Source organism: Pseudomonas sp. GW456-12-10-14-LB2 (assembly GCF_002884345.1).
GTDB lineage: Bacteria > Pseudomonadota > Gammaproteobacteria > Pseudomonadales > Pseudomonadaceae > Aquipseudomonas > Aquipseudomonas paraglycinae.
The window spans coordinates 57,312-114,982 of record NZ_POHV01000022.1 but is presented as its reverse complement, the minus strand read 5'-3'; the positions used below and the strand labels follow the sequence as shown (position 1 = coordinate 114,982).

The window sequence follows — 57,671 nt, the reverse complement described above, 5'->3', positions numbered from 1 at the left end:
CCTGGGCGTGAAGCTGATCGGCACCGTCAGCTCGAAAGCCAAAGCCGATCTCGCCAAGGCCCATGGCGCCTGGGAAACCATCGACTACAGCCACGAAAACGTCGCCCAGCGCGTGTTGGAATTGACCGACGGGAAAAAAGTCCCGGTGGTCTACGACGGCGTCGGCAAGGACACCTGGCCGGCTTCGCTGGACAGCGTGGCGCCCCGTGGCCTGCTGGTGAGCTTCGGCAATGCGTCGGGCGCGGTTGACGGCGTGAATCTGGGGATTCTGGCGGCGAAAGGCTCGCTGTACGTCACCCGGCCAACTCTGGCGACCTACGCCAACAACGCCGAAAACCTGCAGCGCATGGCCGACGAGCTGTTCGGGATGATCACCAGCGACAAGCTGAAAGTGGATATCAGCCAGCGCTATCCACTGGCTGACGCGGCGAAAGCCCAGACCGAACTGTCGGCGCGGCGCACCACGGGCTCGACTGTCCTGCTGCCCTGACCACCGATGACCTCGTCCCATCTTCATGACGGTGCCGGGGTCTGTTCAGACGTCACAAAAAACGGCGTCTTGCCGGCCAGGGTGGTTTCGAACTCCTGACGAGCAAGACGCTTCACCTCCAGCCCCAGCACACCGGGCAACCTGAACAGTGCGCTGGCTTGTCCTTCAACCTGCAACGCATCTTCAATGACGCTTCGTGTGTCGGCTGTCAGTGAGTCTTCGGCGAGGACCAGACGCATGCGTGCCCCCTCGGGCCGTCGATCAATCTGCACCTGGACATCGGTGGCCTGCAACTGCGGCAAAAGCTGCCGGAGTACGTGCAATACCTGTGACTGGGTGATGAGCGCGCCACCCAGTTTGATCGATGTCTCGACCCGCCCCTCAAGCGCCAGCACCGGCATGGGACTGCCACAGGCACACTTCGTCACTGTGCGCAGGATTCGCCCACGATCCCCGATCCGGTAGCGCAGCAACGGCACATGATCGGGCAGCAGCGGCGTCAGTAAAAGCTCACCGGTTTTTTCTTCAGCCACAGCTTGCAGGGTCAGCGGATCAACCACTTCGAGCAACATGGCATCGGCATGCAGGTGATAAGAACCGTGGTCCAGATGGGCACACTGAAAACCGATGGGACCGGTCTCAGTCGAGCTGTAACCCAGCGAGCGGATCTTCAGCGTCGGCCAATCCCGGGCCAACTGGTCCTGCAGCGTTTTACTGCAGGATTCTCCAATGTAGTAAAGCCACTTCAGGCTGCACAATTGCACAGCGCCGACTGTTTCATGATTGAACAACGCGGCGGCGAAGGAGGGTGTGCATATCAACGTATCCACCTTGTGTGCCTGAATCAGCTCGGCAACGCGCTGCACGCCCATCTGTGAACCGGCAGGCAGCAGGCGTGCGCCAATGTGCTGGACGATGGCCGACGCGTATTGAAAGGCGCCCTGCATTTCCCCGGCCGTCAGGCAGTTGATGACCACCTCAGGGCGTTCGTCCGTCTCGCCGAACATCCGTGCCCCCAAGGGTACGATTGCAGCGTTGAACGCCCAGGAATGGGTGATCTGTTTGCGATTGCCGGTGCTGCCTCCCGAGGTCAGGGTCAGCCCGCCACCCAGTGCTCGATGTGAAGCTTCACCGAGCGCGGAAAACAGCCCGCCGCCGGACTCGTCTTCCACCGCCAGAACCGGCAGTCGATGCAGATCTGCCAATCCCTGTACTTCCAGGATTCTCGGATACAGCGCACGAAACCATGGCAGTGAGCGTGCGTAAGCCAATTTGTGTGTCAGAGCCTCGGCCGATACATCCGTGACGAGTTCATTGCTCATGGCCGCGCCCTCCCTGACGAATGCCCAGCTCATCGAATCCGCTACGGACGGCGTTCGCCAGACATTCCAGCTGGCGCTGACTGTGACTCGCGCTGATGGCCAGACGCAGAATCGCCTCGCCCTTGGCCACCACCGGAAACAGCGCGGTGGTGACCGCCATACCCTGCCGGCGCAAATGCTGCGCCAGGCTGATCGCATCTTTCTCGGCACCGACGCGGACGAAACGAATGGGGGATGCGACGTGATGATTACCCAGCACTGGCCCCAGCAAACGGTCGATCGTGGCGATATTTCTCCACAGCGCCACCTGCAACTGACCCAATTCCGGCGACAAATGAATTTTCCCCGAAGCAACTGCCGCGCCCACCCCGCCAACTGACAATGGTCCGCCAAACGTGTAGGTCGACGCATGACGCCGGATCATTTCGGCATCCGCTTCGGTGCGCACAGTGATCGCCCCACCGGTTGCACCGAACGCCTTCGACAGCGACGACACCAGGATCAGACGGCCGCGTTGTCGTTCATCCGCCGCGTCCAGTGCGTAACCACCTCCGGCCACGCCATGGATCGACGTACCGTGGGCGTCATCCGCATAGAGATAACCGTCGAAACGCTCCGCCAGTTGCAGCAGGCGATTGATCGGGTAAACACCGCGCATCGAGCCAATGCTGTCGGTCAGGATGATGGGCGTATTACCCGCCGCGACCGCCGTTGAGCACGCTTCCTCCACCTGCTCTACATCGCTGCAATCGCGGCGCTGTATCGGCCCGAATTGCCAGAGAATGCCTTGCAGCACTTGCATCGAAGCATGAGCGGAACGGTCGACAACCCAGCAGGGGCCACGACGCATGGGATATGAGGGCATCTCGCCGGAGCCGAGCAGCGGCAGACAGCCAAGGTGCGCACTGCCCACCGAGTTGAAGGTGACCGAATGCCCCTGAAATATCCGGTTCAGCAGTTCATCCAGCTCACGCATGGGTGGCAACAGCGCCCGGGTTCGTGCGGCGGCGAACTGCACGCCGAAGGACTCGACGGAGTGCATCGCCTCCTGAATCAAGCGAGGATCACACTCCAGCCCCAGATAAGAACACGAGAGAAACTCGGTCAGCCGTTCACCGCTGTCGAGCTCGATCTCTTTGCCTTCACGTTTAGCCAGTTTCAGACCATTGAGCCCGGCATCGAATAGCTGTTGCTGATCGTCACGCGCTTGCCGGACACGGTTTTTGACCCAATTGACGGTCGGTTGAAAAGTGTTCATCGGGATACCTGCAAAGAGGGTGTGCGGCGATAGATCTGGACATGCCAGAGCTGGGTTTTTTCTCGCGCAATGTCTGCCTGGTACTGCTGGGTGATATCGCAGAAACCTGCCCAATCGGGTCGCACCACATGCAAATGCCCGCGCATGACCACCTGTGCGTTTTCCGACAGGGCCGGTGCCAGGCGCTGCAAAACGTTCTTGCCGGCCGCTTCGGGCATAAAGGAAGGCACGTCCGACAGCGATACGAAATCGATGGCTGTTTCCCCGGCAACACAGTCAAGGATGTCGGTCTGCACCACGCGTAACTCGCACTGCTGAAGCCCCTCGCGGGCCCGCTGGAAAATCTGCGGATCGCACTCCAGCGGAAAGCCTTGTGGATAACGCAGCTCACCGAAAAACAGCATTTGCAGGAAAAAGCTCTCGCGGACCACCTGAGTGGTGAACAACGTATGGAAAATTTCCAGATACGCCGCGCGGGAACTGATCCCCAGGTTGTTGGGTGGAAACGCGCCCTTGTACAGCAGCGAATTGAGGACTGCTGCGTTTCCCAGCAAAGCGATCACGGCTTTCCAGCGCTTGAGGGGAAAGCGGTTTCGGTAATACTCCGTTTGCTCCTCGAGCTGGCTGAACTGAAAAATGCCCCGGCCGGCCTTGCCGGTGAACAGTCCGGTGATCTTCGCCAAGCGCTTCAGGGTCTGCTCGAATGCGCCCATGTAGATCGGCGCTTCCCAACGTCGGGACTGAAAAAACACGGACAGCCAGCGACGATCCGCCGGCGGTAAAACCAGTTGCTGGAAGATGGAGCGGCGTCGCGCCCTCATACTTTCCATTCGATAGCCCATGAACGCCATGAACGACTCGTGATCCGTCTGTTCCAGCAGGGCAAAACGCAATCGGGTAAACGCCAGTTGCGGCGCGCTGATATCGGTACAGGTCATGCGTGCCGGGGCGGCGGCCAATAACGGCAAGAGCCGGCCGCCGCATCCGGCGATACCCAGCACGTGCCCGGCATGTCTGGGCAGGATCGCGTACTCAAGCGCGGTGTCCTCATCGCCGAGCGTGTAGTTGAGCCGGTCGAAATAATCAGCCATGTCTGCCCCCAGCCTTCTGATCTGAACATGGGTGTGAGGCTGTCATTGGTTGTCCAGCGCATGGAGGAAGTCATAGCGGGGCGCCAGCCCGTGTTGCCATGTCTCGAACTGCTCATAAACCGCCTCGAGCATGTTGCCGGTCAGACGCAGACTGGTTTCCATGACAGTGCTAATCGCATCCCAGTCTTCCTGACGCTTGCAGGTGCGCTGCAGCATGAGTTTGATTTCATTGAAGTGCTCGATATCAATGTCGGAATGCGCAATGAAGAAAGTCAGTTGCGCGGGTTTGAACGCCAGCGTTTCACTCAGGCTATTAATGAGCGGAGTGATGAACTGGTAAGCGTTCTCTGCCCAATAACTATAACCAAGCCGTTGTAACGGGTTACCGGTAAAGGAAATCCAATATAAATAAGCGATCAGCACATCGGTGGCCGGAAGTGCTGGCGGAATATCGAAAATTTCATTCTTCAAACCTAGACTCATGACATCATGCAGAGCCATTTTTTCATGACCGACTTCCTGTGCCGCATGTTCAAAGCAGAACTTGGCATACACCGGATTATCCGCATGTCTAACACCCACCAGTCCTTGATTTAGCGCATTGTGCGCCGTGTAGTGAAAAGTCTGGATCATGTAGATCGCATACAAGGCTTTTGAAACGCTGCCTTCGCGGATGGCATTCACCAGCCGCGAACTTTCCAGAATATCGGCCCATGATTTTTCGATTCGCTCATCGAGCAGGCTTAATTGTTGTTCAAAACTGAGAGGCGTATTCATCAACGGGGGTCTCCAATGGGTTGGCGAGCAGGTGGGCGGACTGTTGAAGTGCTGTGAGGATTTGCTGCCATTGAGCCGAGAGCAGCCAGTAATCGCCGCGTTGGCGCTGTTCGATGCGAAGGGCGTCGGTGGTGATGGGCGTCAGGCCGAAGCGCTGGAACAGTCGCCGCTGCGGTGATCGGCACAGCGCGGTAACGCCCTCATAACCCCGCGTGACCGCCCATTCCGTGGCAGCGGCCAGCAGACCGTTGATCGACATGGGGAACTGAGTTTGCGAGTGACTGATCAAGCGACTGAACTCGACATGGCGCGACAGCGTCGTGGCGGGAGACAGTTGCTGCTGCGCCAGTGAGGCCCATTCGAACGGCGCAGGGGTCACTCTCAATACGGCCGTGGGCCTGTCGTGCTGATACAACAGAAAGTGGGTACTGCGCGAAATAATCGCCAGGCGTGTTTCAAGTGACCTGGCTCTGGGTGTCAACATGTAGTGTTGCAATCGCAATCGAAAATGACGGGAAACAAACCGTTCAAACTCTCGTGTGTCTGATCCTGCTTCAAGAATAACGATGCGATAGTTTTCATGACGCCTTTTAAAGGTCGCCTGAATCTCCTGCAGATAATCCGTTAATTGCGAATCCCTGATATCCATTTCTTCTCCGCAGCCGTTAACTTTTCGAAGTTTTCTGAGCGCATTGAAATAATGAATGGTTTTAGAAAAATCGCCACTGTGTGGCTTCTGAGAATAACGTCGGAAAAATTACAACAATTGAATACTTAAAGATTCATCTGACGTAGAAAGGAAAAATTCAAACAAAACGCGGGGCTATAACTTCAGATAAATGAAGGAAAAATCGCAGGCACGCGTAGTACTCCTCGCCATGAAAGCCGAGGAGTACTCACGAAATCAACCAAGGGTGGTATCAGGCCGGGCGCACGATATTGCCGGTGGCCAGATCCCGAATCAGGCTCGGGTTCTTGCGACCGCCAAGCGCTCCGCCGAGCACCAGATCGACCTGACCTCGGAAATATTGCTCGACCCGCAAGCGACTCTTCGCCGCCGGTCGCCCCTGTGGATTGGCCGATGTCGAAATCAACGGCCCGACCAGCGAGCACAGATCCCGCACCTGTGGGTGATCGCTGACCCGCAGCGCCACGGTGTCATGCACCCCGGTCACCCACTCCGGCAACAGGTTCTGGTGCGGCACCAGCCAGGTGTTCGGGCCCGGCCAGGTGCTGGCCATGCGGTCGATCCAGTCCTGGGGGAAATCCTCGAACAGAAAATCGAACTGACGAATATTGTCGGCGACCAGGATCAAGCCCTTGTCCACCGAACGGTTCTTGATCGCCAGCAGACGATCCACCGCTTCTTCATTCCAAGGATCGCACCCCAGCCCCCAGACGGCTTCGGTTGGATAGGCAATCACCGCCCCGGCGCGAATCTCTCGTGCGGCTTGTTGCACACGCCAACTGTTGACCATGAAAAACTCTCCGCAAACAGGTTTCGCGCAGTTTACCGATCTTCAATGTAAAACCTAGCTCACGCGCGCAAACCAGCGGCCGTTTTCGCACACCGCGCGGCCATCCATCTCCAGTTCGGTCAGCGCCGCCAGCACTTTGGGCAGCGCCCAGCCACTGCTGTCGGCCAGCCCCTCGCTGGTGTGCGGCGCGGCGTGCAGCAGACGCAGCAACGGGTTCTCCGGATTCGCTACGGCGGTTGATACCGGCAGGTGCTGCCAGCCGCGCAGCGCTTCGAGAATGTGCTCGATGGTTTCCACCAGCACGGCGCCATCACGGATCAGTTGATGACAGCCCCGCGCGCCGGGGTGATGGATCGAACCGGGAATGGCGTACACCTCGCGACCCTGTTCCGCCGCCAGCCGTGCAGTAATGAGCGAACCGCTCGCAACGCTGGCCTCGACAACCAGCACGCCAAGGGACAAACCGCTGATGATCCGGTTGCGCCTGGGGAAGTTGCTCGCCGTTGGCCCGGTGTCCAGAGGAAATTCCGAAAGCACCGCACTGCCAGACGCAATCATCGCGTCCGCCAGCCGCCGGTTGCGCTGTGGATAAAAGTTTTCCAGACCGGTACCGAGCACGCCGACCGTTTGCCCGCCGACGTCGACAGCGGCTTGATGCGCCGCCGCATCGATGCCCAGCGCCAGGCCGCTGGTGATGACGAATCCGGCCCCCGCGAGGCTGCGGGAAAATGCAGCAGCAGTGTCCATGCCCGGGCGGGAAGCGCGGCGACTGCCGACCATCGCCAGTTGCGGTTTTTCCAGAATCCGTGGGTCGCCAGCGACAAACAGCAGAGGCGGTGGATCGGGAATCTGCCCCAACAAGGCCGGGTAATCCGGGTGATCCCACATCAACAAATGTTGATCCGGACGCTCTAGCCAGCGCAATGCGTGGCTGGCGCCGTCGCGAACTTCAGGGCAGCGTCTGGCCTCGGCGCAGGCCGCTGGCAAACCCAGAGATCGCCAGGCGCTGGCGGGAGCGCTGATTGCCTTCGAGGCGCAGCCGAAGGCTTCGAGCAGTTTGGTGAAACGCTTGGGGCCGATTTCCGGCAAGCGGTGCAGGCGCAGGCGCGCTTCCAGTTCCGCCGGCGAAACCGACGGGGAGACAGGCATCATCATGGATCATCCTTGATCGTTATAAGGCCCGAACCTTTCGGAACAAGCTGTGGATAACTCTGTTGGTAACTTGTGAAGCCAGCTAAGGATTTCGCACCTTGTCCAGCACCGCCAGCGAGCGCGATGCGTTCAGCACGAGGCCGTAACTGAGTTTGTCGTAGGTGCGGAACACCATCAGCAATCCGGCGCGTTCATCCGGTATTTTCAGCGGTTGACCGGTGATCCGGTCACGCACGGTTTCCCCGGTTTTCATCACCACCAGCACGTTGCCTTCGGCCAGGCCGTCGCGTTTGCCCTTGTTCAGGGTCACCACGTCCATCGCGCCGATCTGTGTGACGCCGCGCGGCACATCGATGATCAGGCCGTTGATGTCGGTGGAGGGCGCGCTGGGCATGAAGGTCGAGTTGATCGAACGCTCTTCGCCGCTGAACAAGCGGTCGCCGAGGCGCACCTCCTGGGTCGTGCGTTGCAGGGCGAGGGTGGCGACGTCGCCTTCGGTGGCAACGATCTCACCACCGCCGATGTCGTCGGCGTTGATCCCCAGAAACTCCTTGCTCTGCGGATCGGTGTAGACCTTGCCCTGGCGGAAGATGCCGTAGACCGGCTGGTTCGGATCGAAATGGCCACGGGCGAAGATCCGGTCGCCTGTGCCGCTGAGCACCCGTTCGGCATCACCGGCGACGATGTACGGCGCCTTGTCGAAGTCCTCGACCTTGTCGACGATGCGGTTGCTCAGCAGAAAACTGTTGATCGATTTGAGCGGAATGCTCGGAATCGCATCGGCCACCGGAGTGGTGCGGATGCGCGGCGACAGCTTGATGGTGCCGCGCGACTCGCCGCGATTGACGGTCAGGCGCGGCTGACCGTTGACGTAACTGAGCGTCAGCGTGTCGCCCGGATAGATCAGGTTGGGGTTTTCGATCTGCGGATTGGCCCGCCACAGCTGCGGCCACTGCCAGGGTTCGCGCAAATATTTACCGGAGATGTCCCAGAGCGTATCCCCCGAAACCACCGTGTATTGCTGTGGAAAACCTTCCTTGAGTTGCACTTGCCCGTGCGCGGCGCCGGCCGAGGCCAGAAACAGCAGGGCGAGTAGTGATTTCCTCATGCGGTGAATCCCTTTATTATGTGCGTTCGCGTGAAACGCCAGAGCCCCCGTGGCTCGCTCCCTGCTCTATGCTGAAAATCAAGGAGCTACGTTTCACAACGGTAGCCTGCATCTTCGGACCCGCCAGGCCATCGCCCGACTTTACCTCACACGTGCAGCAATCAAGCTTATGGCCATTTTGAACATCCTCGAATTTCCGGACCCGCGTCTGCGCACTATCGCCAAACCTGTGGCTGTAGTGGACGACGAAGTGCGTCAGCTGGTCGATGACATGTTTGAAACAATGTATGAAGCGCCGGGCATCGGCCTTGCCGCGACCCAGGTCAACGTGCACAAACGTATCGTCGTGATGGACCTTTCCGAAGACCGCACCGAACCGCGGGTGTTCATCAACCCCGAGTTCGAATCGCTGACCGACGAAATGGAGCAATACCAGGAAGGCTGCCTCTCGGTGCCGGGTTTCTACGAAAACGTTGACCGCCCACAGAAGGTCAAAATCAAGGCTCTGGACCGCGACGGCAAGCCTTACGAACTGATCGCCGAAGGCCTGCTCGCGGTGTGCATCCAGCACGAATGCGACCACCTCAACGGCAAGTTGTTCGTCGATTACCTGTCCACGCTCAAACGCGACCGGATCAAGAAGAAACTGGAAAAGCAGCACCGCCAGAACGCTTGATGCCCCTCTCCAAAGGCTTGCTGCGGCAAGCCTTTTTCTTTTTATGAGACTCCCCCATGACTGAGCCACTGCGCATCGTTTTTGCCGGCACCCCGGAATTCGCCGCCGAACACCTCAAGGCCCTGCTGGACAGCCCTTACGAGATCGTTGCGGTCTACACCCAACCGGATCGTCCGGCCGGTCGTGGGCAAAAGCTGATGCCGAGCCCGGTCAAACAGCTCGCCCTGGAAAACAATATCCAGGTGTTGCAGCCGCCGACCCTGCGCAACGCTGACGCTCAGGCCGAGCTCGCTGCACTGAAGCCTGACTTGATGGTGGTGGTCGCCTACGGCCTGATCCTGCCGCAAGCGGTGCTGGATATTCCGCGCCTGGGCTGCATCAACAGCCACGCCTCCCTGCTACCACGCTGGCGCGGTGCGGCGCCGATCCAGCGCGCTGTCGAAGCAGGCGACGCCGAAAGCGGCGTGACCGTGATGCGCATGGAAGCCGGCCTCGATACCGGGCCGATGCTGCTCAAAGTCGTGACACCGATCAGCGCCGAAGACACTGGCGGCAGCCTTCACGACCGCCTCGCCGAGATGGGCCCGCCAGCCGTCGTACAAGCGATTTCCGGTCTGGCCGCTGGCACCCTGAAAGGCGAAGTGCAGAACGACGAGCTCGCCACCTACGCGCACAAACTGAACAAGGACGAAGCGCGCATCGACTGGAGCCGCCCGGCCGTTGAGCTGGAGCGTCTGGTCCGCGCCTTCAATCCATGGCCGATCACCCACAGCACGCTCAACGGCGAAGCGCTGAAAGTGCTGGCGGCGACCCTGGCCGAAGGCAAAGGCGCACCGGGCACGATTCTCGGCGCCAGCAAGGACGGTCTGCTCGTCGCCTGTGGCGAACAGGCGCTGTGTCTGACCCGCCTGCAATTGCCCGGCGGCAAGGCGCTGAACTTCAGCGATCTGTTCAACAGCCGTCGTGAGAAATTCGCCACCGGCACCGTGCTGGGTACAGCGGTGGATGCGCAATGAACCCGCGTCTGGCCGCCGCCAAGGCACTCGCTGCTGTCCTCAGCGGCAAGGCTTCGCTCAACAGCTCCCTGCCGACGCAACTGGACAAGGTCGAGGATCGCGATCGCGGTTTCACCCAGGACCTGGCGTTCGGCACCGCCCGTTGGCAGCCACGCTTGTCGGCGCTGGCGGAAAAACTGCTGCAGAAACCGTTCAAGGCAGCGGACGCCGATGTCGAGGCTTTGTTGCTGGTCGGTCTCTATCAACTGCTCTACACCCGCGTCCCGCCACACGCCGCCATCGGCGAAACCGTCGGTTGCGCCGACAAGCTGAAAAAGCCGTGGGCCAAAGGTCTGCTCAATGCCGTACTGCGCAATGCCCAGCGCGAACATGAGGCGATCTTCGCCGAACTGGAGCGCGATCCGGTGGTGCGTACCGCCCACCCGCGCTGGCTGCAAAAATCCCTCAAGGCCTTCTGGCCTGAGCAATGGGAAGCGATTTGCGAGGCCAACAACGCGCATCCGCCGATGATCCTGCGGGTCAACCGCCGTCATCACAGCCGTGACGCCTACCTTGGTCTGCTGACTGAAGCGGGTATCGCCGCGCAGCCGTGCACCTTCAGCCGCGACGGCATCGTGCTGGAGGCCGCTGCCGACGTGCGCAGCCTGCCTGGCTTCGCCGAAGGCTGGATCAGCGTGCAGGACGAGGCCGCGCAGCTGGCCGCCGACCTGCTCGACCTCGCGCCGGGCCAGCGAGTGCTGGACGCCTGCTGCGCGCCTGGCGGCAAGACCTGCCACATCCTCGAAGCCGAACCGGCACTGGCCGGCGTGGTGGCGGTGGATCTGGAAGCCAAGCGTCTGGTGCGAGTGAAGGAAAACCTCGAACGCCTCGGTCTGAACGCCGAACTGATCGCCGCCGACGGTCGCGACACGGCAGCCTGGTGGGACGGCAAACCGTTCCAGCGCATCCTGCTCGACGCGCCGTGCTCGGCCACCGGCGTGATCCGCCGCCATCCGGACATCAAGCTGACCCGTCAGGCCGACGACATTGCCGCCCTCGCGCAACTGCAAGGCGAGTTGCTCGACGCGATGTGGAAAACCCTCGAAGTGGGCGGCGTCCTGCTTTACGCCACCTGCTCGACCTTGCCGACCGAGAACACCGAAGTGATCGCCGCGTTCCTTGAGCGCACACCGGGTGCCCGGGAGCTGGATCTGGCCACCACCGCCGGGATCAAGCAGCCCCATGGTCGCCAATTGCTGGCCCAGCAGGGCGGGCATGACGGGTTCTACTACGCCAAGCTGATCAAGATCGCTGCCGCGCGCGGCTAAACGGATTCAATGGAGTGACTGGATGAAAATCATCATCCTCGGTGCGGGACAGGTCGGCGGTTCGCTGGCTGAACATCTGGCCAGCGAGGCCAACGACATCACGGTGGTCGACACTGACGGCGACCGTCTGCGCGATCTTGGCGACCGCCTCGATATCCGCACCGTGCAGGGCCGTGGCTCGTTGCCGAACATTCTGCGTCAGGCCGGTGCCGACGACGCCGACATGCTGGTGGCGGTGACCAACAGCGACGAAACCAACATGGTCGCCTGTCAGGTGGCCCACACGCTGTTCCACACCCCGACCAAGATTGCCCGGGTACGCGAAGCGTCGTACCTGACCCGCGAGGAGCAACTGTTCCAGAACGAGGCGATTCCGGTCGACGTGCTGATCAGTCCCGAGCAGGTCGTCACCAACTACATCAAGCGTCTGATCCAGCATCCCGGCGCCTTGCAGGTGATCGATTTCGCCGAAGGCCAGGCACAACTCGTCGCGGTGCGCGCCTACTACGGCGGGCCGCTGGTGGGTCAGCAACTGCGCCAGCTGCGCGAACACATGCCGAACGTGGAAACGCGAGTGGCCGCGATTTTCCGTCGTGACCGACCGATTCTTCCCCAAGGCGATACGGTGATCGAAGCGGACGACGAAGTCTTCTTCATCGCTGCACGTGAGAACATTCGCGCAGTCATGAGCGAAATGCGCCGGCTCGATGAAAGCTACAAGCGCATCGTCATCGCCGGCGGCGGGCAGATCGGCGAGCGCCTGGCCGAGGCCATCGAAAGCCGCTACCAGGTGAAGATCATCGAGATGAACCCGGCGCGCTGTCGCTATCTCTCCGACACCCTCGACAGTACCGTGGTGCTGCAGGGCAGCGCGTCGGATCGCGACTTGCTGCTGGAAGAGAACATCGCCGACGCGGACATCTTCCTCGCGCTGACCAACGATGACGAAGCCAACATCATGTCCTCGCTGCTGGCCAAGCGCCTGGGCGCGAAGAAGGTGATGACGATCATCAACAACCCGGCCTACGTCGACCTGATCCAGGGCGGTGACATCGACATCGCCATCAGCCCGCAACTGGCGACTATCGGCACCTTGCTGGCCCACGTGCGGCGCGGCGATATCGTCAGCGTGCACTCATTGCGTCGGGGCGCGGCAGAGGCCATCGAAGCGGTGGCCCATGGCGATTCGAAGTCGAGCAAGGTCATCGGCAAGGCCATCGAAAACATCGCGCTGCCGCCAGGAACCACCATCGGCGCGATCATCCGCGATGAAGAAGTGATCATCGCTCATGACGATACGGTAATCGCAGCGGGCGACCATGTGATCCTGTTCCTTGTGGATAAAAAGCATATTCGCGATGTGGAGAAGCTGTTCCACGTAGGACTGAGTTTCTTCTGACCGACCAAGAGGCGAGACCGATGATCGAATCCCTGGAAAAAATGCTCGCCAAGGGTGTGGATAACTCGCTGCTGCGCTTCGGCCTCGGCAAGGGTTATCTGGATCTGGGGGAGAACGCGAAAGCGGCCGAGCATTTCCAGCGTTGCGTCGGCTTCGATCCGAAATACTCGGCGGCGTGGAAATTGTTGGGCAAGGCGCAAGTGGCGCTGGGTGACATGGCGGCTGCGCGTCATGCGTGGGAGCAGGGGCTGGAAGCGGCCCGGGCCCATGGCGACAAGCAGGCCGAGAAGGAAATGACGGTGTTTCTGAAGAAGCTCGAACGGCAGAAGCCGTGACAGCTGTGGATAACCCGTTTGGTCAGGTTATCCACAAACGCCCATCGTCGATCAGTACCAGCGCGCCTCGCCCGGCGGACGCTTTTTGAAGCGTTTCATGCTCCACATGTACTGGCTCGGATAAGCCGCCACATAACGCTCGACGACTTTACTCATCGCCGCGCAGGAGGTTTCAGTGTCGGTGCTGTACATGGCTTCCGGCGCCGCTTCGAGGATCACCTTATAGCCGGAACCGTCCGGCAACCGCAGGGCATGCAGGAACACCCCAACCGCTTTGCCACCGGCCAGCATGTTCGGCACGAACTTGCTGGTCAGGGCCTGGGTGGCGAAGAACGGCACGAAGATCCCGGCGGATTCGGCCGGTTCCGGGTCTGCGGGAATCCCCACCTGACCACCCTTGCGCACTTCCTTGATGACACTGAGGATGCCTTCCTTGGTCGACGCGGCGACTTTGTTGCCCAGTTGCACGCGTTGTTTACGCAGCAATTCATCCACCGCCTTGAGCTTCGGCGGCCGGTAGAAAATGATCGGTTTGCACTGGCTGCAATAGAAGTGGTTGAGCACTTCCCAGTTGCCCAGGTGGCTGGTGATGCCGACCACGCCCTTGCCCGAGGCCAGCGCTTCTTTCAGCACTTCGAGGCCTTCGACTTCGCGCACCAGATCGATGGAGCGCTGGGCCGGCCAGATCCAGGCGCAGGCGCTTTCGGTCAGGGACTTGCCGATGTCTTTCAGGGTCTGGCCGACCAGACGCTCGCGTTCGGCCGGGTCCATCTGTGGAAAACATTTGGCGAGGTTGATCCGCACCACATCGCGGGAACGGTTGGGGGTTTTCCACATGATCCAGCCGATCGCCGAACCCACGGCCTGCACGGCCCGCCACGGAAGCAGGGCAAACAGCCGCAGAGCGCCAACCAGCATGGCGCCTTTAAACTTTTCCACAGGTCACTCCTGATCTTGTGCTGTGCGCGAGGCGGCCATTCTAACCGGCGTTGACGAGCTGCGCGTAGCGGTCGCAGTCCTGGGTGTGATCCATGACCATGCCCGAGGCCTGCATCAGCGCGTAGCAGATGGTCGGACCGACAAAGGTGAAACCGGCCTTTTTCAGGCCTTTGCTCATGGCCACGGCCTGCGGGGTGATGGCCGGGACTTCGCTGCGATCCTTGAAATGATTGATCACCGGGCGGTTATCCACAAACGACCAGAGAAACGCCACCGGATCCTCCAGCGCCAGCCAGGCCTGGGCGTTGCGCCGCGCGGCGTTGAGCTTGAGGCGGTTGCGGATGATCCCCGGATCGAGCATCAATTCGTCGATTTCCGCGTCGCTCATCTGCGCCACGCGCTGTACGTCGAAGCCGAACAACACCTCGCGATACCGCTCGCGCTTGCGCAGCACGGTGATCCACGAAAGCCCGGCCTGGAACCCTTCGAGCAAAAGCAACTCGAACAAACCCTGCGCATCGCGTAGCGGCGTGCCCCACTCCTGATCGTGGTAAGCCATGTACAGCGGATCTTCGTTGCACCAAAAGCAGCGTGGCATAAGGCTCCAGGGGGTGGAGGTGCGACTGAATCGGGTATACTCCCGCTCTTTAAATCGCAGCCCAAGAAACAGGTGAATTTCGTGAGCCAGCCTACGCCAGCCGTGCGTACCTTCCAAGACTTGATCCTCGCGCTCCAGCAATACTGGGCCGAGCAAGGTTGTGTGGTACTTCAGCCCTACGATATGGAAGTAGGCGCCGGCACTTTCCACACCGCGACATTCCTGCGCGCCATCGGCCCGGAAACCTGGAACGCCGCTTACGTGCAGCCAAGCCGCCGTCCGACTGACGGCCGTTACGGCGAAAACCCGAACCGTCTGCAGCACTACTACCAGTTCCAGGTCGTCCTGAAGCCGAACCCGGACAACTTCCAGGAGCTGTACCTGGGCTCCCTCAAGCATGTCGGCCTGGACCCGCTGGTCCACGACATCCGCTTCGTCGAAGACAACTGGGAATCGCCGACCCTCGGCGCCTGGGGTCTGGGCTGGGAAGTCTGGCTGAACGGTATGGAAGTGACCCAGTTCACTTACTTCCAGCAGGCGGGCGGCATCGAGTGCTACCCGGTGACCGGCGAGATCACCTACGGTCTGGAGCGTCTGGCCATGTACCTGCAGGGCGTGGACTCGGTCTACGACCTGGTCTGGGCTGACGGTCCGTTCGGCAAAGTGACCTACGGCGACGTGTTCCACCAGAACGAAGTCGAGCAGTCCACCTACAACTTCGAACACGCCAACGTCGACAAGCTGTTCGAGCTGTTCGACTTCTATGAAAGCGAAGCCAAGCGCCTGATCGAACTCGACCAGCCGCTGCCGTTGCCAAGCTACGAAATGGTCCTGAAGGCCTCGCACACCTTCAACCTGCTGGATGCGCGCCGGGCGATCTCGGTGACTGCGCGTCAGCAATACATTCTGCGCGTTCGCACCCTGGCGCGTTCCGTCGCCCAAGCCTACCTGCTGGCCCGCGCCAAGCTGGGCTTCCCGATGGCAACCCCGGACCTGCGTGACGAAGTACTGGCCAAGCTGGAGGCTGCACAATGAGTGCTCAAGATTTTCTGGTTGAACTGGGCACCGAAGAACTGCCACCCAAAGCCCTGAACACCCTGGCCGAAGCGTTCCTGGCCGGTATCGACAAGGGCCTGCAAGCTGCCGGCCTGAATTACGAGACCAAAACCGTCTACGCCGCGCCGCGTCGTCTGGCCGTGCTGATCACTGCGCTGGCCACCCAGCAGCCGGATCGCAGCATCAACCTCGACGGCCCGCCGCGTCAGGCCGCGTTCGATGCCGAAGGCAACCCGACTCAAGCGGCACTGGGCTTCGCCAAGAAGTGCGGCGTCGAGCTGAGCGAAATCGACCAGAGCGGTCCGAAACTGCGCTACAGCCAGAACATCGCCGGCAAGCCGACCGCCAGCCTGCTGCCGACCATCGTCGAAGACTCGCTGAACGATCTGCCGATCCCGAAACGCATGCGTTGGGGTGCGCGCAAGGAAGAGTTCGTGCGTCCGACCCAGTGGCTGGTGATGCTGCTCGGCGACCAGGTCATCGACTGCACGATCCTTGCCCAAAAGGCTGGTCGTGAATCCCGTGGCCACCGCTTCCACCATCCGGAAAGCGTGCGCATCGGTTCGCCGTCGAGCTATCTGGCAGACCTGCGTGCCGCCAACGTGCTGGCCGATGCCAACGAGCGTCGCGAAATCATCAGCAAGCGCACCGAAGAGTTGGCAACCCGTCAGGAAGGCACCGCGATCGTGCCACCGGCGCTGCTCGACGAAGTGACTGCGCTGGTCGAGTGGCCGGTGCCGCTGGTGTGCTCGTTCGAGGAACGTTTCCTGGACGTGCCGCAGGAAGCGCTGATCACCACCATGCAGGACAACCAGAAGTACTTCTGCCTGCTGGATGCCGATGGCAAGTTGCTGCCGCGTTTTATCACCGTGGCCAACATCGAATCCAAAGACCCGCAGCAGATCATCGCCGGTAACGAGAAAGTGGTTCGCCCACGTCTGACCGACGCCGAGTTCTTCTTCAAGCAGGACAAGAAGCAGAAGCTCGAAGCGTTCAACGATCGCCTGCAGAACGTGGTGTTCCAGGAAAAACTCGGCAGCGTCTACGACAAGGCCGAGCGCGTATCGAAACTGGCCGCGTACATCGCCGCTCGCATCGGTGGCAACGCTTCGTGGGCTGCCCGTGCAGGGTTGCTGTCGAAGTGCGACCTGGCCACCGAAATGGTCGGCGAGTTCCCGGAGATGCAAGGTGTCGCCGGTTACTACTACGCCCTCAATGACGGCGAGCCGGAAGACGTCGCCCTGGCGCTGAACGAGCAGTACATGCCGCGCGGTGCCGGCGCTGAACTGCCAGCCACCCTGACCGGTGCGGCCGTGGCCATCGCCGACAAGCTCGACACCCTGGTCGGCATCTTCGGCATCGGCATGTTGCCGACCGGCAGCAAAGACCCGTATGCCCTGCGCCGTGCGGCACTGGGCGTGCTGCGGATCCTGATCGAGAAACAACTGGATCTGGACCTGAACGACGCCGTGGCGTTCGCCGTGAATGCGTTCGGTGCCAAGGTCAAGGCTGCCGGCCTGAACGACGCGGTGCTGGAGTTCATCTTCGACCGTCTGCGTGCGCGTTACGAAGACGAAGGCGTGGATGTCGCCACCTACCTGTCGGTACGTGCCCTGAAGCCGGGTTCGGCGCTGGACTTCGACCAGCGTGTGCAAGCGGTGCAGGCCTTCCGCAAACTGCCGGAAGCGGCAGCGCTGGCGGCGGTGAACAAGCGCGTATCGAACCTGTTGAGCAAGGTGGAAGGCTCGGTGCCGACCGAAGTCCAGGCCAAGTACTTCGACAATGCCAACGAGTTCTCGCTGTACTCGGCGATCCAGCAAGCGGACCAGGCTGTACAGCCAATGGCTGCGGCGCGTCAGTACAACGAATCGCTGGCACGTCTGGCTGCACTGCGCGAGCCGGTGGATGCGTTTTTCGACGCGGTGATGGTCAATGCCGAAGACGCCAATGTGCGGGCCAACCGTTACGCGCTGCTGGCGCGTCTGCGTGGCCTGTTCCTGGGCGTTGCCGACATTTCGCTGCTGGGTTGAGGGATTGCTGTTGAAACTGCTGATTCTCGATCGGGACGGAGTGATCAATTACGACTCCGACGCTTACATCAAGTCGGTGGATGAGTGGATTCCACTACCCGGCTCGATCGAAGCGATTGCGCAGTTGAGCAAGGCTGGCTGGACGGTGGCGGTCGCCACCAACCAGTCGGGCATTGCTCGCGGCTACTACGACCTCGCCACCCTCGATGCCATGCATGCGCGCCTGCGCGAACTGGTGGCGGAGCAGGGCGGTGAAGTCGGGCTGATCGTGTATTGCCCGCATGGGCCGGACGAAGGTTGCGACTGCCGCAAGCCGAAACCGGGGATGTTGAAAACCATCGCGCAGCATTACAACGTCGCGCTGACGAATGTCTGGTTCGTCGGCGACAGCCTTGGTGACCTGGAGGCCGCCAAAGCCGTCGATTCACAGCCCGTTTTGGTAAAGACCGGGAAAGGCGAAAAGACTCAGGCCAAGACCTTGCCGGTGGGCACCCTGATTTTTGACGATCTCGCGGCGATTGCCGCAGAACTTATCCACAACTAGAGTGCTTCTGAAGTTCCTGACCAGGGATTGATCGGGAGTGCGCTTGAACAGTCGGGCATTGCCCGTAACGGTAAACGTCGCCATGTCGATACTGCAGGCCATCAGAATCTTCCTCTTTTACCTGCTGCTGGGCACCACCGCTCTGCTGTGGTGCAGCCTGAGCTTTTTTATCGCGCCCTTTCTGCCGTTCAAGGCGCGCTATCGTTTCATCAACGTGTACTGGTGCCGTTGCGCCTTGTGGTTGACCAAGGTGTTCCTCGGTATCCGTTACGAAATCAAAGGCGCGCAAAACGTGCCTGACCGGCCCTGCGTGATTCAATCGAACCACCAGAGCACCTGGGAGACGTTCTTTCTCTCCGCTTATTTCTCGCCCTTGAGCCAGGTGCTCAAGCGCGAATTGCTGTACGTGCCGTTCTTTGGCTGGGCGATGGCCATGCTGCGGCCGATCGCGATTGACCGCGACAACCCGAAAGCCGCCCTCAAGCAAGTCGCTGCGAAGGGTGACGAGCTGCTCAAGGACAATGTCTGGGTGCTGATCTTCCCTGAAGGCACTCGCGTTCCCCATGGCACCATCGGCAAGTTCTCCCGCAGTGGCAGCGCGTTGGCGGTGAACGCGGCGCTTCCGGTGCTGCCGATTGCGCACAATGCTGGCAAGTTCTGGCCGAAAATCGGTTGGGGTAAAAAGCCCGGCGTAATCACCGTGGTCATCGGGGAGCCGATGTATGCCGAGGGCAGTGGCCCGCGCGCCATCGCCGATCTGAATGATCGGGTGCAGGCGTGGAACGAGAAGACGCAACGGGAAATGGGCTCGCTGCCTCCGGCCCCTGAGGCACCGGCTGCGAACGATCAGATCGCTGTCTGAGATTTGTGGATAACCTGTGTACGGTTTGTTCGCAAAGTCCCTAATTATCTGATTAAGTTACTGATTTACTTATATATTTCCGAAGCTGATAAAACACCGTAAAAGGTGCATAAGTTTTTTTCGGAAGTAAGGAAGCCGGCTGATATAGCCGGTTTTTTTATGCCTGCTCTTCGGCGATCAGCGGCAGCTCCAGGCGGAACGTCGTGCCTTGATCGACCACGCTCAGGCACTCGATCCGACCGCCATGGTGATCGACCACGGCTTTGACCATCGACAACCCCAGGCCCACGCCGTCGATGCCCTGTGCAGAAGAAAAGCGCCGGTACTGGCTGAACAGGTCGGGCAGCTCCTCTGCAGCGATGCCTTTGCCTTGATCGGTCAGTTCACAACGCAGCCAGTCGTCGTGGCAACTGACACGCAGATCGACGGTTGATCCGGCCGGGCTGTACTTGATTGCATTTTCCAGCAGGTTGAACAGTGCGCGGGTCAGCAAGCCCTGATCGGCCAGGATCAGGCGCTCGTGTGATTGTTCGTCCATGTCGCTCAAAAGCTCAATGCGTTTTTGCTGGGCGATGGGCAAGGCCTGATCCAGCACGTCCATGACCAGCATCCCGAACAGGCTCGGTTGAAACTGATACGTCTCGGATTCGGCCCGTGCCAGCAGAACGAAGCCGTCGGTGAGCTCCAGCGCCCGGCGTACCTGGCGCTCAATCTGTTCGAACAGCGGCGAATCCGTTCCCGTCTGATGCCGGTGTACCTCGAGCAGGGCAAGAATCGCCGAATGAGGGGCACGCAGGTCATGGGACAGAAAGCGCAGCAACACACCGCGCTGTTCCTCGGCGGCGCGTTCGGCGCTCAGGTCAGTGAGGCTCAGGAGCCAGCCGATCGGCAAGTCGCCATCGACCGGCAATAAAGCGGCGCGCTCCAGACGCAGGCTACGCTCCTTGTGGTCACGAAATTCCAGCAGAGGAAGCTCGGATAGCGGCGGACGCGACTCTGTGGACAACTCCGGATAGCCCAGGCTCGCGAGTTGATCGAGCACATCCTCGCCCACCAGATTGTGATCGAACAGGCTCCGGGCCTTGCGGTTGCCCAACAAGACTTGTCCCCATGGATCGCTGATCAGCGTTGCGACCGGCAGATACTCCAGCCCGTCGGCAATGAATCGGCGGGTATCGCGGGTGCGGCTCATGGCTTGCTCAAGCGCCATGATCTGCCCCTGCAAGCGGTCGGCGCTTGGAAACTGCGCCCGGCGCCGCTCGGGAAAGACTTTCGGTTCGCTGTCCAGCCGCGCCAGCTCCCAGCCGAAGTAGGTCAGTACCACACTCAGGCGTCGCCAGTTCCAGATCAGATAACCGAACAACATGCCCAGCACCGCAGGCGTGGGTGACCACCAACGCCGCATTTCAGCCAGGCCTGCACTGGTCAGCAGCACACAGGCCATCCCGCCCAATGTCAGCCAGAGTGCCAGACGCGGGCGCCACAGCAGCAACCCAAGTACGCACGCGACCAAGGCAACTGAAAGTCCCGCGCCCATCAACGGCGCCGGATCATGCAAATTGATCTGCGCACGCCAGGAAAGCAGTGCAGTCAGCGGCAACAGCACTAGACTTATCCACACCCACTCGCGAACCAGTTGCCGGAACAAGCGCTGAACCTGGCTGGGTACGCGGCTTTCATGTCGGCGCTGGTTATTCATGGGAAACAGGGCAGGGCGGGTTGAATGGTTTCATAGGCGGCCGGTCTGAGGACGTAGACCCGAAGAATCATAGCGGCTCGCCCTATGGCGTGCCGCTTACTTTCACTGCATGGAGTGAGCCGATCCGGTCGGCACCCACCCGAGCGACAAGGAACCACCGCGTATGCGCGTTGCGATACTGGACGATGAACCCGCCGAACTGCGCCGGGTCGAGCAGACCCTGCAACAAATGGCCGAGGCCGGAGGACAGCCCTGGTCACTGCACAGCTTCGAAAGCGGTGAAGACCTGCTGCGACAGTTGCGCCGGGAAACCTTCGACCTGCTGATCCTCGATTGGCAATTGCCCGACCTCACCGGCCTCGCGCTGCTGCGCTGGACCCGCGAACACATGGAAGCCCCCCCGGCGGCCATCATGCTCACCAGCCGCGACGGTGAAAGCGATATCGTCCAGGCCCTGAATGCCGGGGCCGACGATTACGTCAGCAAACCGTTTCGGCCCAATGAACTGAAGGCCCGCGTGGCGGCGGTATTGCGTCGGCACAGCCTGCAACGAAGCGCCCCGGCCGAGGTTCTGCGTTTCAATGACCTGGTGTTCGACGATGCCGAACTGACCGTCACCCGCGACGGGAAACCGATCGTCATGACTGAACGTGAGTATCGTCTCGCCCATTGTCTGTTCAGCAACCTTGGCCGACCGCTGTCACGGGATTACCTATACGAACGATTCTGGCCCCACGAAGAAATGTCCACGTCTCGGCCACTGGACACTCATATCTATCGCCTGCGCAACAAGCTCGGGCTGACGGCGGATCGGGGTTGGCAGTTGCTGACGATTTATGGGTATGGGTATCGGTTGGAGAGTGTGGCGGCAGGGGAGTGAATCGCAGGCAATAAAAAAGGCCAACGCTTGTGCGTTGGCCTTTTCGTTAGCGCCGACCGGGATCAGAAATCCAGGTTGGAAACCGCCAGAGCGTTGCTCTCGATGAAGTCACGGCGAGGTTCGACCGCATCACCCATCAGGGTGTTGAAGATCTGGTCTGCGCCAATGGCGTCTTCGATAGTGACTTTCAGCATGCGGCGCACGCTTGGGTCCATGGTGGTTTCCCACAGCTGATCCGGGTTCATTTCGCCCAGACCTTTGTATCGCTGAATGGTGTGGCGCTTGGTACTTTCGGCCATCAGCCAGTCCAGGGCTTCCTTGAACTCGGTGACCGCTTTCTTGCGCTCGCCACGCTGGATGTACGCGCCTTCGTCGAGCAGGGTGCTCAGTTGAGCGCCGAGGGTGACGACGGTCTTGTAGTCGTTGCTGCCGAAGAAGTCACGGTTGAAGGTGACGTAGTTCGACAGGCCGTGGGAGATCAGTTCGACCTCTGGCAGCCACACGCCACGTTCACGGTCTTCACGCAGGCTGGCCTTGTAGACCAGGCCCGACTTCTCGACGGTGCGCAGACGGACTTCGTACTGGGCGAGCCAGTCTTGCATCTTGGCGTGATCGCCGAGCATTTCCAAGCTGACGGCCGGCAGGTAGATGAAGTGCTCGGTCAGCTCCTGCGGGTAAAGGCGCGACAGACGCTTGAGGGTCTTCATCACCATGCGGAAGTCGTTCACCAGTCGTTCCAGCGCTTCGCCGGAAATGCCTGGGGCGTCTTCGTTCAGGTGCAGGCTCGCATCTTCCAGGGCCGACTGCGTCATGTACTCTTCCATGGCGTCGTCGTCTTTGATGTATTGCTCTTGCTTGCCTTTCTTGACCTTGTACAGCGGCGGCTGGGCGATGTAGATGTAGCCGCGCTCGATCAGCTCAGGCAACTGACGGAAGAAGAAGGTCAGCAGCAGGGTACGGATGTGCGAACCGTCGACGTCAGCATCGGTCATGATGATGATGTTGTGATAGCGCAGTTTGTCGATGTTGTACTCTTCGCGACCGATGCCGCAGCCCAGCGCGGTGATCAGGGTGCCCACTTCCTGGGACGAGATCATCTTGTCGAAACGGGCTTTCTCGACGTTGAGGATCTTGCCCTTCAGCGGCAGGATGGCCTGGGTCTTGCGGTTACGTCCCTGCTTGGCAGAGCCGCCCGCGGAGTCACCTTCCACGAGGTACAGTTCGGACAGCGCCGGGTCTTTTTCCTGGCAGTCAGCGAGCTTGCCCGGCAGGCCGGCAATGTCCAGCGCGCCTTTGCGGCGGGTCATCTCACGGGCTTTGCGCGCCGCTTCACGGGCACGGGCGGCGTCGATCATCTTGCCGACGACCAGTTTGGCTTCGTTCGGGTTTTCCAGCAGGAAGTCGGAGAAGTACTTGCCCATTTCCTGTTCGACCGCGGTCTTCACTTCGGAAGACACCAGCTTGTCTTTGGTCTGGGAGCTGAACTTCGGATCCGGCACCTTCACCGAGATGATCGCGGTCAGGCCTTCACGGGCATCGTCACCGGTGGTGGCGACTTTGTGCTTCTTCGCCAGACCTTCCTGCTCGATGTAGTTGTTCAGGTTACGCGTCAGTGCGGAACGGAAGCCCACCAGGTGGGTGCCGCCGTCGCGCTGCGGAATGTTGTTGGTGAAGCACAACAGGTTCTCGTTGAAACTGTCGTTCCACTGCAGGGCGATTTCCACGCCGATGCCGTCTTCACGCTGGATGTTGAAGTGGAACACCTGGTTGACCGCAGTCTTGTTGGTGTTCAGGTATTCAACGAACGCACGCAGGCCGCCTTCGTACTTGAACAGCTCTTCCTTTCCGCTGCGCTCATCCTTGAGGACGATGCCGACACCGGAGTTGAGGAAGGACAGTTCACGAATGCGCTTGGCCAGGATGTCCCAGCTGAAGTGAATGTTCTTGAAGGTTTCGCTGGAAGCCTTGAAGTGAATCTGGGTACCGGTGGTTTCGCTGTCGCCAACGATCGCCATCGGTGCCTGAGGCACGCCGTGAACGTAGGTCTGTTCCCAGATCTTGCCGCTGCGGCGAACGGTCAGTACCAGCTCTTCGGACAGCGCGTTCACAACAGAAACACCTACACCGTGCAGACCGCCGGATACCTTGTAGGAGTTGTCGTCGAACTTACCGCCAGCGTGGAGGACGGTCATGATGACCTCGGCGGCGGAAACGCCTTCCTCTTTGTGCACGTCTACCGGGATGCCACGGCCGTTGTCTTTAACGGTGATGGACTCATCCGGGTGGATGATGATGCTGATGTCGTCGCAGTGGCCGGCGAGGGCTTCGTCGATCGAGTTGTCGACCACCTCGAACACCATGTGGTGCAGACCGCTGCCATCGTCGGTGTCACCAATGTACATACCGGGACGTTTGCGCACGGCATCCAGGCCTTTCAGCACTTTAATGCTCGATGAGTCGTACGTATTTTCTTCGCTCAATGCCTTCACTCCCGATGGTCGTGGGTCTGGGTGATACGGCCCTGTTCCACGTGGAACAGAGCGACTGGCGTTTCCGTCTGCCAGCCTTCCCTCAATAATTCGTGATCTACACAGGTGATAAAGACCTGGCAGCGTAAGTCTTCCAGCAAGCGGCACAGCGCGCGACGGTGGCTCTCGTCCAGTTCGGACGGCAAGTCATCCACCAGATAAATACACTGGCCGCGTCGGGCCTGGCTCACCAGATGCCCCTGGGCAATCCGCAATGCACAGACCACCAACTTCTGCTGACCCCGGGACAAGATGTCCGCGGCATTGTGTGCGCCCAATCTAAGACGCAAGTCAGCCCGTTGTGGCCCGGCCTGGGTATGACCCATTTGCTGGTCCCGTTGCACGGATCCGGCGAGTACAGCGCTCAATTCCCGGTCCTTGTCCCAGCCTCGGTAATAGCTGAGCGTCAAACCTTCGAGCTCAACCAGTTCGCTCAAGGTTTGTTCAAAGACTGGTTTCAAGGCTTTGATGTAAGCGCGGCGGTATTCATCGATTTCAGCGCTGGCCTGGCACAGTTCCCTGTCCCAAACCGCTTGCGAAACGGCGTCAAGTGTACCATGCCGCAGCCAGGAGTTTCTCTGGCGCAAGGCCTTCTGCAAACGCTGCCAGGTGGCCATGAACCGCGGTTCAACGTGGAACACGCCCCAGTCGAGGAACTGCCGACGAATCTTCGGCGCACCCTCCAGCAGGCGAAAGCTGTCGGGGTTGATCAACTGCAGCGGCAGGATTTCCGCCAGTTGTGCAGCGCTACGAGCATTCTGACCATCGATGCGAATCTGGAACTCGCCCTGACGGTCGCGGGATATCCCCAATGCGCTGTGGCCACCCTCGGCGAGTTCGACCTGACCGAATACGGTGCAAGCGAGTTGCTCATATTGGATGACCGGCAACAGTCGCGTGCTACGAAACGAACGGGCAAGCCCCAGCAGGTGAATGGCTTCCAGAACACTGGTTTTGCCGCTGCCGTTGGCGCCGTAAAGAATGTTGATTCGGGGGGAGGGGGAGAAGGTCACCGGGTGCAGATTGCGCACCGCGGTGACCGAGACGCGACTTAGCGACATCCAGAGTCAGCTGATTACAGACGCATCGGCATGACAACATAAGCCGAATCGTCATTGTCGGACTCTTGCACCAGCGCACTGCTGTTGGAGTCGGACAGGATCAGACGAACCTGCTCGGTAGTCATCACGCCCAGCACGTCGAGCAGATAGCTGACGTTGAAGCCGATTTCCAGGGAGCCGCCGTTGTATTCCACGCCTACTTCTTCTTCCGCTTCTTCCTGCTCCGGGTTGTTGGCCTGGATCTTCAACTGACCGCTGGCCAGTTGCAGACGGATACCGCGGTACTTCTCGTTGGACAGAATCGCGGTACGGCTGAACGCTTCACGCAGCGCCTGACGATCGCCCAGTACCAGCTTGTCGCCACCTTTTGGCAGAACGCGCTCGTAGTCCGGGAACTTGCCGTCGACCAGTTTCGAGGTGAAGGTGAATTCGCCGGTGGTCGCACGGATGTGGTGCTGGCCCAGGACGATGCTGACGTTGCCGTCCGGCTCGGTGAGCAGACGTGCCAGTTCAAGAATACCTTTGCGCGGCACGATCACCTGGTGGCGATCCTGCTGGCCGATGTCGGCCTGCATCGAGCACATGGCCAGACGGTGACCGTCGGTAGCCACGGCACGGATCACACCGGTCGACACTTCCAGCAACATGCCGTTGAGGTAGTAACGCACGTCCTGCTGGGCCATGGCGAAACTGGTGCGTTCGATCAGGCGACGCAGCTTGCTCTGTTCCAGACTGGTAGTCAGCGACCCCGGGCCTTCTTCCACAGTCGGGAAGTCGTTGGCCGGCAGGGTCGACAGGGTGAAACGGCTACGGCCGGCTTTCACCACCAGCTTCTGCTCGTCGACCTTGATATCGATCAGCGCATCGTTCGGCAGGCTCTTGCAGATGTCCATCAGCTTGCGCGCAGGCACGGTGATGGAACCTGTTTCAGCCGGCTCCTCGAGTTGCACGCGACCGACCAGCTCGACTTCCAGGTCGGTACCGGTCAGCGACAGTTGCTGGCCATCGACGACCAGCAGCACGTTGGACAGTACCGGCAAGGTCTGTCGGCGCTCGACGACGCCTGCGACCAGTTGCAGGGGTTTCAACAGGGCTTCGCGTTGAATGGTGAAATGCATGGTCTAGTCCCTTGCCTTAATAAGCTGCGCTGGTGTTCATCAAGTGGTCAGTGTACGCAGCAGGTTCTTGTAGTCCTCGCGGATGTCCGCGTCGGATTCCTTAAGTTCGTTGATCTTGCGGCAGGCGTGCAACACGGTCGTGTGATCCCGGCCGCCAAACACATCGCCGATTTCCGGCAGGCTGTGGTTGGTCAGTTCCTTGGACAATGCCATGGCCACCTGACGCGGACGAGCGACCGAACGCGAACGGCGTTTGGACAGCAGGTCGGAGATCTTGATCTTGTAGTACTCGGCGACGGTGCGCTGAATGTTATCCACAGAGACCAGTTTGTCCTGCAACGCCAACAGGTCTTTCAGGGATTCGCGAATCAACTCGATGGTGATGTCGCGGCCCATGAAGTGCGAGTGGGCGATCACGCGTTTCAGCGCGCCTTCCAGTTCACGGACGTTGGAGCGAATGCGCTGGGCAATGAAGAACGCCGCATCGTGTGGCAACTCGACTTTGGCCTGGTCGGCCTTCTTCATCAAGATGGCGACGCGGGTTTCCAGTTCCGGCGGCTCGACGGCAACCGTCAGGCCCCAGCCAAAGCGGGATTTAAGGCGCTCTTCAAGGCCTTCGATTTCTTTCGGGTAGCGGTCACTGGTGAGAATGACCTGCTGACCACCTTCAAGCAGGGCGTTGAAGGTGTGGAAAAACTCTTCCTGGGAACGTTCCTTGCGGGCGAAGAACTGAATGTCGTCAATCAGCAGGGCGTCCACCGAACGGTAGAAACGCTTGAACTCGTTGATCGCGTTCAGTTGCAGTGCCTTGACCATGTCGGCAACGAAACGCTCGGAATGCAGGTACACGACCTTGGCATTCGGGTTCTTCTTTAAGAGATGGTTACCCACCGCGTGCATCAAGTGCGTCTTACCCAGACCTACGCCGCCATAAAGGAAGAGCGGGTTGTAGCCGTGCTTCGGGTTGTCTGCCACCTGCCAGGCCGCCGCACGGGCGAGCTGGTTGGATTTACCTTCGACAAAGTTTTCGAAGGTAAAGGTGCGGTTCAGGTAGCTGGTGTGCTTGAGCGCGCCTTCGACCTGCACGGTGCGCTGTTCGGCGCGAACCGGGGCCTGTTGAGACGCGGCACCAGCCATCGGATCGAAGCTGTCGCGGGACGGCTCTTCACTGATCTCTTCTGTTTTCTGCGTTGTGCGCTTGGTCGGCGCAGGCGTCGGAGCTGGTGCTGGCGCACTGGCCGGCGCGGCATTGGCCTGAGCCTGGGACACTTGCGCAGCAGCCAACGGTGCGTTCGGTGCGGCACGAGGAGCCGAACTGCGCTTGCTGCCTATTAATAAGGAGAGCGACGGTGCGAGACCGTTGCCATGCTCATCCAGCAGTTCAAGGACGCGCCCCAGGTACTTTTCGTTGACCCAGTCCAGAACAAAACGGTTCGGTGCGTAGACGCGCAACTCGTCGCCTTCGGCTTCGACCTGTAGTGGACGGATCCAGGTGTTGAATTGTTGGGCAGGCAGCTCTTCGCGCAAAAGCTCCACGCACTGCTGCCAAAGTTCCACTGACACGGATATCCCCTAAGTTGAAAGCCGGTGAGGCAAAAACAAGCGGCCATTGTAGCGGCCAGTCGTCCACTTATCCACATGCAGGTTGCCCGGTGGACATGATTTATCAATGCGTTAAACGCGAAAAAGGCGACCGACGGTGTGTGCATAAGCTCTGTGGATAACCCTATCTGAGCACACTGGACAACTGGGGGCGAAAGTCGGTGGATAACCAGCCTGTGGATAACAACCTATTCCACACACAGGTTATCCGACAGCGCAGCACAGGCTGAACACGGTTTTCCACTGTAGTTGTCATTCTCTGTACATCGCTTGAAACAAGGCCTTGAGCCAGTTATCCACAGATAACTGTGTACCTAGCTTTTACAAGCTTTACAGAAAAGCTTTAAATAATTCCCTTCTTTATTTTTATCTTTGGCAAACCGGGTAAACAGGTCCTGGCGGCTCCGAAGATCTATTTATAAGGAAACGTTGGTTGGAAATTGACCTATTGGCTTGCTTTCTCTAGAATCCCCGGTCTCTTAAAACGGGGGCCATTCCGGCCCGTTGTGGACGAACCAGGTAACACGACATGAAACGTACTTTCCAACCAAGCACTATCAAACGCGCTCGTACCCACGGTTTCCGTGCTCGCATGGCTACCAAGAACGGTCGTGCCGTACTGTCGCGTCGTCGCGCCAAAGGCCGCGCACGTCTGGCAGTTTGATAATCCGGCACTGGAGGTGAGTCAGGACTTCAGTCGGGAAAAGCGTCTGCTTACTCCCCGGCATTTCAAGGCAGTCTTTGACTCCCCTACCGGCAAGGTTCCGGGGAAAAATCTCCTGCTCCTTGCGCGCAACAACGATCTCGATCACCCCCGTCTCGGACTGGTTATCGGGAAAAAGAGCGTCAAGCTCTCCGTCGAGCGCAATCGCCTCAAACGTCTTATGCGCGAATCGTTTCGCCTGCACCAGGATTCACTGGTCGGCTGGGACATCGTTATCGTCGCGCGCAAAGGTTTGGGTGACGTAGAAAACCCCGAATTGATTCAGCATTTCGGCAAACTCTGGAAACGTCTGGCACGCAACAAGCCGGTACCAGCAGTCAAAACCGAAACTGTAGGGGTAGACAGTCCAGATGCGTAAACTGGCGCTCGTTCCGATCCAGTTTTATCGCTACGCCATTAGTCCCCTGATGGCCAGTCACTGTCGTTTCTACCCCAGTTGTTCTTGCTACGCGTATGAAGCCATCGAAAATCATGGCCTTCTGCGCGGTGGCTGGCTGACCTTTCGTCGTTTAGGTCGCTGTCATCCGTGGAATCCCGGTGGTTATGACCCGGTTCCACCTATCCCTACCTCCCGTTCTTCTTCGATGGCCGAGTAATCATGGATATCAAACGCACGATCCTGATCGTCGCCCTGGCAATCGTGTCCTACGTCATGGTCCTTAAATGGAACCAGGACTATGGCCAGGCTGCCCTGCCGACTCAGAATGTTGCTTCCAGTACGACTACATCCGGTTTGCCGGACACCGCCACTGGCAATAATGCTGCTGCCAGTGACGATATTCCGCGCGCCGCAAGCGATACCAGCGCACCTGCCGAAACGCCGGTCGCCGTCAGCAAGGATCTGATCCAGATCAAAACCGATGTGCTCGATCTCGCGATCGATCCACAAGGTGGCGATGTTGCCCAGCTGACCTTGCCGCTGTATCCACGTCGTCAGGATCGTCCGGACGTTCCGTTCCAGCTGTTCGACAACGGTGGCGAACGTACCTATCTGGCACAGAGCGGTCTGATTGGCACCAACGGTCCGGATGCAAACCCGGCCGGTCGTCCGGTCTACTCCTCGGAGAAGAAGACTTATCAACTGGCTGACGGTCAGGACCAACTGGTCGTCGACCTGAAGTTCAGCAAGGACGGCGTCAATTACATCAAGCGTTTCACCTTGAAACGTAGCCTGTATGACGTGACCGTGACCTATCTGATCGACAACCAGAGCGCTCAGCCTTGGTCCGGTTCGATGTTTGCTCAGCTGAAACGCGATGCAAGCGCTGATCCTTCGTCGACCACTGCTACCGGTACCGCGACTTACCTGGGCGCCGCCCTGTGGACAAGTTCCGAGCCGTACAAGAAAGTGTCCATGAAGGACATGGACAAAGCTCAGCTCAAGGAAACTGTCACCGGTGGTTGGGTAGCCTGGCTGCAACACTACTTCGTGACTGCATGGGTTGCTCCGAAGGGCGAAAACAACATCGTCCAGACCCGTAAAGACAGCAAAGGCAACTACATCATCGGTTACACCGGTCCTTCGCTGACCGCTGCACCGGGTGCGAAAGTCGAAACCAGCGCTGTTCTGTACGCCGGTCCGAAAAGCCAGGCTGTGCTGAAAGAGTTGTCCCCAGGTCTGGAACTGACTGTCGACTACGGCATTCTGTGGTTCATTGCCCAGCCAATCTTCTGGCTGCTGCAACATATCCACAGCATCGTCGGCAACTGGGGCTGGTCGATCATCTTCCTGACCATGCTGATCAAAGGGATCTTCTTCCCTCTGTCGGCCGCCAGCTACAAGTCGATGGCCCGCATGCGCGCCGTGGCTCCGAAACTGGCTGCACTGAAAGAGCAACATGGCGATGACCGGCAGAAAATGTCGCAAGCCATGATGGAGCTGTACAAGAAAGAGAAGATCAATCCGCTGGGCGGCTGCTTGCCGATCCTGGTGCAGATGCCGGTTTTCCTTTCCCTGTACTGGGTTCTGCTGGAAAGCGTGGAAATGCGCCAGGCGCCGTTCATGCTGTGGATTACCGACCTGTCGATCAAGGATCCGTTCTTCATCCTGCCGATCATCATGGGTGCGACCATGTTCATCCAGCAGCGTCTGAACCCTACACCTCCGGATCCGATGCAGGCCAAGGTGATGAAAATGATGCCAATCATCTTCACCTTCTTCTTCCTGTGGTTCCCGGCGGGTCTGGTGCTGTACTGGGTTGTGAACAACTGCCTGTCGATTGCCCAACAGTGGTACATCACGCGTAAGATCGAAGCGGCGACGAAAAAAGCCGAGGCGTAACTTACTCTGTGGATAACACCACTCAAAACGCCCCCTAGTGGGGCGTTTTGCTATCTGCCATTTTTGTCTGGATACCGGTTTATGAGCGCACCTCGTGAAACCATCGCAGCCGTCGCTACCGCCCAGGGCCGTGGCGGCGTGGGCATCGTTCGAATTTCCGGGCCGCTGGCCAGCGTTGCGGCCAAAGCCATCAGCGGCCGCGAGCTGAAACCACGGTTTGCCCACTACGGCCCGTTCTTCAGTGACGATCAACAGGTGCTGGATGAAGGTCTGGCGCTGTATTTCCCCGGGCCGAACTCGTTCACCGGCGAAGACGTATTGGAACTGCAGGGCCACGGTGGCCCGATCGTCCTCGACATGTTGCTAAAGCGTTGTCTGGAACTGGGCTGCCGTCTGGCTCGTCCCGGTGAGTTCAGCGAAAGAGCGTTCCTCAATGACAAACTCGATCTTGCTCAGGCCGAGGCCATCGCCGATCTGATCGAAGCCAGTTCTGCACAGGCCGCGCGCAATGCCTTGCGCTCCTTGCAAGGGGCCTTCTCCCAACGTGTGCATAATCTCACCGAACAGCTGATCGGCCTGCGGATCTATGTCGAAGCGGCGATCGACTTCCCGGAAGAAGAAATCGACTTCCTCGCCGACGGCCATGTGCTGAGCATGCTCGACAAGGTTCGTAACGAGTTATCCACCGTATTGCGCGAAGCCGGGCAGGGTGCGTTACTGCGTGACGGCATGACCGTGGTGATTGCCGGTCGTCCGAATGCCGGCAAATCCAGCCTGCTGAACGCACTGGCCGGTCGTGAAGCCGCGATCGTGACCGAAATCGCCGGCACCACTCGGGATATCCTGCGTGAACATATCCACATCGATGGCATGCCGCTGCATGTTGTGGATACCGCTGGTCTGCGTGATACCGATGACCATGTGGAAAAGATCGGCGTTGAACGAGCGTTGAAAGCCATAGGCGAAGCTGACCGAGTGCTGCTGGTCGTCGATGCCACTGCGCCAGAGGCCGCCGATCCGTTCGCCTTGTGGCCGGAATTCCTTGAAACCCGGCCAGATCCGGCGAAGGTCACCCTGATTCGTAACAAGGCTGATCTCACCGGTGAACCCATTGCCCTGGAAGTCAGTGACGATGGCCACGTGACGATCAGCCTGAGCGCCAAGTCTGCCGGTGAAGGTCTGGACCTGCTACGTGATCACCTCAAAGCCTGCATGGGCTACGAACAAACATCGGAAAGCAGCTTCAGCGCACGCCGCCGGCACCTCGAAGCCCTGCGTCATGCCAGTGATGCCCTGGAACATGGACGTGCCCAACTGACCTTGGCGGGTGCTGGTGAGCTGTTGGCCGAAGACCTGCGTCAGGCCCAGCAGTCTCTCGGGGAAATCACCGGCGCCTTCAGCTCCGATGATCTGCTGGGACGGATCTTTTCCAGCTTCTGCATCGGTAAATAAACCTCCCGTTGTCCACAGACAGGTCCGTTCGCGACCTGTCTGTCCTCCTTCCTCGTTTTTCCTTCCTCCAGTGCCGGACAGATTTCTGTTCCTGAGCGGATTTCCCGTGTCCGCGATTCCTTCATTCGTCCGATTTCTGTGGATTAAGCCCTGTGAATAACTGCCGCTGAGGGCAGTTGATAACAGGGCCTGAAAACTGAACATAACTGCCACTGTGGATAACCACCTCATTCATCCACAGGCTTACACCGGTTATCCAAGGGCCTCATGGCGACATGGCCACAGGGTTTTGAATCTCTGTACACATTGAAAATAAAGGCCTGCAGAAATCTATCCACAGAAACAATGGGCAGTAAGAATAAGCTTTAAAACAAAGGTTTTATAAATTTCTCTCTTTTTTATTCTTTTAACCGCGAGTTCTCCACAGCTGGTTAAATTTTGTGCAAAGGGTTCTTTAGGAAGGGCGAAGTCCCTATACTTGCCGACCAGGTCCAGAAACCTGATCTCAAACTATTCCTGAATTACCTACTTAAGCAGGCACGAGGTGCGTGGTGGATTTCCCTTCCCGTTTTGAAGTGATCGTCATCGGCGGCGGTCATGCCGGTACCGAGGCAGCACTGGCCTCAGCACGCATGGGTGCAAAAACCCTTCTGCTGACGCACAACGTGGAAACCCTCGGTGCCATGAGTTGCAACCCGGCTATCGGTGGCATCGGCAAAAGCCATCTGGTCAAGGAAATCGACGCCCTCGGCGGCGCGATGGCCATGGCCACCGATCTGGGCGGTATCCAGTTTCGCGTGTTGAACAGCCGCAAAGGCCCGGCCGTACGTGCAACCCGTGCGCAAGCCGACCGGATTTTGTACAAGGCCGCTGTCCGCGAAATTCTGGAAAACCAGCCGAACCTGTGGATATTTCAACAAGCTGCTGACGACCTGATCGTCGAGCAGGAACAAGTACGCGGTGTCGTCACCCAAATGGGTCTGCGTTTCTTCGCCGATTCCGTGGTGTTGACCACCGGTACGTTCCTGGGCGGACTTATCCACATCGGTTTGCAGAATTTTTCCGGCGGTCGAGCCGGTGATCCACCATCGATCGCCCTGGCGCATCGTCTGCGTGAACTGCCGCTGCGTGTCGGTCGCCTGAAAACCGGTACGCCACCGCGTATCGACGGCAAGTCGGTGGATTTCTCGGTGATGACCGAGCAGCCAGGCGATACGCCGATCCCGGTGATGTCGTTCATGGGCAACAAGGAACAACATCCACGGCAAGTCAGTTGCTGGATCACCCACACCAACGCCCGCACCCACGAAATCATTGCCGCAAACCTTGATCGTTCGCCGATGTATTCCGCTGCCGGCGAAATCGAAGGCATCGGCCCGCGTTATTGCCCGTCGATCGAAGACAAGATTCACCGCTTTGCCGACAAGGAAAGCCATCAAGTGTTCATCGAGCCGGAAGGCCTGACCACCCATGAGCTTTATCCGAACGGGATATCCACAAGCCTGCCGTTCGACGTGCAATTGCAGATTGTGCAATCGATCCGCGGCATGGAAAACGCGCACATCGTGCGTCCGGGTTATGCAATCGAGTACGACTACTTCGATCCGCGCGACCTGAAGTACAGCCTGGAGACCAAAGTCATCGGCGGTCTGTTCTTCGCTGGTCAGATCAACGGCACCACCGGTTACGAAGAAGCCGGCGCCCAGGGTTTGCTCGCCGGCGCGAACGCCGCATTGCGTGCGAAAGGCAAAGAAGCCTGGTGCCCGCGTCGTGATGAGGCGTACATCGGGGTATTGGTCGACGACCTGATCACCCTTGGTACCCAAGAGCCGTACCGCATGTTCACTTCCCGTGCCGAGTACCGCCTGATCCTGCGTGAGGACAACGCGGACCTGCGTCTGACCGAAAAAGGTCGCGAACTGGGTCTGGTCGATGACGCGCGCTGGGCGGCGTTCTGCAAGAAACGCGAAAGCATCGAACTCGAAGAGCAGCGCCTGAAAAGCACCTGGGTTCGCCCGGGCACTCCACAGGGCGATGCGATTGCCGAGAAATTCGGCACGCCGCTGACTCACGAATACAACCTGCTCAATCTCTTGAGCCGTCCGGAAATCGACTACGCTGGTCTGGTCGAAGTGACCGGGCAGGGCGCCGAAGATCCACAGGTCGCCGAACAGGTCGAGATCAAGACCAAATACGCCGGTTACATCGACCGTCAACAGGACGAAATCGCCCGTCTGCGTGCAAGCGAAGACACGAAACTGCCTGTGGATATCGATTACACCAACATTTCCGGTCTCTCCAAGGAGATCCAGAGCAAGCTGGGCGCCACGCGTCCCGAGACGCTTGGCCAGGCTTCGCGGATCCCGGGTGTTACTCCGGCGGCGATTTCGCTGTTGATGATTCATTTGAAAAAACGCGGCGCGGGCCGTCAGTTGGAGCAAAGCGCTTGAGTTCTAAGGTCACTTCGCAACACGCCGAAGAGTTATCCACAGGAGCCCGCGAGCTCGGTGTCAATCTCACTGAAACCCAGCACGAATTGCTGCTGGGTTATCTGGCCCTGTTGATCAAATGGAACCAGGCCTACAACCTGACCGCCGTCCGCGATCCGGACGAAATGGTTTCCCGTCACTTGCTCGATAGCCTCAGCGTGATGTCGTTCATCGAGAACGGCCGTTGGCTGGATGTCGGCAGCGGCGGCGGCATGCCGGGGATCCCTTTGGCGATCCTGTATCCGGACTCGCAAGTGACTTGCCTGGACAGCAACGGCAAGAAAACCCGCTTCCTGACCCAGGTCAAACTCGAACTCAAACTGGATAACCTGCAAGTTATCCACAGTCGCGTCGAAGCATTCCAGCCTGCACAGCCGTTCAACGGGATCATTTCCCGGGCCTTCAGCAGCATGGAGAACTTCACCAACTGGACTCGCCACCTCGGCGACGCCGATACGCGCTGGCTGGCAATGAAGGGCGTCCATCCGGCCGATGAGCTGGTAGCATTGCCGGCAGACTTCAAACTCGATAGCGAACACGCCCTGGCCGTACCCGGTTGCCAAGGCCAACGCCATCTGCTGATACTGCGCCGCACGGCATGATTGGGAACACAAGCAAGAATGGCTAAGGTATTCGCGATAGCGAACCAGAAGGGTGGTGTGGGCAAGACCACCACCTGCATCAACCTCGCAGCATCCCTGGTCGCGACCAAGCGCCGGGTGCTGTTGATCGATCTCGATCCACAGGGCAACGCCACCATGGGTAGCGGTGTGGATAAACATGGCCTGGAAAACTCGGTCTACGACCTGCTGATCGGCGAATGCGATCTGGCCCAGGCCATGCACTACTCCGAACACGGCGGTTATCAACTGCTGCCGGCCAACCGCGACCTGACGGCGGCCGAAGTGGTGCTGCTGGAAATGCAGATGAAGGAAAGCCGTCTGCGCAGTGCGCTGGCGCCGATCCGTGAAAACTACGATTACATTCTGATCGACTGCCCGCCGTCGCTGTCGATGCTCACACTGAACGCACTGGTCGCTGCTGACGGGGTGATTATTCCCATGCAGTGCGAGTACTTTGCGCTCGAAGGTTTGAGCGACCTTGTGGATAACATCAAGCGCATCGCCGAACTGCTGAACCCGAACCTGAAAGTCGAAGGCCTGCTGCGGACCATGTATGACCCGCGCCTGAGCCTGATGAACGATGTATCGGCCCAGCTCAAGGAACACTTCGGTGATCAGCTGTACGACACGGTGATCCCGCGCAACATCCGACTGGCTGAAGCCCCGAGCTACGGCATGCCGGCGCTGGCCTACGACAAGCAATCGCGTGGCGCGCTGGCCTATCTGGCCCTGGCGGGCGAGATGGTTCGCCGTCAGCGCAAAAATTCACGCATCGCCGCTGCCCAGCCAACTTAAGGAATCCCCATGGCCGTCAAGAAACGAGGTCTCGGACGAGGACTGGATGCACTGCTGAGCGGTCCGACTGTCAGCTCGCTGGAAGAACAAGCGGCGCAGGCTGACAGCCGTGAGTTGCAGCACCTGCCGTTGGACTTGCTGCAGCGCGGCAAGTATCAGCCACGCCGGGACATGGATCCGCAGGCGCTGGAAGAGCTGGCGCAGTCGATCAAGGCCCAGGGCGTGATGCAGCCGATCGTGGTTCGCCCGATTGGCGGTGGTCGTTTTGAAATCATCGCCGGCGAGCGCCGCTGGCGCGCCAGTCAGCAGGCCGGCCAGGAAACCATTCCTGCGATGGTCCGCGACGTGCCGGATGAAACCGCGATCGCCATCGCGCTGATCGAGAACATCCAGCGCGAAGACCTGAACCCGATCGAAGAGGCGGTGGCCCTGCAGCGCTTGCAGCAGGAATTCCAGCTCACCCAGCAACAGGTCGCCGAGGCTGTGGGTAAGTCCCGGGTCACGGTAGCCAACCTGTTGCGCCTGATTGCATTGCCGGAAGTCATCAAGACCATGCTGTCCCACGGTGACCTGGAAATGGGTCATGCCCGTGCATTGCTCGGTCTGCCGGACAATCAGCAGGTGGAAGGGGCGCGACATGTTGTCGCACGCGGCCTCACCGTGCGCCAAACCGAGGCACTGGTTCGTCAGTGGTTGAGTGGCAAACCGGAGCCGGTCGAACCGTCCAAACCCGACCCGGATATCGCCCGGCTCGAGCAACGTCTGGCCGAGCGCCTAGGCTCTGCGGTGCAGATTCGCCACGGCAAGAAGGGAAAGGGTCAGTTGGTGATCGGTTACAACTCCCTCGACGAGCTTCAAGGTGTGCTCGCACACATCCGCTGAAACAATTCCTCTTGTAGCGCGCAGTCGGAAATCACTACCTGACAGTTGAATAGGGGCAGAACCGCCCCTATACTCTGCGCGCATTTTGTCGGCACAAATTATGCCAAGTTATTGAATTTCGGCAGCCGACCATTGGAGAGCAATAGTGATGGAAACCCGCAAGCCAAACCGCCTGCCGTTCCATCGCCTGGCGGTTTTTCCGGTGTTGATGGCTCAATTTGTCATTTTGCTCATTGCCGCTTTGGCGCTCTGGCAATGGCACGGAGTCGTTGCCGGATACTCGGGACTTTGCGGAGGCCTGATAGCCTTGCTGCCCAATGTTTATTTCGCTCACAAGGCATTTCGGTTTTCCGGCGCCCGAGCAGCCCAGTCCATCGTCCGGTCTTTCTATGCCGGCGAGGCAGGCAAACTGATTTTGACGGCAGTGCTGTTTGCACTGGTGTTTGCAGGTGTGAAGCCACTGGCGCCGATCGCTGTATTCGGCGCCTTCGTGCTGACTCAGTCGGTCAGCTGGTTCGCTCCCCTGCTGATGAGAACAAGACTTTCGAGACCTTAGGGCGTTTGAGGCAACCATGGCAGAAACAACCGCTTCGGGCTATATCCAGCACCACTTGCAGAACCTGACCTTCGGTCAGCTACCCAACGGCGGCTGGGGCTTTGCCCACACCGCAGCAGAGGCCAAGGAAATGGGCTTCTGGGCTTTCCACGTCGATACCCTCGGCTGGTCGGTCGCGCTGGGTCTGATCTTCGTTCTTCTTTTCCGCATGGCGGCCAAGAAGGCGACTTCCGGTCAGCCGGGTGCATTGCAGAACTTCGTTGAAGTCCTGGTCGAATTCGTCGATGGCAGCGTGAAAGACAGCTTCCATGGCCGTAGCCCGGTGATCGCACCGCTGGCACTGACCATCTTCGTCTGGGTGTTCCTGATGAACGCCGTCGACCTGGTACCGGTCGACTGGATTCCTCAGCTGGCCATCCTGATCTCCGGCGACCACCACATCCCGTTCCGCGCCGTGTCGACCACCGACCCGAACGCGACCCTGGGCATGGCGTTCTCGGTTTTCGCACTGATCATTTTCTATAGCATCAAGGTCAAGGGCCTCGGCGGCTTCATCGGCGAGCTGACCCTGCACCCGTTCGGCAGCAAGAACATCTTCGTTCAGGCCCTGCTGATCCCGGTGAACTTCCTGCTGGAATTCGTGACCCTGATCGCCAAACCGATCTCTCTGGCTCTGCGTCTGTTCGGCAACATGTATGCCGGCGAGCTGGTGTTCATCCTGATCGCTGTGATGTTCGGCAGCGGCCTGCTCTGGCTGAGCGGCCTGGGTGTTGTCCTGCAGTGGGCGTGGGCTGTGTTCCACATCCTGATCATCACCCTGCAGGCGTTCATCTTCATGATGCTGACCATCGTCTACCTGTCGATGGCGCACGAAGAAAACCATTAAGACCAGTCTCGACTAGTCTGATGTCCTTCCCGGTCAAACGGGAAGGGGCTCCTCACGGGGCACCATGAAACGATTTGTTTTACCGCTTTAATCTAAAAAACCTAAACCATACGACGTAAAAGTCGGGAGGAAAGATGGAAACTGTAGTTGGTCTAACCGCTATCGCTGTTGCACTGTTGATCGGCCTGGGCGCACTGGGTACCGCAATTGGTTTCGGCCTGCTGGGCGGCAAGTTCCTGGAAGGCGCAGCGCGTCAGCCAGAAATGGTTCCAATGCTGCAAGTTAAAATGTTCATCGTTGCCGGTCTGCTCGACGCCGTAACCATGATCGGTGTTGGTATCGCTCTGTTCTTCACCTTTGCGAACCCGTTCGTTGGTCAGATCGCTGGCTAATCATTCGGATCTCCGAGTGATTTGGTGTGATGGACAACGTAACTGCGAGGTGTTGGCGTGAACATTAATGCGACCCTGATTGGCCAGTCCGTTGCGTTCCTGATTTTTGTACTGTTCTGCATGAAGTTCGTATGGCCTCCGGTCATCGCAGCTCTGCACGAACGTCAAAAGAAGATCGCTGATGGTCTGGACGCTGCCAGCCGTGCAGCTCGCGACCTGGAGTTGGCCCAAGAAAAAGCGGGTCAGCAACTGCGCGAAGCGAAAGCTCAGGCAGCTGAAATCATCGAGCAAGCCAAGAAACGCGGTAACCAGATTGTCGAAGAGGCCGTTGAAAAGGCCCGCATCGACGCTGACCGTGTGAAGGTTCAGGCTCAAGCCGAGATCGAACAGGAACTGAACAGCGTCAAAGACAAGCTGCGCGCCCAAGTGGGCTTGCTGGCTGTCGGCGGCGCCGAGAAGATCCTGGGTGCCACAATCGATCAAAACGCGCACGCAGAGCTGGTTAACCAACTGGCTGCTGAAATCTAAGCGAGGGCGATCATGGCAGAACTGACCACGTTGGCCCGACCTTACGCTAAGGCGGCCTTCGAGCACGCTCAGGCCCACCAGCAACTGGCCAATTGGTCAGCCATGCTCGGCCTGGCAGCAGCGGTGTCGCAAGACGACACCATGCAGCGCGTGCTCAAGGCCCCGCGACTGACGAGCGCAGAAAAGGCCGCCACGTTCATTGACGTGTGCGGCGACAAGTTTGATGCCAAGGCACAGAACTTCATCAATGTCGTTGCCGAAAACGACCGTCTCCCGCTTCTGCCGGAGATCGCCGCTCTGTTTGACCTGTACAAGGCCGAGCAAGAGAAATCGGTAGACGTTGAAGTGACCAGTGCTTTTGCATTGAACCAAGAACAGCAAGACAAACTCGCCAAGGTTCTCAGTGCACGACTCAACCGGGAAGTGCGCCTGCAAGTCGAGGAAGACAGCTCCCTTATCGGGGGGGTGGTCATCCGCGCCGGCGACCTGGTTATCGATGGCTCGATTCGCGGCAAAATCGCGAAACTTGCCGAAGCATTGAAATCTTGAGTTTGAAGGGGCAGCAGAGCAATGCAGCAACTCAATCCTTCCGAAATAAGTGAAATTATCAAGGGCCGCATCGAAAAGCTCGATGTGACCTCCCAAGCCCGTAACGAAGGCACTGTCGTCAGCGTATCTGACGGTATCGTGCGGATTCACGGTCTGGCCGACGTCATGTACGGCGAGATGATCGAGTTTCCGGGCGGCGTCTACGGTATGGCCCTCAACCTGGAGCAAGACTCCGTAGGTGCCGTTGTACTGGGCGCATACACCAGTCTGGCTGAAGGCATGAGCGCCAAGTGCACCGGCCGCATCCTCGAAGTTCCGGTTGGTAAGGAACTGCTGGGTCGCGTTGTCGACGCACTGGGTAACCCTGTTGACGGCAAAGGTCCACTGGGCAACACCGAGACCGACGCGGTCGAGAAAGTTGCTCCGGGCGTGATCTGGCGTAAGTCGGTAGACCAGCCTGTACAGACTGGCTACAAGGCTGTCGATGCCATGATCCCTGTCGGCCGTGGCCAGCGTGAGCTGATCATCGGTGACCGTCAGATCGGTAAAACCGCTCTGGCGATCGACGCGATCATCAACCAGAAAGACAGCGGCATTTTCTGCGTCTACGTGGCAATCGGTCAGAAGCAATCGACCATCGCCAACGTGGTTCGCAAGCTGGAAGAAAACGGTGCACTGGCTAACACCATCATCGTTGCAGCGAGCGCTTCGGAATCTGCAGCACTGCAATTCCTGGCTCCGTACTCCGGTTGCACCATGGGTGAATTCTTCCGCGACCGCGGTGAAGACGCGCTGATCGTTTATGACGATCTGTCCAAGCAAGCAGTGGCTTACCGCCAGATTTCCCTGCTGCTGCGCCGTCCACCAGGCCGTGAAGCTTACCCAGGCGACGTGTTCTATCTCCACTCCCGTCTGCTGGAGCGCGCATCCCGCGTTTCGGAAGAGTACGTAGAGAAGTTCACCAACGGCGCAGTGACCGGCAAAACCGGTTCCCTGACCGCACTGCCGATCATCGAAACCCAGGCTGGCGACGTTTCCGCGTTCGTTCCGACCAACGTGATTTCCATCACCGACGGTCAGATCTTCCTGGAATCGGCCATGTTCAACTCGGGCATCCGCCCTGCAGTGAACGCCGGTGTTTCGGTATCCCGTGTGGGTGGTGCCGCTCAGACCAAGATCATCAAGAAGCTGTCCGGTGGTATCCGTACCGCTCTGGCTCAGTACCGTGAACTGGCGGCATTCGCCCAGTTCGCTTCTGACCTGGACGAAGCGACCCGCAAGCAACTTGAGCATGGTCAGCGCGTTACCGAGCTGATGAAGCAGAAGCAATACGCACCGATGTCGATCGCTGACATGGCGCTGTCGCTGTATGCCGCTGAGCGTGGGTTCCTGACTGACATTGAAATCGCCAAGATCGGCAGCTTCGAACAAGCGCTGATTGCTTTCTTCAACCGCGATCACGCCGACTTGATGGCGAAGATCAACGTTAAAGGTGACTTCAATGACGAAATCGACGCTGGCCTGAAGGCTGGTATCGAGAAGTTCAAGGCCACCCAAACCTGGTAAGCCGCAGCGGGAGCCGCAAGGCTCCCGCTTGCTAACCTGATAGGTGTTACATGGCAGGCGCAAAAGAGATTCGCAGTAAGATTGCGAGCATCAAAAGCACGCAAAAAATTACCAGCGCCATGGAAAAAGTGGCGGTCAGCAAAATGCGCAAGGCACAAATGCGCATGGCTGCTAGCCGTCCTTATGCGGAGCGTATCCGCCAGGTAATTGGGCATCTGGCCAACGCCAACCCGGAATACCGCCACCCGTTCATGATCGATCGCGAAGTAAAGCGCGTCGGTTATGTCGTCGTGAGCAGTGACCGTGGTCTGTGCGGCGGCTTGAACACCAACCTGTTCAAGGCCCTGGTCAAGGACATGGCGGTAAACCGCGAAAACGGCGTCGAGATCGATCTGTGTGTCGTTGGTAGCAAGGGTGCGGCCTTTTTCCGCAACTTCGGCGGTAACGTCGTTGCAGCTATCAGCCACCTGGGTGAAGAGCCGTCGATCAATGATCTGATCGGCAGCGTCAAGGTGATGCTGGATGCCTACCTGGACGGCCGTATTGACCGCCTGTCCGTGGTATCCAACAAGTTCATCAACACCATGACGCAACAGCCTACCGTGGAGCAGTTGATTCCACTGGTGGCGACCCCGGATCAGGAACTCAAGCACCACTGGGACTACCTCTACGAACCAGACGCCAAAGAGCTGCTTGACGGCTTGATGGTGCGTTACGTGGAGTCGCAGGTGTACCAGGCGGTGGTCGAGAACAACGCGGCTGAACAGGCTGCGCGGATGATCGCGATGAAGAACGCTACCGACAACGCCGGTGATTTGATCAGCGATTTGCAGCTGATCTACAACAAGGCGCGTCAGGCTGCGATCACCCAAGAGATCTCGGAAATCGTCGGCGGCGCTGCCGCGGTTTAACGGTTCAAATATTCAGAGGATCCAGCTATGAGTAGCGGACGTATCGTTCAAATCATCGGCGCCGTTATCGACGTGGAATTTCCACGCGACAGCGTACCGAGCATCTACGACGCCTTGAAGGTTCAAGGCGCCGAAACCACTCTGGAAGTTCAGCAGCAGCTGGGCGACGGCGTGGTTCGTACCATTGCGATGGGCTCCACCGAAGGCTTGAAGCGCGGTCTGGACGTCAACAACACTGGCGCAGCCATCTCCGTACCGGTCGGTAAAGCGACTCTGGGCCGGATCATGGACGTACTGGGCAACCCGATCGACGAAGCTGGCCCGATCGGCGAAGAAGAGCGCTGGGGTATCCACCGCGCCGCTCCTTCCTTCGCTGAACAGGCCGGTGGCAACGAGCTGCTGGAAACAGGCATCAAGGTTATCGACCTGGTTTGCCCGTTCGCCAAGGGCGGTAAAGTCGGTCTGTTCGGTGGTGCCGGTGTAGGCAAGACCGTAAACATGATGGAACTGATCCGTAACATCGCCATCGAGCACAGCGGTTATTCCGTGTTCGCCGGTGTGGGTGAGCGTACTCGTGAGGGTAACGACTTCTACCACGAGATGAAGGACTCCAACGTTCTCGACAAGGTAGCCCTGGTCTACGGTCAGATGAACGAGCCACCGGGAAACCGTCTGCGCGTAGCGCTGACCGGTCTGACCATGGCCGAGAAGTTCCGTGACGAAGGTAACGACGTTCTGCTGTTCGTCGACAACATCTATCGTTACACCTTGGCCGGTACCGAAGTATCCGCACTGCTGGGCCGTATGCCTTCGGCAGTAGGTTACCAGCCGACCCTGGCAGAAGAGATGGGCGTGCTGCAAGAGCGCATCACTTCGACCAAGCAAGGTTCGATTACTTCGATCCAGGCCGTATACGTACCAGCGGACGACTTGACTGACCCGTCGCCAGCGACCACGTTTGCTCACCTGGACGCCACCGTCGTTCTGTCCCGTGACATCGCTTCCCTGGGTATCTACCCGGCGGTAGACCCACTGGACTCGACTTCGCGTCAGCTGGACCCGAACGTGATCGGCAACGATCACTACGAGACCGCTCGTGGTGTTCAGTACGTGCTGCAGCGTTACAAAGAGCTGAAGGACATCATCGCGATCCTGGGTATGGACGAGCTGTCGGAAGCCGACAAGCAGTTGGTAAACCGTGCTCGTAAGATCCAGCGCTTCTTGTCGCAGCCGTTCTTCGTGGCTGAAGTCTTCACCGGTGCTTCGGGTAAATACGTTTCCCTGAAAGACACCATTGCTGGCTTCAAAGGCATCCTCAACGGTGACTACGACCACCTGCCAGAACAAGCGTTCTACATGGTCGGCGGCATCGAAGAAGCGATCGAGAAAGCCAAGAAACTGTAATCCAGGCGCCCGGCAACGGGCGCTAATTTAGGTTGAGGCAATCAGATGGCTATGACAGTCCATTGCGACATCGTCAGCGCGGAAGGAGAAATCTTTTCCGGCCTGGTCGAGATGGTGATTGCGCACGGTGCTCTGGGTGATCTTGGTATCGCTCTGGGCCACGCGCCGCTGATCACTAATCTGAAGCCAGGTCCGATCCGCCTGATCAAGCAAGGCGGGGAAGCCGAGGTGTTCTACATCTCCGGTGGTTTCCTCGAGGTTCAGCCGAACATGGTCAAGGTGCTTGCCGATACCGTGCAACGTGCCGCCGACCTGGATGAAGCTCAGGCTCAAGCAGCTCTCAAGGCTGCCGAAGCTGCTCTGCATGAGAAGAGCGCAGATTTCGACTACGGAGCTGCATCCGCACGTCTGGCCGAGGCTGCAGCTCAGCTGCGCACCGTCCAGCAGATCCGCAAGAAGTTTGGCGGTTAATCCGTCAGCCACTTGTTGTGCGATTGATAAAAAAGGGTAGCCTCGGCTACCCTTTTTTCTTTTCAGAATTCCCGAAACCCCGGTCGCAGTTGCTGACCACCCAGGATTGGTAGCCAGTCATGTCTCTTGAAATCGTTATCCTCGCGGCCGGTCAAGGCACCCGCATGCGTTCCGCGCTGCCAAAAGTGCTGCACCCGATTGCCGGCGACTCCATGCTCGGTCATGTTATCCACAGCGCCCGTCAACTTGATCCACAGCGCATCCATGTCGTCATCGGCCATGGTGCGGATGTAGTACGCGAACGTCTGGCCGCAGACGACCTGAACTTCGTGTTGCAGGACAAGCAGCTGGGCACCGGCCACGCCACGGCCCAGGCTGTTCCGTTCATTACGGCCGATACCGTACTGATTCTCTACGGTGACGTGCCGTTGATCGAGGTCGAGACCTTGCAGCGTCTGCTCAAGCACGTTGTACCGGGGCAAATGGGTCTGCTCACCGTCGAACTGGACGACCCCACCGGTTATGGCCGCATCGTGCGCGACGCCGACGGCAAGGTGGCCGCCATCGTTGAGCACAAAGACGCCAGCGAAGCACAACGGGCGATCACCGAAGGCAATACCGGCATCCTGGCTGTGCCGGCCAACCGCCTGGCGGACTGGATGAGTCGCCTGTCGAACAACAACGCGCAGGGCGAGTATTACTTGACCGACGTGATCGAGATGGCAGTCAACGACGGCCTGACTGTCGCCACCGAACAACCGCACGACCCGATGGAAGTGCAGGGCGCCAACGATCGCAAACAGCTCTCCGAGCTGGAGCGTCATTATCAGTTGCGCGCCGGTCGTCGCCTGATGGCTCAGGGTGTCACTCTTCGCGATCCGGCCCGGTTTGATGTACGTGGCGAAGTGACCGTCGGTCGCGACGTGCTGATCGATATCAACGTGATTCTCGAAGGCAAGGTCGTCATTGAGGACGACGTGGTCATCGGCCCGAACTGCGTGATCAAGGACAGCACCCTGCGCAAAGGCGTGGTGATCAAGGCCAACAGTCATATTGATGGCGCAGTGTTGGGTGAAGGCAGCGATGCCGGCCCGTTTGCCCGTCTGCGTCCGGGCACTGTGCTTGAGGCCCGCGCCCATGTGGGTAACTTCGTCGAACTGAAAAATGCCCGCTTGGGCGAGGGCGCCAAGGCCGGACACCTGACATACCTTGGTGACGCCGAGATCGGTGCGCGCACCAATATCGGCGCCGGCACCATCACCTGCAACTACGATGGCGCCAACAAGTGGAAAACCGTGTTGGGCGAAGATGTGTTCATCGGCTCCAACAACTCGCTGGTCGCACCTGTGGATATCTCCGCCGGCGCAACCACTGCGGCCGGTTCGACCATTACCCAGAATGTGGATAACGCGCAGTTGGCGGTTGGTCGGGCACGGCAGAAGAACATCGATGGCTGGAAGCGGCCTGAGAAGATCAAGAAGAGCTGAGTTATCCACAATGCTCGATGTATGAAAAAGACCGCCGCCGGCGGTCTTTTTTATTGGGCACGTCTTGACGATTTGCAGCTGATAGGTTTTGATTGCTTCCGTTATCTTTCGAATCGAAACTTAGTAGCCCATGTCGAAACGCAATACACCTCAGCGTCGTCACAACATTCTGGCTTTGCTTAATGAGCAGGGCGAAGTGAGTGTGGACGAACTGGCCAAGCGCTTCGAAACTTCGGAAGTTACGATTCGCAAGGATCTCGCCGCCCTGGAAAGTCATGGCCTGTTGCTGCGCCGTTACGGGGGAGCGATCACCATGCCTCAAGAGTTGGTGGCAGACGTCAGTCAGAACGTTTCCAAATACAAACAGGCGATTGCCCGCGCCGCGGTTACACGCATCCGCGAGCACGCCCGCATCATCATCGACAGCGGCAGCACCACCGCCGCCATGATTCCCGAGCTTGGCCAGCAGCCAGGCCTGGTGGTGATGACCAATTCCCTGCACGTGGCCAACGCCCTGAGCGAGCTCGAACACGAGCCGGTACTGCTGATGACCGGCGGTACGTGGGATCCCCACTCGGAATCCTTTCAGGGCCAGGTCGCCGAGCAGGTACTACGCTCTTACGACTTCGATCAGTTGTTTATTGGTGCCGATGGCATCGACCTGGTGCGCGGCACCACCACTTTCAATGAGCTGCTCGGCCTGAGCCGGGTGATGGCGGAAGTGGCGCGGGAAGTGATCGTGATGGTCGAGGCCGACAAGATCGGCCGCAAGATTCCCAACCTGGAGCTGCCATGGAGCAGCGTCCATACCCTAATTACCGATGATCGCCTGCCCCTTGAGGCACGCGCTCAGATTCAGGCTCGCGGTATCAACTTGATTTGCGCGACTGTCAGTCAGGAGAAATAAGCATGTGTGGAATTGTCGGCGCGGTAGCTGAACGTAACATCACCGCCATTCTGGTCGAAGGCCTCAAGCGCCTCGAATACCGGGGTTATGACAGCGCCGGTGTGGCGGTGTACACCAATGACGGCACTCTGGAACGCACCCGTCGTGTGGGCAAGGTCAGCGAACTCGACGCGGCGCTCGCCGAACATCCGCTGGTAGGCCGTCTCGGCATTGCCCACACCCGTTGGGCCACTCACGGTGCGCCGAGCGAGCGCAATGCCCACCCGCATTTCTCCGGTGACGTTGCCGTCGTGCACAACGGCATCATCGAAAACCATGAGGCGCTGCGTGAACAACTCAAGGCGCTGGGCTACGTGTTCACCTCGGACACCGACACCGAAGTCATCGCCCACCTGCTGACTGAAAAGCTCAAAAATCTGCCGGACCTGACCGACGCCCTGAAGGCCGCGGTCAAGGAACTGCATGGCGCCTACGGTCTGGCGGTTATCCACGCACAGCAGCCGGATCGACTGGTCGCAGCCCGCAGCGGCAGCCCGCTGGTGATCGGTCTGGGCCTGGGCGAGAACTTCCTCGCTTCCGACCAACTGGCCCTGCGTCAGGTCACCGACCGTTTCATGTACCTGGAAGAGGGCGATATCGCCGAAATCCAGCGTGACAAGGTGCAGATCTGGGACGTGAGCGGCAAAGCCGTCGAGCGCCAGACCGTCCAGTACACCGATGGCGCCGAAGCCGCCGACAAAGGCGAGTTCCGTCACTACATGCTCAAGGAAATCCACGAGCAGCCATCCGTGGTGCAGCGCACCCTGGAAGGTCGATTGAGTTCGGATCAGGTGCTGGTGCAGGCGTTTGGCCCGCAAGCGGCCGAACTGTTCGCCAAAGTGCGCAACGTGCAGATCGTGGCGTGCGGCACCAGCTACCACGCCGGCATGGTTGCCCGTTACTGGCTCGAAGAGCTGGCCGGCATTCCATGCCAGGTCGAAGTCGCCAGCGAGTTCCGCTACCGCAAGGTAGTGGTGCAGCCGGACACCCTGTTCGTCACCATTTCCCAGTCCGGCGAAACCGCCGACACCCTGGCTGCGCTGCGCAACGCCAAGGAACTGGGCTTCCTCGGTAGCCTGGCGATCTGCAACGTTGGGATCAGTTCGCTGGTGCGCGAATCCGACCTGACTCTGCTGACCCAGGCCGGTCGCGAAATCGGCGTGGCTTCGACCAAAGCTTTCACTACGCAACTGGTCGGTCTGCTGTTGCTGACCCTGTCTTTGGGTCAGGTGCGCGGTACTTTGGGCAAAGGCGTTGAAGCCACGCTGGTCGAAGAGCTGCGTCGTCTGCCAACCCGTCTGGGCGAAGCGCTGGCCATGGACAGCACGGTGGAAAAAATCGCAGAGCTGTTTGCCGAGAAAAACCACACCCTGTTCCTGGGCCGTGGCGCGCAATTCCCGGTGGCGATGGAAGGGGCCTTGAAGCTCAAGGAAATCTCGTACATCCACGCCGAAGCCTATCCGGCTGGCGAACTGAAACACGGCCCGCTGGCGCTTGTGGATAACGACATGCCGGTGGTCACCGTCGCACCGAACAACGAACTGCTGGAGAAGCTCAAGTCCAACCTGCAGGAAGTCCGCGCCCGCGGCGGCGAACTGATCGTGTTCGCTGACGAGAAAGCCGGGATGACCAACGGCGAAGGCACCCACGTGGTGCAGATGCCGCACATCCACGATATCCTGTCGCCGATCCTCTACACCATTCCGCTGCAATTGCTGTCGTACTACGTTGCTGTGCTCAAGGGCACTGACGTTGACCAGCCGCGTAACCTGGCGAAGTCGGTGACGGTGGAATAAGTTATCCACAGTTGAATCACCCCCATAAAATCGCAGCTTCGGCTGCGATTTTTTTATCCGGATCGAGGGCACCATGGATCGCTTCCAGGAAATGCAGGTCTTCGCCATCGTCGCCCAGGAGCAGGGCTTCTCCGCTGCCGCGCGGCGCCTGGGTTTGTCGGCAGCCAGCGTGACCCGGGCGGTGGCGGGGCTGGAGCAGCGAATTGGTACGCAGTTGTTGATCCGTACCACCCGCAGCGTGCATTTGAGCGAAGCGGGTCTGCGTTATCTGGAAGACTGTCGGAGAATTCTCGCCGAGGTGCAGGAAGCGGAGGATTCCGCTGCCGGCAGTCATACCCAGCCCCGTGGGCAGTTGACGGTGACGGCGCCAGTTTTATTCGGAGAACAGTTCGTCACGCCGGTAATGGCGCGTTATCTGACGCAATACCCGGACGTTTCCATCAATGCCCTGTTGCTCGACCGGGTGGTGAACATGGTCGAGGAGGGCGTCGACGTCGCGGTGCGCATCGGCGAGTTGCCGGACAGCAATCAGCATGCGATCCGGGTCGGTGAGGTGCGGCGGGTAATTTGTGGTTCGCCGGAATACTTTGCGGTCCATGGCCGGCCGACCCATCCGCAGGCCTTGGCCGGGGCGCCGGTGGTGGCGACGTCGGCCATCGGCCAGCAGCGCAGTTGGCCATTCATGGAAAACGGTGAGCTCATTGGCGTAAAACCGGAGCCGCGTCTGGTGGTTACCGCCAATCAAGCTGCGATCACAGCGGCGTCGTTGGGTCTGGGGTTGACCCGGGTGCTGTCTTATCAGGTGGCCGGCAAGGTGGCTTCCGGCGAACTGGAAATCGTCCTCGCCGAGTTTGAACTGCCTGCTCTGCCGATCCATGTGGTGTATCAGGGCGGGCGCAAGGCGCCGGCGCGGATACGCAGTTTTGTCGACTTCATCGTGCAGGCGCTGCGCGAGCATCCGGCGCTGAAAAACGCTGCGTTATTTCATCCAGAGAAATAATGGATTGCATTTGCTGGTGATTCTGTTGTTTTCGCGATCAGGGGAAGATGGCTCCTACGGCCACCGTCCATCCTGAACGGCGCCATCATCCAGCGGAGTCGACCATGCAAGCGATCAAACTCTACAACTTCCCGCGTTCCGGCCACGCCCATCGCGTCGAACTGATGTTGTCACTGTTGCAACTGCCGACCGAGCTGATCTTCGTCGATCTGGCCAAGGGTGAACATAAACAGGCGGCATATCTGGCCATCAACAGCTTCGGCCAGGTTCCGGCCATTGATGACAATGGTGTGGTGCTCGCGGACTCCAACGCGATTCTTGTCTACCTGGCACAGAAATACGGCAATGGCCGCTGGCTGCCAAGTGATCCGGTCGGCGCCGCGCACGTGCAGCGCTGGTTGTCGGCCGCCGCCGGGCCGATTGCTTTCGGGCCCGCTGCCGCACGCTTGATCACGGTGTTCGGGGCGAAGTTCAACGCCGAGGAGGTCATCACCCGTGCGCACAATTTTCTCAAGGTGATGGATGCGGAACTGGGCAAAACCCCGTACCTGACCGGCACTGAGCCGACCATTGCCGATGTCTCGGCCTACAGTTACATCGCCCATGCGCCGGAAGGCAATGTGTCGCTGGACGACTACGCTAACGTTCGCGCCTGGCTTTCGCGGATTGAGGCGCTGCCCGGTTTTGTCGGCATGCCACGCACCGTTGCCGGCCTGCAAACCACCGTCTGACATTCAATCTGCGCCGACGGCGCAGGGGAGAGACCGTGATGGAACGTTCACCGTGGCACGCTGGCGAGCAACAGTTGCAGGCCCATGTCGGCGTTGCCGAGCGCATGGAGGAATTCGGTCGTAAGGTGATTCGCACCTGGATGCCGGATCAACACCGCCAGTTCTATCAGCAATTGCCCTTCATGCTGTACGGCGCGGTGGATGCCGAAGGTCGCCCCTGGGCCAGTGTGCTGGAGGGCGAGCCGGGCTTTGCTCACTCTCCCGAGCCGACGCAACTGCAGTTCGCAAGTCTGCCGGCTGCTGATGATCCTGCACAGTTAAAGGCTGGCGCAGCGATCGGTCTGCTTGGGATCGAACTGCACACCCGCCGGCGCAATCGGCTAAATGGCCACATCGATAATTTCGATGCGAACGGCTTCGGGCTGACGGTCGATCAGTCGTTCGGCAACTGCCCGCAGTACATTCAATTGCGACAGTTTCAGCGAGTGCCGCTGACGGATCCGCAGACCCGCAAAGCCGAACACCGTGACAGCCTTGATGACGCCGCCATTGCACTGATTGAAAGTGCCGACACCTTCTTCGTCGCCAGTTATGTCGATGTCGACGGTGAGCGTTCGGTGGATGTTTCCCACCGCGGCGGTCAGCCCGGTTTTGTGCGGATCGAGGGTAATCGCCTGACGATCCCTGATTTTGCCGGCAACCTGCACTTCAATACGTTGGGCAACCTGCTCCTCAATCCCTTGGCCGGCTTGCTGTTCATCGACTTTTCCACAGGCGATGTGTTGCAGCTCAGCGGTCGCACCGAGATCATTCTCGAGGCGCCGCAGATCGAGGCCTTCCAGGGCGCCGAACGGTTGTGGACTTTCGAGGTGGAAAAACTGGTTCGGCGTCCGGCAGCGCTGGCTCTTCGCTGGCGCTTCGACGGCATGTCACCCACCAGCCTGCTGACCGGCAACTGGGCCCAGGCCGATGCACGATTGCAGGCCAAGGCATTGGGGGACAGCTGGCGGCCATTGCGCGTGGCAAAAGTCGAAATGGAAAGCCGTCACATCCGCTCGATCTATCTGGAGCCGGACGATGGCGCAGGACTGCCGGTGTTTCTCGCCGGGCAGCATCTGCCGCTTCGGTTCAACCTCGACGGTGAGGTGCACATCCGTACTTACAGCCTGTCGGGCGCGCCGTCGGATGATTTCTTCCGGATCAGCGTGAAACGCGAAGGGCGGGTATCGACCCACCTTCACGAAAAGATTCGCGTCGGCGACGTGCTGGAGGCGCGATTGCCCCAGGGGCATTTCACTGTAGCGGCGCTGGAACGCCGTCCATTGGTGCTGCTGGCTGCGGGCGTCGGCATCACGCCATTGCTTTCGATGCTGCGTGAGGTGGTGTATCAGGGCCTGCGGACCCGGCGGATTCGTCCGACCCTGTTTGTTCAGAGTTCCCGCAGCCTCGCCGACCAGCCGTTTCGCGCCGAGCTGGACCGGTTGCTGGAGGACGCCGGTGATGCCGTGAAAGTGTTGCGAGTGCTAAGTCAGCCGGAAGACGATCTGGTCGAAGGAAAAGACTTCGACCTGCGTGGCCGTATCGATGGCGATCTGTTGCGCAATCTGCTGACCGACGAGGATTTCGATCAGGTCGACTTTGTACTCTGCGGCCCCGGCGGTTTTACCCAGGGTATCTATGACACTCTGCGTGAACTGGATGTGCGGGACGGGCAGATCCATGCCGAAACCTTCGGCCCTTCGACCCTCAAGCGCCAACCCGATCCGGATGCGATCGTGATCGAGCAATTGCCCGCCGCGACCACATCGGTACCGGTGGTGTTCGAGCGTTCGGCCAAGGAAGCACGTTGGCAGCCCGACGGCGGCAGTTTGCTGGAGCTGGCGGAAAGCCGTGGATTGCGTCCGGAGTTCAGTTGCCGCGGTGGTTCGTGCGGCACCTGCAAGACACGGCTGATCAGCGGCGCGGTGAATTATCCACAGCCTCCGGCTGAAGTGCCGGAGGAGGGGCAGGTGCTGATTTGCTGCGCGGTGCCGGCGCAGAGTGCCCAGCCGCTGGTGCTGGATCTGTAAGGGATCAGGCGTAGGACAACGCCTTTTCCTCCAGCAGCTCCTGATACAACTCGGTCCACTTGCGGCCCATTTCGTCGGCTGTGAATAACTGCCGATAGCGGGCCTCTGCCTTGAGGCCCATTTCGGCGGCGCGGGCCGGGTTTTCCCACAGGGTGCGCATCGCTTCGCGAAACGCCTGGGGATGACTCGGTGGCACCACCAGCCCGGTTTCGTTGTGGATATTGATGTAGCTGGTGCCGGTGCCGATCTCGCTGGAAATCATCGGTTTGCCGTACATCGCGCCTTCGAGCAGAGAAATGCCGAACGCTTCCGAGCGCAGGTGCGACGGGAAGACGATGGCATAGCTCAGTTGCAGCAGGGCAACCTTGTCTTCATCGCTCAGACGGCCGAGGAAATGAATGTTTTTCAGGCCAAGCGCGGCGGCCTGGGCGTGCAGCTCCTGCTCCAGCGGGCCCGCGCCGACGATCACCACCGGGTAGTCAACGTCCTTCAAAGCATCAAGCAGGATGTGCAGGCCTTTGTAATAGCGCATCACCCCGACAAACAGGAAAAACTTATCCCCAAGCTGCTGGCGCCAGCGGTTCATGCGCTCGACATCGGCCTGTGGATAACCTGCCTTGTTCAAGCCATAAGGGATGACGCGGGTCTTGTCCTGGAATTGCTGCAACACATCGCTGGTGTGCAGATAGTTAGGCGAGGCCGCGACAACCCGGTCGGCGCTGGCGAGGAAGCGGTTCATCAGTGGGCGATAGAGTTTGAGCAGGTGCTTCTGGCGAATGATGTCCGAGTGGTACGTCACCACCGTCGGTTTGTTCACGCCGCTGGCGAAGTGCACCAGATCCATGAACGGCCACGGGAAGTGGTAGTTGATCACGTCGGCTTCGGCGGCCAGTTCGCGAAACTGCTTGAACACGCTCCAGGAAAAACCGGTGGAGGCGAACTGGATATCCAGTTTTGCCCGATGCACTTCGTGCTGGCCGAGACGCACCACAGCAGGCTCTGGATTGGCGCTAAGGGTCAGCACCTGGCCGTCGATGCCGTGCTGGGCGCCGCTCTCGCAGAGTTGAAAGATCACTTGTTCGATACCGCCGACCGAGTCAGGCAGGTACGTCTTGAAAAAATGCAGAACCCGCATTCAACCTCCCATGGCCTGGAGGTAGGCGCCGGCCGTGGCCTGCGCGCAACGCTTCCAGGAAAAAAGCCGTGCCTGCTGCAATCCGGCTTTCCGGCATGCCTGCCAGTGCGCTTGATCTTCGATCAGTCGGCTCATCGCATCACGCAAGCCGTCTGCATCGTCAGCTTCAATATAGTTGCCGGCGTCTCCCGCCACTTCCGGCATGGCCGAAGAGCGGGTGAGCACCACCGGCGTGCCGCTGGCCATCGCTTCCAGCACCGGCAGGCCGAAACCTTCATACAGCGACGGAAAAATCAGCGCCCGGGCGCCGGACAGCAATTGCGCGACTTGCTCATCGGGCAAGTAGCCGAGCAGGCACACGTGCCCGCAAGCCAGCGCCTGCTGCAATTCATCACTGAACTGGTCGCGCTGCCAGCCGGCCATGCCGACGATCAACAGCGGAAAACGCTGGCGTACCAGATCCGGCAACAGCGCGTGGGCGCGCAGAGCCAGGTTCAGGTTCTTGCGTGGCTCCAGAGTGCCGACGCAGAGGAAATACTCCCGGAACTCGACCGCATGGGCCTTGAGCACCGTGTCGATGTCTTCCGGCTCGCGCGGATGGAAACGCTCGGCAACACCCAGCGGCGCGACCACGAAACGCTCGGCAGGCAGTCCGAAATATTCCCGTGCCTCGTCAGCGATGGCTTGCGAGTCTGTCAGGATGATCCGTGCCCGGCGTACGCCGTCGGCGAGTCGTCGCTCGATTTCCCGCAGCCGTGCCGGCGGCTGGGTCTCGGGGAAATGCAGGTGCGTCAGATCGTGCAGGGTGATCACGGTCGGGCCATCGAAGGCCAGCGGCCACAGGCTCGGTTCGTGATACAGATCGACCGGGTGCGCCGGGCCCTGATCGAAGCGTTTCTGCTCAAGCCACCGGCGCGCCTGATAGGCCCCGGGGATCTGCCGCAGCAATGGCGTCAGACGCGAATAACCGGGCATCGCTGCTTCCGGCAGCTGCGAACTCCAGCCCCAGCCATGGAAGAGCGCCACGTCGATATCGGTGTCCGCGTGCAAGGCATTTACCAGCTCGGCGACGTAATGGCCGATGCCGGTGCGCGGTGCCTGGAGAATCCGGGCGTTAAGGGCTATGCGCATGTTGCCTCGCTGGCACCTGAGGCGCCTCCAGCACATGGCGTGCGGTACGCTCGGCCAGTTGCGCGCTGGCTTCGCGCCAGCCGATCCATTGCCAGTCGCTGACATCCCGGGCGGCGGGGAATCGACCGCTGCGCTCAAAGCTCTGCACCAGATCGGCGAGGCTTTGCGGCGACTGCAGGTCGAAATACGCCATGAATTCACCGCCAATCTCGCGGAACACCGGGATGTCGCTGCCCATCGCCGGCAGCCCGCGTTGCATGGCTTCCACCAGCGGCAGGCCGAAACCTTCGACGAACGATGGAAACACCAGCGCGCCGGCATGGGCGTAGGCGTGTTCGAGGCTGGTGTCGCTCAAGTCGTTGAACATGAACAGGCGCCGGTTGAGCTCGGGGTGATGGCGAATCCGGGCAAGCAGCGCGTCGCACTTCCAACCGATGCGCCCGGCGATGCACAACCGGGCTTTCGAGCCGTTCGCCCACGCATGGTCGAAGGCATCCAACAGATAGTCGTGGTTCTTGCGCGGCTCGATGGTACTGACCATCAGGAACACCGGCTCCGGTGTGGCGAACAGCCGTTGCAGACGCGGTTCGACGGCAGCTTCAACGCTCTGCAGATCCAGCTCGGAACCGAGGTGAAAATAGTCGAACCAGCGTTTGCCGGTCTGTTCCGATCCGAGGCGACGTTGCAGTTCTGTACGCACCTGATTGCGCACGGTGGCGGAAATCGCCATGAAACCGTCGGCGTTGTGGGCGATCCAGTCGAACCACTCGCTGTATACCTCGACCAGCCGCGTGTCGTAAAACTGCGGGTGGGACAGGGGAATCAGGTCGTAGATCACCGCGACGATGCCCAGACCTTCATGTTTGAGGCGCTCGGCGTGCAGAAAAAAGTCCGAATGCCAGGAAGAATCCAGCAACACCAGATGATCGCCGGGCTGGTGTTGCAGCGGCTCACAGCGTCGATCCAGTTGATAGCGATTGATCTGCTCGACCAACCGCAGTGGTATCCCGAATACACCGAACGACGTGAGGCGATAGCCGACGTACAACAAACGTCGTGTCAGCTTTGTTCGGCAGCGTGTGTCCAGCCGCTGATGCACTTGCCAGAAGCGGTGGGCAAGCCGTTCCAGGCGTTCGCCAAGCGTGGCGATGGTATTGAACAGCGGTGAGTCCAGCGGCGCCAGACGCGTCACACGGTAGAGCCTGCCCTTGAGCAGGATCACCGGCACGCATTCGACCCCTTCGGCGCTCGGCGGCAGCTGTTTGATGACGTTGCGCACCACCCGCTGAATCCCCGAATTGACCTTCGGGTGTTTGAACACGTGGGTGCATTCGACCAGCAGCCGGGTCATGGCGCGCGCTCAGTCAGCGCAGCGGCGGTATGGCGGGTTATCGAGGCCTTGGCGTCGAGCCACGAGCAGCCGACAAAATTTTCCTGCCGGCCGTTGATCACATGAAACACCAGGCCATAGTCGCGCCACTCGAAGTTCCGATCCATATGAGAGTCCAGTCGCGACAGGCTCAGCGATACCGAGTAATTGCCCTTGCCCAGACCCATCACGAAGGCAAAGCGATAGGTGAAACGTTCTCCGGCGTGCAGATCCGTCAGGGCCTTGTCGAGGCGATGGGTATTGATGCCATACATCATCTGGCCCAGGCGGTCCTTGATGAGAAAGCCGAGCACCATTCGTTCGATGTCGCTGCGCACCTCAACCTGTACTTCCAATACCACCGGCTGACCGACCTCTGCAGCCTCGATGGAGCGCTCCTGTTCATCCAGCAGGCGCACCCCGAGGATGACGGCCTCACCGGTGCCGGACACAGTCCGCACCTCGCCGCCGGCGAGCATTTCCTGACGCACGATCTGGCCTTCGCGTTCGGCCATCAGGGCGTTGTAGTAATCGAGCACCACTTCCGGCTTGTCGTACATGGCCATCTGGCCGTCCTTGAGCAGGATCGCCGAGTCGCAGATCGACTGGATCGCCGAGCGGTCGTGGGACACGATCAGCAGTGTCGTGCCCGCCTTGCGGAAGCTGCGGATGCGGTCGAAACTCTTGTGCTGAAAGTAGGCGTCACCCACCGACAGCGCCTCGTCGACGATCAGGATATCCGGTCGCCGTGCGGTGGCGACGCTGAAGGCCAGGCGCATCTGCATGCCGCTGGAGTAGGTGCGCACCGGATGATCGATGGCCTCGCCGATTTCTGCGAAATGTTCGATGTCGGGCATCATCGCTTCGATTTCGTCGACCTGCAGCCCCAGCAGTTGCCCGGCCATGATTGCGTTCTGGCGGCCGGTAAAGTCCGGGTGAAAGCCCATGCCCAATTCCAGCAATGCGGCGACGCGACCTTCAATTTCGATCTTGCCGCATGTGGGTTGAGTGGTGCCGGTGATCATTTTCAGCAAGGTGCTTTTACCCGCACCGTTGGCGCCGACGATGCCCACCGCCTCTCCGGAAGCGATTTCGAAAGCGACATCCTGCAGCACCCAATGCTGGTGGTGGCGCAGGGGCGAAAACGGGATCAGCCATTCCGCCAGGCGACT

Annotated in this window: 54 protein-coding genes (2 of these 54 cut by a window edge); 35 read left to right on the top strand and 19 right to left on the bottom strand. The window is 59.5% G+C overall.

Features of this window, described 5'->3' with window-relative positions; genetic code table 11:
• Positions 1-490: the 3' portion of an NADPH:quinone reductase gene (locus C1X29_RS16970; protein WP_102687897.1), read on the top strand. 488 nt of this gene lie to the left of the window's left edge; the window shows 490 of its 978 coding nt (coding positions 489-978); its start codon lies off the left edge, out of view; its stop codon occupies positions 488-490.
• A 23-nt stretch (positions 491-513) separates the two neighbouring features.
• Here C1X29_RS16970 and C1X29_RS16965 read toward each other — a convergent pair whose 3' ends face one another.
• The 8 genes from C1X29_RS16965 to C1X29_RS16930 all read right to left on the bottom strand — a co-directional run bounded on the left by C1X29_RS16965 (position 514) and on the right by C1X29_RS16930 (position 8,676).
• Positions 514-1,812 carry a phenylacetate--CoA ligase family protein gene (locus C1X29_RS16965; RefSeq protein WP_102717956.1) on the bottom strand — a complete coding sequence of 433 codons (1,299 nt, stop codon included), beginning with the start codon at positions 1,810-1,812 and terminating at the stop codon, positions 514-516.
• A complete protein-coding gene (locus C1X29_RS16960) occupies positions 1,802-3,070 on the bottom strand; it encodes an aminotransferase class I/II-fold pyridoxal phosphate-dependent enzyme (protein WP_085748021.1) in 1,269 nt (422 codons plus the stop codon). Before C1X29_RS16960 ends, C1X29_RS16965 begins: the two co-directional genes overlap by 11 nt.
• Positions 3,067-4,161 carry a DUF3419 family protein gene (locus C1X29_RS16955; RefSeq protein ID WP_102717955.1) on the bottom strand — a complete coding sequence of 365 codons (1,095 nt, stop codon included), beginning with the start codon at positions 4,159-4,161 and terminating at the stop codon, positions 3,067-3,069. Before C1X29_RS16955 ends, C1X29_RS16960 begins: the two co-directional genes overlap by 4 nt.
• 42 nt (positions 4,162-4,203) lie before the next feature.
• Positions 4,204-4,938, bottom strand: coding sequence for an iron-containing redox enzyme family protein (locus C1X29_RS16950; protein ID WP_102717954.1), 735 nt, complete (start codon positions 4,936-4,938; stop codon positions 4,204-4,206).
• A complete protein-coding gene (locus tag C1X29_RS16945) occupies positions 4,916-5,587 on the bottom strand; it encodes a hypothetical protein (protein WP_085748018.1) in 672 nt (223 codons plus the stop codon). The genes C1X29_RS16950 and C1X29_RS16945 overlap by 23 nt, the downstream gene beginning before the upstream one ends.
• A 271-nt stretch (positions 5,588-5,858) precedes the next feature.
• Positions 5,859-6,416, bottom strand: coding sequence for an L-threonylcarbamoyladenylate synthase (locus C1X29_RS16940; protein ID WP_007954101.1), 558 nt, complete (start codon positions 6,414-6,416; stop codon positions 5,859-5,861).
• 54 nt (positions 6,417-6,470) lie between these two features.
• Positions 6,471-7,571: a DNA-processing protein DprA gene (gene dprA, locus C1X29_RS16935; protein WP_102717953.1), complete on the bottom strand. Its 1,101-nt coding sequence runs from the start codon at positions 7,569-7,571 to the stop codon at positions 6,471-6,473.
• Positions 7,572-7,650: 79 nt separating this feature from the next.
• Positions 7,651-8,676: a LysM peptidoglycan-binding domain-containing protein gene (locus C1X29_RS16930; RefSeq protein WP_102717952.1), complete on the bottom strand. Its 1,026-nt coding sequence runs from the start codon at positions 8,674-8,676 to the stop codon at positions 7,651-7,653.
• 169 nt (positions 8,677-8,845) lie between these two features.
• Between C1X29_RS16930 and def the strand changes: the two genes are divergently transcribed.
• Genes def through C1X29_RS16905 form a run of 5 tightly spaced genes read left to right on the top strand, consistent with a single transcriptional unit; the run spans position 8,846 to position 13,409 of the window.
• Positions 8,846-9,352: a peptide deformylase gene (gene def, locus C1X29_RS16925; RefSeq protein WP_007954104.1), complete on the top strand. Its 507-nt coding sequence runs from the start codon at positions 8,846-8,848 to the stop codon at positions 9,350-9,352.
• Positions 9,353-9,408: 56 nt separating this feature from the next.
• A complete protein-coding gene (fmt, locus tag C1X29_RS16920; protein WP_102687902.1) occupies positions 9,409-10,368 on the top strand; it encodes a methionyl-tRNA formyltransferase in 960 nt (319 codons plus the stop codon).
• On the top strand, positions 10,365-11,675 hold the full coding sequence (rsmB, locus tag C1X29_RS16915; protein ID WP_102717951.1) for a 16S rRNA (cytosine(967)-C(5))-methyltransferase RsmB: 1,311 nt from the start codon (positions 10,365-10,367) through the stop codon (positions 11,673-11,675). Before fmt ends, rsmB begins: the two co-directional genes overlap by 4 nt.
• 22 nt (positions 11,676-11,697) lie before the next feature.
• The gene (gene trkA, locus C1X29_RS16910; RefSeq protein ID WP_102717950.1) at positions 11,698-13,074 is read left to right on the top strand and encodes a Trk system potassium transporter TrkA; all 1,377 of its coding nucleotides are present in this window, start codon (positions 11,698-11,700) and stop codon (positions 13,072-13,074) included.
• 20 nt (positions 13,075-13,094) lie between these two features.
• Positions 13,095-13,409 (top strand): tetratricopeptide repeat protein, encoded by a 315-nt coding sequence (locus tag C1X29_RS16905; RefSeq protein WP_085748013.1) that lies wholly within the window; start codon positions 13,095-13,097, stop codon positions 13,407-13,409.
• 51 nt (positions 13,410-13,460) lie between these two features.
• Here C1X29_RS16905 and C1X29_RS16900 read toward each other — a convergent pair whose 3' ends face one another.
• Complete coding sequence (locus C1X29_RS16900; RefSeq protein WP_085748012.1) at positions 13,461-14,348, bottom strand: lysophospholipid acyltransferase; 888 nt, start codon at positions 14,346-14,348, stop codon at positions 13,461-13,463.
• Positions 14,349-14,388: 40 nt separating this feature from the next.
• Positions 14,389-14,946, bottom strand: coding sequence for a DNA-3-methyladenine glycosylase I (tag, locus tag C1X29_RS16895; protein WP_007954111.1), 558 nt, complete (start codon positions 14,944-14,946; stop codon positions 14,389-14,391).
• An 81-nt stretch (positions 14,947-15,027) separates the two neighbouring features.
• On the opposite strand from tag, the gene glyQ reads away from it, so the two are divergent.
• From glyQ to C1X29_RS16875, 4 genes are all read left to right on the top strand, one after another.
• Positions 15,028-15,981, top strand: coding sequence for a glycine--tRNA ligase subunit alpha (gene glyQ / locus C1X29_RS16890; protein WP_003187265.1), 954 nt, complete (start codon positions 15,028-15,030; stop codon positions 15,979-15,981).
• Positions 15,978-18,032 carry a glycine--tRNA ligase subunit beta gene (gene glyS, locus C1X29_RS16885; protein ID WP_102717949.1) on the top strand — a complete coding sequence of 685 codons (2,055 nt, stop codon included), beginning with the start codon at positions 15,978-15,980 and terminating at the stop codon, positions 18,030-18,032. The genes glyQ and glyS overlap by 4 nt, the downstream gene beginning before the upstream one ends.
• Positions 18,033-18,036: 4 nt before the next feature.
• Positions 18,037-18,576, top strand: coding sequence for a D-glycero-beta-D-manno-heptose 1,7-bisphosphate 7-phosphatase (gene gmhB / locus C1X29_RS16880; protein ID WP_173940196.1), 540 nt, complete (start codon positions 18,037-18,039; stop codon positions 18,574-18,576).
• A gap of 82 nt (positions 18,577-18,658) precedes the next feature.
• Positions 18,659-19,438 carry a 1-acyl-sn-glycerol-3-phosphate acyltransferase gene (locus C1X29_RS16875; protein ID WP_102717947.1) on the top strand — a complete coding sequence of 260 codons (780 nt, stop codon included), beginning with the start codon at positions 18,659-18,661 and terminating at the stop codon, positions 19,436-19,438.
• Between the two features lie 157 nt (positions 19,439-19,595).
• Here C1X29_RS16875 and C1X29_RS16870 read toward each other — a convergent pair whose 3' ends face one another.
• Positions 19,596-21,137 carry a HAMP domain-containing sensor histidine kinase gene (locus C1X29_RS16870; protein WP_085748007.1) on the bottom strand — a complete coding sequence of 514 codons (1,542 nt, stop codon included), beginning with the start codon at positions 21,135-21,137 and terminating at the stop codon, positions 19,596-19,598.
• A 163-nt stretch (positions 21,138-21,300) separates the two neighbouring features.
• On the opposite strand from C1X29_RS16870, the gene C1X29_RS16865 reads away from it, so the two are divergent.
• The gene (locus tag C1X29_RS16865; RefSeq protein WP_064592400.1) at positions 21,301-22,017 is read left to right on the top strand and encodes a response regulator transcription factor; all 717 of its coding nucleotides are present in this window, start codon (positions 21,301-21,303) and stop codon (positions 22,015-22,017) included.
• 62 nt (positions 22,018-22,079) lie between these two features.
• Here C1X29_RS16865 and gyrB read toward each other — a convergent pair whose 3' ends face one another.
• The 4 genes from gyrB to dnaA are packed head-to-tail and all read right to left on the bottom strand — an operon-like array spanning position 22,080 to position 28,287.
• Complete coding sequence (gene gyrB / locus C1X29_RS16860) at positions 22,080-24,497, bottom strand: DNA topoisomerase (ATP-hydrolyzing) subunit B (protein ID WP_011331734.1); 2,418 nt, start codon at positions 24,495-24,497, stop codon at positions 22,080-22,082.
• A 5-nt stretch (positions 24,498-24,502) separates the two neighbouring features.
• Entirely contained in the window at positions 24,503-25,606 is a 1,104-nt protein-coding gene (gene recF / locus C1X29_RS16855) for a DNA replication/repair protein RecF (RefSeq protein ID WP_003220208.1), read from the bottom strand.
• A gap of 14 nt (positions 25,607-25,620) precedes the next feature.
• The gene (gene dnaN / locus C1X29_RS16850; RefSeq protein ID WP_011331733.1) at positions 25,621-26,724 is read right to left on the bottom strand and encodes a DNA polymerase III subunit beta; all 1,104 of its coding nucleotides are present in this window, start codon (positions 26,722-26,724) and stop codon (positions 25,621-25,623) included.
• A 39-nt stretch (positions 26,725-26,763) separates the two neighbouring features.
• A complete protein-coding gene (gene dnaA / locus C1X29_RS16845) occupies positions 26,764-28,287 on the bottom strand; it encodes a chromosomal replication initiator protein DnaA (protein ID WP_011331732.1) in 1,524 nt (507 codons plus the stop codon).
• 568 nt (positions 28,288-28,855) lie between these two features.
• Here dnaA and rpmH point away from each other — a divergent pair.
• The 24 genes from rpmH to C1X29_RS16720 all read left to right on the top strand — a co-directional run bounded on the left by rpmH (position 28,856) and on the right by C1X29_RS16720 (position 52,864).
• A complete protein-coding gene (gene rpmH, locus C1X29_RS16840; RefSeq protein ID WP_003213577.1) occupies positions 28,856-28,990 on the top strand; it encodes a 50S ribosomal protein L34 in 135 nt (44 codons plus the stop codon).
• A 16-nt stretch (positions 28,991-29,006) separates the two neighbouring features.
• Positions 29,007-29,408 (top strand): ribonuclease P protein component, encoded by a 402-nt coding sequence (gene rnpA, locus C1X29_RS16835; protein ID WP_011336726.1) that lies wholly within the window; start codon positions 29,007-29,009, stop codon positions 29,406-29,408.
• Positions 29,401-29,646, top strand: a complete 246-nt coding sequence (yidD, locus tag C1X29_RS16830) for a membrane protein insertion efficiency factor YidD (protein WP_010465488.1) — start codon at positions 29,401-29,403, stop codon at positions 29,644-29,646. The genes rnpA and yidD overlap by 8 nt, the downstream gene beginning before the upstream one ends.
• Before the next feature lie 2 nt (positions 29,647-29,648).
• A complete protein-coding gene (yidC, locus tag C1X29_RS16825) occupies positions 29,649-31,331 on the top strand; it encodes a membrane protein insertase YidC (RefSeq protein ID WP_102717946.1) in 1,683 nt (560 codons plus the stop codon).
• 81 nt (positions 31,332-31,412) lie between these two features.
• Entirely contained in the window at positions 31,413-32,783 is a 1,371-nt protein-coding gene (mnmE, locus tag C1X29_RS16820) for a tRNA uridine-5-carboxymethylaminomethyl(34) synthesis GTPase MnmE (RefSeq protein WP_085606314.1), read from the top strand.
• Between the two features lie 551 nt (positions 32,784-33,334).
• A complete protein-coding gene (gene mnmG / locus C1X29_RS16810) occupies positions 33,335-35,233 on the top strand; it encodes a tRNA uridine-5-carboxymethylaminomethyl(34) synthesis enzyme MnmG (protein WP_007954140.1) in 1,899 nt (632 codons plus the stop codon).
• Entirely contained in the window at positions 35,230-35,874 is a 645-nt protein-coding gene (gene rsmG / locus C1X29_RS16805) for a 16S rRNA (guanine(527)-N(7))-methyltransferase RsmG (protein ID WP_007911906.1), read from the top strand. Before mnmG ends, rsmG begins: the two co-directional genes overlap by 4 nt.
• 18 nt (positions 35,875-35,892) lie before the next feature.
• Positions 35,893-36,690: a ParA family protein gene (locus C1X29_RS16800; RefSeq protein WP_007954142.1), complete on the top strand. Its 798-nt coding sequence runs from the start codon at positions 35,893-35,895 to the stop codon at positions 36,688-36,690.
• A gap of 9 nt (positions 36,691-36,699) precedes the next feature.
• Complete coding sequence (locus tag C1X29_RS16795; protein WP_064600630.1) at positions 36,700-37,572, top strand: ParB/RepB/Spo0J family partition protein; 873 nt, start codon at positions 36,700-36,702, stop codon at positions 37,570-37,572.
• Between the two features lie 148 nt (positions 37,573-37,720).
• Positions 37,721-38,128, top strand: a complete 408-nt coding sequence (locus C1X29_RS16790) for a F0F1 ATP synthase subunit I (RefSeq protein ID WP_003229783.1) — start codon at positions 37,721-37,723, stop codon at positions 38,126-38,128.
• A gap of 16 nt (positions 38,129-38,144) precedes the next feature.
• A complete protein-coding gene (gene atpB / locus C1X29_RS16785) occupies positions 38,145-39,014 on the top strand; it encodes a F0F1 ATP synthase subunit A (RefSeq protein WP_007954148.1) in 870 nt (289 codons plus the stop codon).
• 134 nt (positions 39,015-39,148) lie between these two features.
• Positions 39,149-39,406 carry a F0F1 ATP synthase subunit C gene (gene atpE, locus C1X29_RS16780; RefSeq protein ID WP_003097235.1) on the top strand — a complete coding sequence of 86 codons (258 nt, stop codon included), beginning with the start codon at positions 39,149-39,151 and terminating at the stop codon, positions 39,404-39,406.
• A gap of 57 nt (positions 39,407-39,463) precedes the next feature.
• Complete coding sequence (locus C1X29_RS16775; protein WP_011336718.1) at positions 39,464-39,934, top strand: F0F1 ATP synthase subunit B; 471 nt, start codon at positions 39,464-39,466, stop codon at positions 39,932-39,934.
• Positions 39,935-39,946: 12 nt separating this feature from the next.
• Positions 39,947-40,483: a F0F1 ATP synthase subunit delta gene (locus C1X29_RS16770; protein ID WP_011336717.1), complete on the top strand. Its 537-nt coding sequence runs from the start codon at positions 39,947-39,949 to the stop codon at positions 40,481-40,483.
• A gap of 21 nt (positions 40,484-40,504) precedes the next feature.
• Entirely contained in the window at positions 40,505-42,049 is a 1,545-nt protein-coding gene (gene atpA / locus C1X29_RS16765; RefSeq protein WP_041073579.1) for a F0F1 ATP synthase subunit alpha, read from the top strand.
• Between the two features lie 50 nt (positions 42,050-42,099).
• Positions 42,100-42,960, top strand: coding sequence for a F0F1 ATP synthase subunit gamma (atpG, locus tag C1X29_RS16760; protein ID WP_007954161.1), 861 nt, complete (start codon positions 42,100-42,102; stop codon positions 42,958-42,960).
• Between the two features lie 27 nt (positions 42,961-42,987).
• Entirely contained in the window at positions 42,988-44,364 is a 1,377-nt protein-coding gene (gene atpD, locus C1X29_RS16755; RefSeq protein WP_007954162.1) for a F0F1 ATP synthase subunit beta, read from the top strand.
• Between the two features lie 45 nt (positions 44,365-44,409).
• Positions 44,410-44,835 carry a F0F1 ATP synthase subunit epsilon gene (locus C1X29_RS16750; RefSeq protein WP_007954164.1) on the top strand — a complete coding sequence of 142 codons (426 nt, stop codon included), beginning with the start codon at positions 44,410-44,412 and terminating at the stop codon, positions 44,833-44,835.
• Between the two features lie 119 nt (positions 44,836-44,954).
• Entirely contained in the window at positions 44,955-46,322 is a 1,368-nt protein-coding gene (gene glmU / locus C1X29_RS16745) for a bifunctional UDP-N-acetylglucosamine diphosphorylase/glucosamine-1-phosphate N-acetyltransferase GlmU (RefSeq protein WP_102717945.1), read from the top strand.
• Positions 46,323-46,452: 130 nt separating this feature from the next.
• The gene (locus C1X29_RS16740; protein WP_102687914.1) at positions 46,453-47,229 is read left to right on the top strand and encodes a DeoR/GlpR family DNA-binding transcription regulator; all 777 of its coding nucleotides are present in this window, start codon (positions 46,453-46,455) and stop codon (positions 47,227-47,229) included.
• Between the two features lie 2 nt (positions 47,230-47,231).
• Positions 47,232-49,064 (top strand): glutamine--fructose-6-phosphate transaminase (isomerizing), encoded by a 1,833-nt coding sequence (gene glmS / locus C1X29_RS16735; protein WP_102687915.1) that lies wholly within the window; start codon positions 47,232-47,234, stop codon positions 49,062-49,064.
• 73 nt (positions 49,065-49,137) lie between these two features.
• On the top strand, positions 49,138-50,064 hold the full coding sequence (locus C1X29_RS16730) for a LysR family transcriptional regulator (RefSeq protein ID WP_085747999.1): 927 nt from the start codon (positions 49,138-49,140) through the stop codon (positions 50,062-50,064).
• A gap of 104 nt (positions 50,065-50,168) precedes the next feature.
• Positions 50,169-50,795 carry a glutathione S-transferase family protein gene (locus C1X29_RS16725; RefSeq protein ID WP_064379665.1) on the top strand — a complete coding sequence of 209 codons (627 nt, stop codon included), beginning with the start codon at positions 50,169-50,171 and terminating at the stop codon, positions 50,793-50,795.
• Positions 50,796-50,833: 38 nt separating this feature from the next.
• On the top strand, positions 50,834-52,864 hold the full coding sequence (locus C1X29_RS16720; RefSeq protein WP_102717944.1) for a pyridoxamine 5'-phosphate oxidase family protein: 2,031 nt from the start codon (positions 50,834-50,836) through the stop codon (positions 52,862-52,864).
• 4 nt (positions 52,865-52,868) lie between these two features.
• Here the strand turns inward: C1X29_RS16720 and C1X29_RS16715 are convergent, their stop codons facing one another.
• The 4 genes in view from C1X29_RS16715 to C1X29_RS16700 are tightly spaced (each overlapping or abutting the next) and all read right to left on the bottom strand, a layout consistent with a single transcriptional unit that may run on beyond the window.
• Entirely contained in the window at positions 52,869-53,999 is a 1,131-nt protein-coding gene (locus tag C1X29_RS16715; RefSeq protein ID WP_102717943.1) for a glycosyltransferase family 4 protein, read from the bottom strand.
• A complete protein-coding gene (locus C1X29_RS16710; RefSeq protein ID WP_102687918.1) occupies positions 54,000-55,130 on the bottom strand; it encodes a glycosyltransferase family 1 protein in 1,131 nt (376 codons plus the stop codon).
• Positions 55,114-56,481 (bottom strand): glycosyltransferase family 1 protein, encoded by a 1,368-nt coding sequence (locus C1X29_RS16705; protein WP_102717942.1) that lies wholly within the window; start codon positions 56,479-56,481, stop codon positions 55,114-55,116. Before C1X29_RS16705 ends, C1X29_RS16710 begins: the two co-directional genes overlap by 17 nt.
• Positions 56,478-57,671, bottom strand: the 3' portion of a protein-coding gene (locus tag C1X29_RS16700; protein ID WP_102717941.1) for an ABC transporter ATP-binding protein. The gene runs 60 nt beyond the window's last position; only the last 1,194 of its 1,254 coding nucleotides appear in the window; the start codon falls outside the window, past its right edge — the gene reads right to left on this strand; it ends in the stop codon at positions 56,478-56,480. Before C1X29_RS16700 ends, C1X29_RS16705 begins: the two co-directional genes overlap by 4 nt.

Coding starts and splice junctions, on each gene's coding strand:
- C1X29_RS16930 (WP_102717952.1), bottom strand. CDS start 8,676: ATGAGGAAATCACTACTCGCCCTGCTGTTTCTGGCCTCGGCCGGCGCC.
- C1X29_RS16725 (WP_064379665.1), top strand. CDS start 50,169: ATGCAAGCGATCAAACTCTACAACTTCCCGCGTTCCGGCCACGCCCAT.
- fmt (WP_102687902.1), top strand. CDS start 9,409: ATGACTGAGCCACTGCGCATCGTTTTTGCCGGCACCCCGGAATTCGCC.
- C1X29_RS16905 (WP_085748013.1), top strand. CDS start 13,095: ATGATCGAATCCCTGGAAAAAATGCTCGCCAAGGGTGTGGATAACTCG.
- C1X29_RS16940 (WP_007954101.1), bottom strand. CDS start 6,416: ATGGTCAACAGTTGGCGTGTGCAACAAGCCGCACGAGAGATTCGCGCC.
- C1X29_RS16720 (WP_102717944.1), top strand. CDS start 50,834: ATGGAACGTTCACCGTGGCACGCTGGCGAGCAACAGTTGCAGGCCCAT.
- C1X29_RS16795 (WP_064600630.1), top strand. CDS start 36,700: ATGGCCGTCAAGAAACGAGGTCTCGGACGAGGACTGGATGCACTGCTG.
- C1X29_RS16770 (WP_011336717.1), top strand. CDS start 39,947: ATGGCAGAACTGACCACGTTGGCCCGACCTTACGCTAAGGCGGCCTTC.
- C1X29_RS16875 (WP_102717947.1), top strand. CDS start 18,659: ATGTCGATACTGCAGGCCATCAGAATCTTCCTCTTTTACCTGCTGCTG.
- glmS (WP_102687915.1), top strand. CDS start 47,232: ATGTGTGGAATTGTCGGCGCGGTAGCTGAACGTAACATCACCGCCATT.
- C1X29_RS16950 (WP_102717954.1), bottom strand. CDS start 4,938: ATGAATACGCCTCTCAGTTTTGAACAACAATTAAGCCTGCTCGATGAG.
- yidC (WP_102717946.1), top strand. CDS start 29,649: ATGGATATCAAACGCACGATCCTGATCGTCGCCCTGGCAATCGTGTCC.
- rsmB (WP_102717951.1), top strand. CDS start 10,365: ATGAACCCGCGTCTGGCCGCCGCCAAGGCACTCGCTGCTGTCCTCAGC.
- atpA (WP_041073579.1), top strand. CDS start 40,505: ATGCAGCAACTCAATCCTTCCGAAATAAGTGAAATTATCAAGGGCCGC.
- C1X29_RS16800 (WP_007954142.1), top strand. CDS start 35,893: ATGGCTAAGGTATTCGCGATAGCGAACCAGAAGGGTGGTGTGGGCAAG.
- C1X29_RS16955 (WP_102717955.1), bottom strand. CDS start 4,161: ATGGCTGATTATTTCGACCGGCTCAACTACACGCTCGGCGATGAGGAC.
- atpD (WP_007954162.1), top strand. CDS start 42,988: ATGAGTAGCGGACGTATCGTTCAAATCATCGGCGCCGTTATCGACGTG.
- C1X29_RS16710 (WP_102687918.1), bottom strand. CDS start 55,130: ATGCGCATAGCCCTTAACGCCCGGATTCTCCAGGCACCGCGCACCGGC.
- C1X29_RS16865 (WP_064592400.1), top strand. CDS start 21,301: ATGCGCGTTGCGATACTGGACGATGAACCCGCCGAACTGCGCCGGGTC.
- C1X29_RS16730 (WP_085747999.1), top strand. CDS start 49,138: ATGGATCGCTTCCAGGAAATGCAGGTCTTCGCCATCGTCGCCCAGGAG.
- def (WP_007954104.1), top strand. CDS start 8,846: ATGGCCATTTTGAACATCCTCGAATTTCCGGACCCGCGTCTGCGCACT.
- C1X29_RS16965 (WP_102717956.1), bottom strand. CDS start 1,812: ATGAGCAATGAACTCGTCACGGATGTATCGGCCGAGGCTCTGACACAC.
- rpmH (WP_003213577.1), top strand. CDS start 28,856: ATGAAACGTACTTTCCAACCAAGCACTATCAAACGCGCTCGTACCCAC.
- trkA (WP_102717950.1), top strand. CDS start 11,698: ATGAAAATCATCATCCTCGGTGCGGGACAGGTCGGCGGTTCGCTGGCT.
- atpG (WP_007954161.1), top strand. CDS start 42,100: ATGGCAGGCGCAAAAGAGATTCGCAGTAAGATTGCGAGCATCAAAAGC.
- C1X29_RS16960 (WP_085748021.1), bottom strand. CDS start 3,070: ATGAACACTTTTCAACCGACCGTCAATTGGGTCAAAAACCGTGTCCGG.
- mnmE (WP_085606314.1), top strand. CDS start 31,413: ATGAGCGCACCTCGTGAAACCATCGCAGCCGTCGCTACCGCCCAGGGC.
- glmU (WP_102717945.1), top strand. CDS start 44,955: ATGTCTCTTGAAATCGTTATCCTCGCGGCCGGTCAAGGCACCCGCATG.
- C1X29_RS16715 (WP_102717943.1), bottom strand. CDS start 53,999: ATGCGGGTTCTGCATTTTTTCAAGACGTACCTGCCTGACTCGGTCGGC.
- C1X29_RS16750 (WP_007954164.1), top strand. CDS start 44,410: ATGGCTATGACAGTCCATTGCGACATCGTCAGCGCGGAAGGAGAAATC.
- tag (WP_007954111.1), bottom strand. CDS start 14,946: ATGCCACGCTGCTTTTGGTGCAACGAAGATCCGCTGTACATGGCTTAC.
- atpB (WP_007954148.1), top strand. CDS start 38,145: ATGGCAGAAACAACCGCTTCGGGCTATATCCAGCACCACTTGCAGAAC.
- C1X29_RS16705 (WP_102717942.1), bottom strand. CDS start 56,481: ATGACCCGGCTGCTGGTCGAATGCACCCACGTGTTCAAACACCCGAAG.
- C1X29_RS16790 (WP_003229783.1), top strand. CDS start 37,721: ATGGAAACCCGCAAGCCAAACCGCCTGCCGTTCCATCGCCTGGCGGTT.
- glyS (WP_102717949.1), top strand. CDS start 15,978: ATGAGTGCTCAAGATTTTCTGGTTGAACTGGGCACCGAAGAACTGCCA.
- dprA (WP_102717953.1), bottom strand. CDS start 7,571: ATGATGATGCCTGTCTCCCCGTCGGTTTCGCCGGCGGAACTGGAAGCG.
- C1X29_RS16740 (WP_102687914.1), top strand. CDS start 46,453: ATGTCGAAACGCAATACACCTCAGCGTCGTCACAACATTCTGGCTTTG.
- atpE (WP_003097235.1), top strand. CDS start 39,149: ATGGAAACTGTAGTTGGTCTAACCGCTATCGCTGTTGCACTGTTGATC.
- C1X29_RS16870 (WP_085748007.1), bottom strand. CDS start 21,137: ATGAATAACCAGCGCCGACATGAAAGCCGCGTACCCAGCCAGGTTCAG.
- yidD (WP_010465488.1), top strand. CDS start 29,401: ATGCGTAAACTGGCGCTCGTTCCGATCCAGTTTTATCGCTACGCCATT.
- dnaN (WP_011331733.1), bottom strand. CDS start 26,724: ATGCATTTCACCATTCAACGCGAAGCCCTGTTGAAACCCCTGCAACTG.
- recF (WP_003220208.1), bottom strand. CDS start 25,606: ATGTCGCTAAGTCGCGTCTCGGTCACCGCGGTGCGCAATCTGCACCCG.
- C1X29_RS16945 (WP_085748018.1), bottom strand. CDS start 5,587: ATGGATATCAGGGATTCGCAATTAACGGATTATCTGCAGGAGATTCAG.